We start from the raw sequence: 57,671 nt of genomic DNA, 5'->3' as shown, positions 1-57,671 counted from the left end.
GTAAAACAGGTTTGTAATTATTGCCAGCAGCGCTCATTTGCATGTATTCCTGGGCGTCTTTGCGGTCGCTAAAAGCGGCCATAGGGTGAGACCAACTTTGGTCAAATGTACTGGACACTTCAGCCAACACCTCACTGGTTTCTACCTGAATCAGTCGTATAACATATTTCACCTCAAATCTAAAAATGTGTGTACTTTGATCAAACACATCTTTAAAACTGATAAATTGGATGTCTATGATATAGCCAGCACCCACTGCTTTGAATTGTTCAATGTTAGCCTTATCAATGTAAGCGTCTCCTTTTTGTATTTCTCTTTCCTTCTGGATGAGGGCATTTTTTCCTCGATCCACAATAGGATTGTACCCTCCTCTTACGGCCAAACTACTTACCCGTAATTTATAATACAAGTCAGACCATTGCCGGGGCGTCAAGTCTGCGGCTGCCATTTGTAAGGCAATGCCAGGCCTTGCATCCGGGTATTTATTTTTTACAAATGGAGAGAAGGGAGCATACCAAAGCTGTTTCCCACTATTTAGTGCACTCAGAATTTCTTCTCCACCTTTGCTCACTTCAAACTCAGCAGCTTTGGTTTTTTTATTGATCTGGTGAATGGCGGTGCCCAGGTATTTTGCCTGTTCATAGGTGATTCCATCTACCTTACGTTCAAGGATTTCGTAGATGACGACCCCTCTTTCTAAAGGGAAACCCAGCTCAATCAAACCTGAAATAGCCACTAAAACTGCCCGATCTTTTTTCGTCGTTAGGACTTCTTTAAACGGCATTCGAAAGGGGAATATCTGGAAAGGAAGATTAGCTGCGTAAACCCCTATATTAACCAGCATGGCATCGAAAGCCTTTGCCCGCACAGGGCCAAATTTTGAACCAAGCAAAATTTTGGCCTTGGAGGTAATCTGTTTTTTCAAACTATCCGTCATTGCAGTACCCTTATTCCATCCCAAGTCCTGGAACCGCAGGGTAAACTCTTGGTCTACGCTTGCCTCTCCATTTAAATTGTAGTTGGAATGAAGGGTACCATTACTGATGTTGGTAACCAAAAGTCCGACACTGGAGCGGCTAATCGCTGTATAATCAAACCAGATAGTTTGAGTGCTGTCCACCACTTTGCGGAAAGCAAAACCCTCCGCAGCAGAAGTGCTTGGCTTCATTTCCAGCAAGTAATTCGGGGGAAGATTACTAGGTATTTTGTTGCTGCTGATCTGGGCAATTTTCGATTGGTTGAATCGAGTTATAATGGAGTTCGCTACTTTTTCCAGTTCAACACTTAAAAGAGTTTCGTCAGTTTGAATCCATTTAAGCACTTGCATTTGCTTCGTTTCCTGAGCAAAAGCAGACATAGAAATAAGCGTCAAAACTAGAGTGTATAATTTTTTCATGGTTGGTAGATATACTGATAAAAGATTAATTCACCGCAGGCAGACAGTACAATTTCCGCCCGCCATCAATCAGCTTTTTGACCTCTTCCTCCCCATCTTTCAATGAAACAATGGAAAAATTAGGGCCTTCAATTTTTTGTACCTCCGCTTTGGCTACCGTGCGGTTGTAAATGGATTTTTCACCATCCACCACTTTTTCTTCGATGATGAAGATGTCAACGGCTTGTTTTAGTTTCAGGCCCTTGTTGATGCCTGCGGCGATGAGTAAGGATTGGGCTTTGTCCTTTTTGAGCTCGACAATTTCTACCACTTTGATGTGGTTGGGAAACATTTTTTGACTCAGGCGCTGGGCGATATTGACAATGTCTTCGCGTACTTTGCCCGTGTAAGTCAAACTTTCCTTGATGTTGCCCGTTTCGGAACCTACCACCGCATTATCGGCTACCGAGTAGAGAGTGAGGGTAAAGGTTACGGCATCCAGGTCAAAATTACCAGACAACAGGTATTGAGCCCCGATACTCTTGCCTTGGGCTACTACGTAACCCTCCAGGAAATCTTCGTTTTTTTGCAATTCGCGTTCCTTGGTCACTAAGGCGCTGGATTTGCGGTCGAGCAGGATGAAGCGGCTGTCGTTGCCAAAAACTTCCGTGGCGTATTCAGGCACCCCATTCAAACGGTTGCGAAAATATGCACCTTCTGCCCCCCAACGCCGATAAGGGTTATCCTTGTAATCTTCCTTTATTTTGGCATTAAATTTATCCACTGAGGGGAGGTAAAAATCCACTACCGCGATGGAAATTTTATCTTTTCCAGCTTGAGCGGCAATTTGGCTGAGGGCGCAGCACAAGAGCAATCCACTCAGCAAAGACTTCATCAAGACCATGTTTTGTTACTTCGAAGCGTGAAGAAAATAATCTTTCATTACGTTGATGTTCCAGTTGTTTTGGCTGGCCCGGGCTTTGTAATACTCTTTTAAAGCATCCAGATTGGCCTTGACATCTGCATCCACTGCCTCTTTTAAGGATTCGGCCAGTGCAAAAGCTTCTTTGGCACAAGGAGCATCTCCGTCAATTTTTTTCAGGTATTGTAGGGTTTGATCGTACTGCTTGGCGGCTGCACTACTTTTTGCCTGCAACAAATAATAGGTACAAATGGCGTCCCGTTGCTTTTGGTACACCGCTTTTAAAGCTGCACTGGCGGTGCTGCTACAAGCCGACTCAATGGGGATATTGGACAAAAGGCCGTAGGCTTTGGCGTATTGACCCGTTTCTACCAAACGATTGCTTTCGGCAATGAGGTTTTGGCATTGGGTGCCATAGTATTGCATGATTTCCGACTTCATCTCGCTAACGAAGGTGCTGAACTTGGCGTCTTGCATTGGCAAGGCAGTAATCAGGTTGCTCATGGCCAACGCGCTGCTGGTACCTGAGCCTGAAAAGCGCCGGGCGTGTGCGCCAAAAACGGGGTTGCCCTCGCGTTGTTTGACCGTTAGGATCAGGTTGGCATCAATGATGTAGAGCGTTTTGGTGCCCGTTTCAACGGCACGAGGCTCCAGCAATTGTAGTTCTGGCTGCACAATTACAGGCACTTGTAGTGCTTCTGCCGAAAACCCGGTTGAAGCCAGCAAGGTCCGCATTTTACCTTGTACTGCCGTTTTTTGGGCGGAAGTTACGCTACCCCCCGAAACTTGTACCTCGCTCAGGCCAAGCAACAATTGTTGTTCCTGTGCGACTGCATTGCCCAAAGCCATGCCCAAGGCACAGATCAGGATCAAAAAGGTATTTTTCATGGTATTTAGTTTTAGGATAGGGTGATGATAATAGTATTGCCTTTTACGTCTTTTTTCACCTGTACTTTGCCCGCATTTCCCGGCTTTTGTAGGGAGATGCAGAAGCGCAACACTTCAAGCGAGAATTTACTGGTGGAGATGTTGTTCCCATTTTTATCCCGGAAGGCAACCCTTACCTGGTCAAAAATCATTTTTACATCACTGATGCCTTGCACGTGGTAATTGCCCTTGAGTGCTTTTTCTTCCATCCATATTTCGAGGACATCCGACAAAGCCATGGACTGACCAGGAATTTCAGTGCTCATCCGCAAATCCGTATCCGCTGCAATATTAAACTCGATGGCAACCAGTCGGCCATTTTCAACAATGTCCGTAAATTTTGCCTGGAGCACATTCAGGAAATCTTCCATGGTTGCATCTACTGCCCGATTGATGAGCCGCCCAAAGTCCGTGGTGTTAAATTTTTCACTCATGGCCACTTTATTCACCAGGGAGGTACCCGTGGAAGCGTCGTAACCCGCGAGAATCACGTTGACACTGTTGCCCGTACCGCTGTATTGTTTTTGCACGTCTACCTCAATGTAGATTTCTGCGCCACTGAATTCAATGATCTGGGTTTTGATGTCCGTCAGGTTTTCACTCGTAAAAGCCTGGCGCGTCTCGGTTTCTTTCAGCTTGGCCACGAAGTCAATGGTTGAAAAACCCCGGGTGTCAAAAGCTTCCTTGATTTTTGCAATGGCCAAACGGCGATCGCCATCCATGTCCAGTACCTTACGTACATCTTCTTTGTCGCGGGTAAATGGGATGACCATGATGGTGGGTTGCACAATGGCATTTTTTGGGGCAGTGGTAGTGCCATCCGCCGCATTTTGGCCATGCAACTGCACCAGGCAGCACAGGCTCAAAAGCCAGATTAGTTGTTTCATTGTTAGGATTAAATTAAGTAACGCAGAAAAATTAAGTTCCCGATTTGGGTTTTGAATAGGAAGTCGAACGCTTCATTTCAAGTGAGCTTCCTATTCAAAAGCCTCTAAAAAAATCGGGAAGTAATTTTTTGCGTCAAACTAAACAGGAAGAGAATTAACGGTAACCAAATTTCCGGAGGATGCCCCGGGTTTCCAGTTCGCGTCGGAACAGGTCGTAATTGATGGTCACGTTAAATAGTTGGAGTTTGGTGCCTTCGCTGGTGCGGGTTGGCCGTTGTTCTACCCAAAGCACCTCCGTGTAATACCGCTTGGTATTTTCAGGCTTTAAAACGTCTTTGAGTGCGGCTAGTTGTACCTCCGTAAGTTTGGAGCGATCCGGGATCATGGGTAGGCGAACAGCCGTGATTTGGGGATGTGCAATCCCATCGTAAAGCAGGCGTTCCAAAACCCTTTGGCGGACATCTTCTTCGGCCATTTCACGGTTTTTGCCCTGCCCATCGGCTTGGATGCGCAGTACTCCGGTGCCAGCTTGTTCAATGATTTCGATGGAGGGTGTGGCTGCTTGTTGAGCCCAAGTGGAGGTAAGTACCAGGAATAGGCTTAGTGAGAGAATTGAGGTTCGTAGCATAATGTTGTTTTGTGGCTCAAAGATAAATTTATTTTTCAGGAGGCTTAAAAACAAAACAACATCTTTCCAAAAATAATTCCAGTACCTATATAAAAAAAGCCTTTTGGCAAGATGTTTACCAAAAGGCTTTTAAACAATTATTTATCAAATCATTTAACCGCAGCAAATCCCTGTTCCAGATCCGCCTTGATGTCATCAATATGTTCAATGCCCAAGGAAATGCGCAACAAATTAGGCAATACTCCCGCTGCTGCTTGCTCCGTCTCATCCAATTGAGAGTGGGTGGTTGCAGAAGGTTGAATGATCAAGGTTTTAGAGTCACCCACGTTGGCCAGGTGACTGGTCAGGGTGAGGCTGTCCACAAATTTAGTGGCCTTTTCTTTCCCACCTTTTAGCGTGAAACTCAATACCCCGCCGAAACCGTTCTTCAGGTATTTTTTAGCCCGATCGTGGCTTTCGTGGCTCTTCAAGCCTGGGTACCATACTTTTTCCACCTGTGGATGGGCTTCCAACCATTCGGCCAGGGCCTGTGCATTTTCACAGGTGCGATCAACCCGCAAGGAAAGAGTCTCCAAACCTTGGAGGAACAAGAAGGAATTGAACGGGCTCAGTGCAGGACCCCAGTCGCGCAATCCTTCTACCCGGCAACGAATGGCAAAAGCAATGTTGCCAAAGGGGCCTTTATCCCCAAAAACATCCCAAAACACCAATCCATGGTACCCTTCAGAAGGTTCAGTGAATTGTGGGAACTTGCCATTGCCCCAGTTGTAATTGCCGGCATCCACAATCACGCCACCAATGCTGGTACCGTGACCGCCAATCCACTTGGTCGCTGATTCCACCACAACTGCTGCACCCCATTCGATTGGGCGGCAGAGATAGCCACAGGCACCAAAAGTATTGTCCACGATCAAGGGCAGGTCGTGCTTTTTAGCTAGTGCACTCAAACCTTCAAAATCGGGAATGTTGTAGCTGGGGTTCCCAATTGTTTCGCAGTACAAGGCCTTGGTGTTGCCGTCGATGAGTTTTTCGTAATCAGCCACACTCTCACCTGCCGCAAAGCGCGCTTCTACGCCCAGGCGTTTGAAAGATACTTTGAACTGGTTGTGTGAGCCGCCATACAAGTTGGAGGAGGTTACAAAATTGTCACCAGCTTGCAAAATGTTGTTCAACGCAATGAATTGGGCGGCATGACCTGAAGCCACCGCCAGGCCCATCGCCCCCCCTTCGAGTGCTGCTACCCGCTTTTCGAACACATCCGAAGTAGGGTTCATGATCCGGGTATAAATATTGCCAAACTCACGCAAACCGAATAAGTTGGCACCGTGCTCAGAATCTTTAAATGTGTAGGAAGTGGTCTGATAGATGGGTACTGCACGTGAGCGCGTAGTTGGGTCTACTTCTTGGCCAGCGTGCAATTGCAAAGTTTCAAATTTCATGAATCGGTAGGTTTTATGTTTGAATAAGGATCCAATACAAGCTAGGCTATCCACAGTGGCAGGCACTGCAGAGCAATCGTTATTAGCGCTTAGACAAGTTTAAAAATCGTGAGAACGTTTGGATTTAGAGAGCGAGTATATTCAAGGCAATGGTTTGTGGCTGTGAAGGAGGCCCTGCAACAAATCGCCGGCCTCGTAGACCATCAAAGTTACTAAAATTCCCCAGATTGTAGCAAAGATAGACATCCAGAAAAAGATTTTTTCCCGCTTTTCACCAAAGGCATTGGCTACCAGGGTGCCTCCAATCGGGGTCAGCAAAAGCGGCGTAAACAGTGCTACGCCAATGATCCCGTATCTGCGCCAAAGGGTCACTTTGCGCCGATTGGCCGCCGTAAATACTTTTTTGGTTTTGAAAAAACGCTGCTTGAGGTACTGTCCGAAATAGGTGAACACCACTACACTCAACATCATTCCTGCCGCAGTGAGCGCAGCAGTCAACAACCAGGGTAACCCATAGGCCTTACCCTGTAGGGGGCCAAAAAGGAACTTGAAAGAACTCGATAGGAGCACGGATAGGTACTCCACAATATTTTCGGACATGTCAAGGGATATTTCAATCGTTTAAACAGTAATCGCCGGGTTTAAGTTGCATTTTTTTCAGGACACAAATATGCAAAAAAAACAGGGATAATGTCAATAACGTGAATAGGGCATAGAGGGGTATTTTTTGGGGTTTGGAAAGGGAAGGAAATAATATGGTATTGTTGTGACAAATGGAGGCGGGCACCTTTTGACTTTCCTTTGAAATAATAATGGGACCTCGAACCATAGCTTGATTTTAATTGAGTTAAGGAGCTCCATCTGCTGGAGTGCTAACCTAATTCAATTGCCTGGCAATCAAATCACCTCAAGTCTAATCTCGATTACAATTCAGAAGCAATTTATTTTTTCCACACAAATACCCTAGTTTTAGGTTCCATACCAAAAAACCAGATCCATGCGCCATCCTCACTACTTCGTCCTCCTTTTCAGTTTAGTGTCACGGCTACTCTCGGCTCAAGAAACCAGCAGTTTCAACCCCGCCACCACCCTCTACTACACCGCCCCAGCCCAAAAATGGGAAGAAGCCCTGCCCATTGGCAACGGCCGCATTGGCGCGATGGTATTTGGCAAAAACGGCGAAGAGCGCATCCAACTCAACGAAGAAACCTACTGGACGGGTGGCCCCTATTCCACCGTAGTCAAAGGTGGAGCGGCCGTTTTACCCGAAATCCAGCAACTCGTTTTTGCGGGCAAGATGCTCAAGGCGCACAACCTCTTTGGCCGTCGCCTGATGGGTTACCCGGTGGAGCAACAGAAATACCAGAGTCTGGCCAATTTGCACCTCTTGTTTCCCGAAAACGGAACCATGAGTGAATACAAACGCTGGCTGGACTTACAAACGGGCATCAGTGGCGTCTCCTACCGCATTGGGGAAGTCACCTACCGCCGCGAAGCCTTTGTATCGGCACCCGATCAAGTGATGGTGTTGCGCATCACGGCCAGCGACCAAAAAATCAGCTTCAAAGCCAACTTGCGCGGCGTGCGCAATCCCGCCCATTCCAACTACGGCACCGACTATTTCACCATGGACCCCAATGGCCAGGATGGGCTTGTGCTCAAAGGTCGATCCTCCGATTACCTCGGCATTGACGGGCAAATTCGCTTTGAAGCCCAACTCAAAGTAGTCGCCGAAGGTGGAACCGTACGCACCGATGACGCCGACCTTTGGGTGGAAAACGCCAAGTCTGTAACCCTCTACTTTAGCGCCGCCACCAATTTTGTGAACTATCACGATGTGAGCGCCGACCCACACGCCAGGGTTGAAGCGGTGTGGAAAAACCTGCAGGGTAAAACCTACCCCCAAATTCAGGCAGCCGCCCTCAAAGACCACCAACAATACTTCCAAAGAAGCAACCTGCAGCTGGAAAATACCCAGCAATCCTTTTTACCCACCAACGAACGGATGCTCAGCATTCAAACCGCGCCCGACCCCAGTCTGGCCGCCTTGTGCTACCATTTTGGCCGCTACCTCCTGATCGCCTCCTCCCGCCCGGGCACCCAACCCGCCAACCTGCAGGGCATCTGGAACAACGACATGAACCCCGCCTGGGATTCCAAATACACCACCAACATCAACACTGAGATGAACTACTGGCCTGTCGAAACGGGCAACCTGAGCGAATGCCTGGAACCACTCACCAAAATGGTCAAAGAACTGGTGGACCAAGGCACTCAGGTAGCCCGCGAGCATTACGGCTGCCGGGGTTGGGTTTTTCACCAAAATACCGACCTCTGGCGTGTAGCTGCCCCCATGGATGGGCCCACTTGGGGCACCTTCACCACGGGCGGTGCCTGGCTTTGTACCCATTTGTGGGAGCATTACCTCTTCACCCAGGATCGGGAGTATTTGCGGGAGGTATACCCACTGATTCAGGGTTCAGTACAGTTTTTTATGGATTTTTTGGTGGAAACGCCGGATAAAAAGTGGCTGGTGACCAATCCTTCCACTTCACCCGAAAATTTCCCAGCCAGCCCCGGCAATCAACCTTATTACGATGAGGTGACCGGGATGATCCTGACGGGCACCACCATTTGTTACGGCTCTTCGATCGACATGCAAATTTTGTCCGACCTGTTTGGCTACTACACGGAAGCAGCGGCTGCCTTGCAAGTGGATGCCGAATTTGCCGACAAAGTAGCCGCTGCCCGCAAACGCCTCCCGCCGCCCCAAATCGGTAAAGACGGTGCCTTACAGGAATGGACCGAAGACTGGGGCCAACTGGAAAAAGCCCACCGCCATTATTCCCACCTCTACGGACTTTACCCTGGTAAAGTGATTTCGAGCTGGCGAACTCCAAACTTGGTAGAACCGGTCAAAAAAGTACTGGAGCAACGCGGCGATGAAGCCTCAGGCTGGTCACGCGCCTGGAAAATGTGCCTTTGGGCCAGGTTGTACGATGGCAATCGTTTGGAAAAAATCTTCAAGGGCTACCTGAAAGACCAGGCTTATCCACAGCTTTTTGCCAAATGTTACACCCCCATGCAGGTGGACGGTTCTTTTGGCGTTGCAGCCGGAGTTGTGGAGGCCCTGGTGCAATCCCATGAAGGTCGGATTCACCTACTGCCCGCCTTGCCTACGGCCTGGGCCAGTGGCCGGATGGAGGGCGTCTGTGCCCGCGGTGGTTTCCAACTGGATTTTAGCTGGCAAAATGGCAAAATTCAGGAATTGCAGGTTTTGTCAAAAGCAGGTCTGGAATGTCGGGTGCTGCCAGGCAAAGGGGCTTTTCAGGTGACTCAAAATGGAAAAAAGGTCAAGACCCAATCGCTGGAGGATGGGTCTTTGATTTTTGCTACGGAGAAGGGGAAGGCTTATGTGTTGAAGCCAATGTGAGAAACCAAAGACTAATCGACATTTCGCTTTTAGCTGGTACAAGTCTCCAGACTTGTACCAACATTTTCGCGTCTCTGACGCACGAGCAACGCGAAAATATTGAATAAACACACGTCAGAGACGTGTTAATATTGGTACAAGTCAGGAGACTTGTACCAGCTTCAGCGCCTAAGTTCACTGCTTATCCACCAGCTAAAGCTGGAGGCAATTCATGTCCTCCGAGTAAAATGTCAGTAGTTTAGTCTGAGGTAGCCCACAAAACAAATGTTAAAAAAATTTGAAGGGGGGTGTTGACGTCTTGCGAAAGTATTTTGTTTTTGGTATTTTTGAATTAAGCACCAAAACAATATACATCAAACAAACACTTAACCTTCAATGCCATGAAGCTAAACCGGACAATTGTAGGCTGCTGCATACTACTTTACATCTTACAGACTGGACGTGCACAGGTTTCGCCCAAAACCTGGGTTCTTGAATACAATTCTCGGAGCCAGGTTGCTTCGGTGGCTGAAAAAGAGGCCGTCAAGAAAAAAACTTTGGCAACAATCGGTACATGGAATGATGGTGAGGATTTAATCCGTGGCATTTATGCCGACTCTACACGATTCATCACCTATCTACGTGCTGACACCATGCTTTCTATGGGTTGGCAGGATGGCATTTTTGCAAATGATATTGCTATCTCACTTGGTGAAAAAAGTGGCCGTATCAACCTAAAAAATGGTAAAACCAGCTTTATTGACCCCATTATCGCGCAAAAAGCAGTCGACAGAACCTTGGGTAAAGGTTTAATCACCATTGAAGATTGGCGCAAAAAAAATGAAAACCTCACAAAAGTAAAGAACAAGGAAAAAGTAGGTGAATATGTATGTGAAGTTTGGGACGAATTTTTACCGCAATACAATTCCTCTGCCAGGTATTGGATGTTACCCGCTGAGAAGGTCAAATTCCCCATGCCACCTGGTCAAGGGCGTTTTTTTTTCTGGGGGAATTTGATTGTAAAAACGGAAAGCCACTTCACTCAGCTGTTTGAGCACACTGAAATCATGGAATTAACGCGCATCGATTCGCTAGATCATTTTTCCATCCAACAAAAAATCAATGAACTTTTTGCTACCCGAAATGGCTTGAATCGCTCCTATGCCAATTTACCCGAAAACCAATACCTGAGCAAGGATAGTTTGAGGGAAGGGCAATTGTTGCCTGGTTTTGCAATTCGCTCCATTGATGCTGGTCGGAGCATTCCCATTGATTCGTTATGTTCAAAAGCGGCCTATACCTTGATTGACATTTGGGCTTCCTGGTGTGGCCCTTGTGTCAAAGCCTTCCCCGAGCTTCAAAAACTCAAGGATGATTTTCCCGGTCTACAAATCATCTCCCTCAATTATGCTGATACTGATTTTAATAAGGTACAAAAAGTACTGGATAAACATGAACCTGGCTGGCCTCAAGGCTTTGCCTCCCACCAATTGCACGACCTGATCAACACCGAACAAGCCTATCCGGCGATGGTACTCCTGGATCGGGACCGCAAGATTGTACAGCTGGGCAAACCCGATTTGAGCTTGGAGCAGATCCGTACTTTTTTGGAAGAAAAACTAAAATAAGCAATATGAGAACTTTAGCCATAGTATGCATCATGGTTGGGCTGAGCCATTGCTTGAGCGCCCAGGCATTTGAAGGAATTTTGGAGTACACCGTCATTTTTAAACACGACCCTGAATACCACAAAAAGACCCTCGAAGGATTTAAAAACCTTGGCTGGTCTGAAGAAGCCATTAAGCCCTTCCGTGCGGATTCACTCCGCCTGCGTTATTACATCAAAGGCGACAGTGTTTGGACTGAAAATTATTACAACAACGAAACTACAATATCGAATATCGATTTTCAAGCCGGATTTCAGGCAGAAGTAATTAACCTAGCGGAAGGAAGCCGATTAGTTCTTGGCAAAACCAAGGAGATTGAAGATCTTTTTGAAAAATATACCGACGATCCCAACTGGCGAGATAAAATCAAAGTCAGTTCCTGGTTCAAAAAGGACTACTCCAAACTCCAACGTTTGCCCAAATTGAAGGAAAAAATCCTGGGCTACAAGTGTATGGCCTATGAGCTTCCTAGCTCATATCCTGAGCTGGGCGGAACCGACCTTTATTGGCTCACGGAAGAGATACCTTATGCAAAGGAGCAAGTTTTACCTTATCACCTCAACACGCTTTTTGCGCCACAAGGTATGATTGTCAGAACCCTCTATACCTCACCCAACATGGGCTCCGAGCGGATTCTGCGCAAGATTGTCCCAGGCCCCATTGACCCCATTTTGCCGCGTTTGCGCAGTCTTGATTTTGGCACCCTGGATAGTGTACAATATGCCGATGAACGACTGAATCAACACCTACAAGGGAAAGTTTTGGAACAAAATCCGATCGCGCCTGATTTTTCTTTTTATCCCGTCCAATCCAAGACCCCGATTAATTTGTACAGCAAAAAAGACCAGGGCAAGTTCCTACTCCTGGATTTGTGGGGCACCTGGTGTGGCCCGTGCCTGAGGGAGGTGCCCAAAGTACGGGCTTTTCAGGAAGAACATGCTGCGGTGCTGGAAGTCATCAGCCTGAATCGTGGCGACAATCGAGCCGAACATGTGGAAGGTTTTATCAAAAAGTACGGCATGAACTGGAGTCAGGCCTATGCAGGAAATTTACTCAATGCTTTTTTAAACCCTAAAAAAAGTGTGCCTTATGCGGTGTTGCTTGATTCGGAAATGAAGGTGCGCTGGACGGGGAATCCGGCGGGGAATTGGGAGAAAATCGAGGAGATTATTCGGGGGAATTGAAACTGTTGACATGATTTCAATTTTTTTTAACCCCACTTTACAACCAAATATTTTTGATTCATAATCTGAGGTGAGTCCTAGGTGTCTTAAGTTTCTTAGGTGGTGACAAAAACTTGCTCCGCAAGGAGCTCTTTCACCACCTAAGAAACCCAAGGCACTCAAGGAATCACCACAGCGGAAATACGCTAAAATTACTTATAGTTCTTTGAGTCCTTACACTCCGAATTTCTGCTTCAAATACCCCAGCGCCATCCCATACGCCTCTTTCGAAAGCGCCTCATCGTACTTAGGGTTACTTGGGTTGGCGAAACCATGCACACCAGCAAAAATTTTGTAGGTCAAATTTTTACCCGCCGTTTTCATATTGGCAGCAAAATCTTCGATGACTTTTTTGGAGATGTACTCTTCCGTGGCAAAAAGCCCCAACACATCGGTATTCAAGGTTTTGAGTTTTTCCACATCCTGTACGGGCATGCCGTAGTACATCACGGAACCAACGGTTTGTTTGCCGCCCAGGATGGCTGACTTCAAAGACCAGCCACCGCCGAAGCACCAGCCAACATTTGCAATTTTGGCTTTTTTACCCGCCATCGCAACGGCACCTTTCACGATGCTTTCCAGACGTGCTTCCTGCACGCCGCGCATGAATGCCCCGGCCTCTTTGGGGTCAGCAGTTACTTTGCCATCGTACATGTCCAATGCGATAACGTTGACAGAGCCACCCAAGTCGTTGTAAAAAATATCCGATTGGCGCTTGATGTAATCGTTCAGACCCCACCATTCCTGGTACACAAACAGCCACTTGTTCGATTTTTTCTTGGCTTTGATGATGTAGCCATTGGCCGTTTTCCCATCCGGCGTTTTGAAGCTGACACTGCTGCCCAATTCAGCATAATCCAGCGGCAGCGGGGCCGGGTGCAATGCCACAAACTTGGGGTCATCAACAAATGCGGCCATCCCATCGCCAGTGCTGTGGCACATTGGCATGGGCATTTCCATCGGGTTGGTCAGGGCTACCCGGCGCTGCATCGGTTGAAATACCGTCAGCAGACTCATGATAACCGAGAGGGAGGAGAGGATGTAATAGTTCATTGTAGTTTTTTGAGTGAAAAGAGTAAAAAGAAAAGTGATTAGTGAAAAGTGAAAAGCAATTAACATCACTATTCCACTGCACACAATCTGGTGGAAACATCAAATTTAGGCTATGGGTTCAGGTTATTTTTCACTTTCCACTATTCACTTTTCACTAACAAAAATGTTCCGCTGCTTCGAATCAAGGAACGTTGATCCAGCAGGTGGTAAAAATAGGTACCATTGCCCAGCGTTGGCTTGAGCTGGATATGTTGTTTGACTGGTCCACTGGGCGCACTGACGCGCTCCAAAGCAACCATCTGACCCTGTGCATTGTAAATCAGGACATCCCAATCGGCGGCTTCGGTTTTGTCAAATTCCAGGTAAAACTCACCAGGGCTGGGATTGGGGTACAATTTGCTTTGTACCGATAACTCTTTTACATCCGGCAAATCCGTAACCAGGCCACGCACCGGATTGATGCTACGGGTTACCCGGGCCAGGGTGTCGTTGCGCAGCGCAGCGCTCAGAATGGAAGTGGCAAAACGAGCTCCGTAAAAATTGTATGTGGTATTCCGGCGAACCGCGTTTTGTTGCAAGCCCAATGCGCCCAGCAGCAGGCCGGGAGCTGGCCCTCCTGAGAGGTAGAAGCTATCCCTGGAAAACTCAGCAGTTTCTACCAAAAGCACTGCAAAATCCAGCGCACTGCCCCCTTTTGGGTTGCGCATGCGCAAGGTTCCCCAACCGATGGTAGAGTCACGTTTAAATTCGTTGGTGACTACTTGGCCAGGCGCACGGTTCAAACCCACCAGCGCAACCGTCAATTGAAAATTGATCACATTGCGGTAATTCCAGTTCTGTTTGCTCGTCGCAGTGAGGGGGAATTTGTAGTAATAAAGCGGGTTGTTGGTATAATTGTCCACTTTGGGGAACAACACAACCGAGTCTGTTGCAAAACCAGTAAAGCTCCGCAATGGAAAACGCCCCCCGGCAAAAATGGTGCCTTGAATGGAGTATCCATCGTCTCCATAGCGCTCAAACTGATAGTTATTCGAAACGCGAAAGGGGCCAAAGGTGTAAGTGGCCGTGTAGGCACCAGTTGAATTGGGAAAATCAAAGGGAATGGCCCAGGGTTCCAGCACTGAAGTGACAAAACGATTGGGTGCCACGGCGGAGTCCTGTAAACTGGAATAATCCCAAAACTGGTTGTTCCCTCCTTTGGGCAATTGGAACCCCTTGCGCTGCATCCCCTGTGTGAGGATGGTATCTGATCGATTACTCGAAACCGTAAAATCGTTGCGCGTCAGGGAGATTTGGGCTTGGGCGCCCCACAAGAGAAAAAAGAAACAAAGGCTTAAGTAGAGTTTTTGGGTCATGTTGGATGGTATTAGACTTGATGAGCACATGGTGTGCTCATCAAGTCGCTTCGGTTTGATGGATTATTTTACATGAAAAACATAAAAATAGGGTTCATCCACATTTTCATATACCCCTTTCAATTTCACTTCTTTACCCGCCTTTCGCAACACGGTTACCAAATCGGTTTCAGACGAAACGCCGAGACCATTAACTTCAGTAATAATAAAATTGGGCTTGAGATTGGTCCGGTCGATGGTGCTGCCCCGCAATACACTGGTTACTTTCACCCCGTTTTTCAATTTCAGGATTTGGCGCTCACGTGCATTCAAAGGACGGACTTCCAGGCCGAGTTTTTGCAAATACTTCATGTCCTCCCCCTTCACTATAGTGGTCCGGTTGCTACGGTTTTTGAGGGTTACTCTAGCTACTGCTCTTTTGCCATTGCGGACGTATTCCACTTTGAGCACATTACCTGGAGAATAGCGACCTACCTGTTCCTGTAATTCAGGCATGGTGGGGGTTTTTACCCCGTTTACCCGCAAAATGACATCGTCTGTGCGCAAGCCAGCATCGGCGGCACCACTACCTGGAGTTACCCCGGTGATGTGTACTCCTTCTACATTGTTGAGTCCCAGATCTCTGGCCAGTTCGCTGTTGACATCTTCAATGCGGATGCCAATCAGCCCTCGTTGCACGATGCCGTAGTTTTTTAAATCACCAATGACCTTGCGGACCAGATTAGCGGGCACTGCGAAAGAATATCCTTCGTACTGTCCGGATTGGGTTAAAATGGCGGTATTGATGCCAATGAGTTCACCTTCAGTGTTAACCAGTGCGCCCCCGCTATTGCCGGGATTGACTGCGGCGTCGGTTTGGATAAAGGATTCAATTTTATCCTGAGCATCCAGCACATCAATGCTGCGGCCCTTGGCGCTGACGATGCCTGCAGTTACTGTAGATTCCAAGTCAAAAGGATTACCAACGGCCAATACCCACTCTCCTACCTGCACCGAATCGGAATTGCCAAAGGTCAAAAAGGGCAGGTTGTCGGCCTCTACTTTAATCAGTGCCAAATCCGTGGAGGGATCGCTGCCGATCAGGACGGCTTTCAGTTCCCGGTTGTTGCTGAACGAAACACTGATCTTATCTCCATCGGCCACCACGTGGTGATTGGTCACAATGTAACCATCTTTGGAAATGATCACCCCCGAACCGGAGGCACCCCGCTGGTGGTAGCGTTCCCCACCGAACAAATCATCAAAGGAAAGGCCGTCTCCGCCCGTGCTTACACTTTGAATATTCACCACTCCGGGCGTGGCAATACCCGCAGCTTTGGTGAATTCAGTAGGTGCTGCTGAGAGGATTCTCGTGGCATTGTCTGTCGTAATGCCATCTCTGGCTACACTTCGCGACTGGTACCACGCGTCATTGGGTTCGCGGATGATAACCTCCCGAGGTTTTTCCAGCAAGCGATAAATGGCGACTGCCAACAGGGCGCTACACAAGGAAGCCAGTACAGTCGGAAGATATTTTTTAAACATGCTTAATTTTATTAGAGCCTATGCTTCACAAAATCTAACATTTTAGCAACTTTTGCAACTAATAAAAAATAAATGTGCAACATGCAAGGCATTCCTTTCTACAAATACCAGGGGGCTGGAAATGATTTTATTATGATCGACCAGCGCAATCAGCAGTGGATCGTGCGGGAGGATCAGGCTTTGGTAGAACAACTCTGCCATCGCCGTTTTGGCATTGGCGCCGATGGTTTGATTCTGTTACAAAACCATCCGGACTACGATTTTGAGATGGTCTATTTCAATGCCGATGGCCGGGAAGGCAGCATGTGTGGCAATGGTGGGCGTTGTACGGTGGCTTTTGCACATCAACTGGGTGCCATTGGGAATACCTGCCACTTCCTTGCGGTAGATGGACCCCACGATGCCGTGATCAATAATCCGGAATGGGTGGAACTAAAAATGATCGATGTGACACATGTAGAAGAGGGCAGTGATTTTTACTTCCTCAATACTGGTTCACCCCACTATATTGCTTTTGTGGAAGAAGTGGGCGATATTGATGTGGTGCAAGCGGGTCGGGCGATTCGGTACAACGATCGTTTTCGGGCTGAAGGCACCAATGTCAATTTCACCCAAATCACTGAGCATGGCCTGAGCATCGCGACCTATGAGCGTGGTGTGGAGGACGAAACCCTGGCTTGTGGCACGGGTGTAACTGCTGCGGCACTGGCTTACCACTTAAAAAAAGGTGGCGAGCTGGGTCCAAATGAAGTGCCCATCAAAGTAAAAGGTGGCGAAATGGCGATCCGTTTTACGGCGACTGAACAGGGCTTTACGGATGTGTGGTTGTGCGGCCCGGCAAAGCTGGTTTTTGCTGGCAAAGTATAGACTAACGCTTAGGTGTTTCTTAGGTGCCTATCGTTTCTTAGGTGGTGGAAGAGCTCCTTGCGGAGCAAGTTTTTTCTTTTCACCACCTAAGAAACGATAGGCACCTAAGAAACACCTAAGCAATAATTAATTGTTGAAAAACAAGACTATCCCCAAACCTTTTCCTCGTTGTACCCGTCTTATTTTGTCAAACAAAAGACTTTCGCGGCATTGGTATGCATGGCAAAATATTCTATATTTGTGCCGCATCCCTCCGCAGCCATACTAATCACCAAATTCTATAAGATGCGGAACAAACTATTTACCCTCTTCACCTTTGCGTGCTTCCTGTTTAGCCTGACTTGGCTGAACGCCCAGACCATTCGTGATATTGAAATTGATCCTGCACAACCCGTTGCAGGCCAGGCTTTCACCGTTACGCTGAAAGGAGATTTCCCCAACGCCTGTTACAGCCTGAGTTACCAAGGTGCCACAGTTTCGGCGGGCAACAACCTCAATCTTTATTTCAACGTAATACAAAGTGCGGGGCCTTGTATACAGGCCATTACTCCTTTTACCTTCACCCGTACTTTCCAGGGATTGAACCATCCCGGAAATTATTGCCTTAAGTTCTATGGAGGCCTGAATGTCAACACCACCGATAGCCAATGCTTCCAGGTACAGGCTGCACCACCACAAGGCACCATTTGTGACATCAACATCCCCAAGATTTTCTGTGGTAGCAACATCAGCGCTAACAACAATCTGGAGCCCAATCGCCTTACCTGGTATGATTGTTCTGGCTATAAATCAGACTTGTACAGTGGTGAAAAAGTCTACCGTCTGGAAGTCACTGAATACACAGAGGTGCGTCTGGACATGAAAATCCTGGACAACTGGATTGATCTGGATCTATTCTTGATCAGAGATGTATGTGATCCTCAACACCCTTATTACAAGGTGGATAAAAAGGATTGTATCGCCCAGGCCTGGATTCCTCAAGACAACCACAAAGAAAGAAAAATCGTTGCCAAACTGGAGGCCGGAACCTATCTGGTAGTCATCGATGGCGAGACCAACTCCGACCGGGGTCGCTTTACCCTTAACGTAGATTGTGGTTTTTACGACTTGTGCACCAAAGCTGTTTCGGTCAAATGTGGTGAAAGGTTACAAAACCAAAGCACCATTGGTGGGCGCAACGACGTGTGGAATTACACCTGTGGCACGGGCGTGTTTGATGCAGAAGGCAATGACCGGGTGTACAAAATCAAGTTGGACAAAGCCAGTAAGTTGTTCGTAGAAATGAACATCCTCACACCTGGTCAGGACATGTATCTGACCCTCGTGAAAGGTGAAATATGTGCCGATGTAAATCGGACCATCAATAAGGTTGAGGCTCCATTCTGTTTGGGCCGTAGCCCGGAATCTGGAACGGGAAGCAATCGGCGGACTCTCCTGGAAGATTTACCGGCTGGCACTTATTACGTAATTGTGGATGCCCGCATGGCCATGACTCAGGGCAATTACCACATCAGCTTCAACTGTGACCCCGTGCCCTGCAACCTGAGTGTGACACCTAACGTACTGGATTTCACCAGCAATGGTGCACCCCAAACCCTGACCATCAAGGCCTCCAAAGCCTGGAGTAGCGATCCAACGATCAGTTGGGTGGAACTGTCGCCCCGCACCGGGACTGGCAATGGCAGCACCAAAGTAAGTGTAATCCGCAAAGAAGATCCCGGCAGCCGCCAGGAAATCCTGACTTTCACTTGTGGTAGCGAAACCCAAACGGTCCTGCTTACTCAGGGAGGAGCTTGCTCCAAACCCAATGCAAACTTTACTGTGGCCAAAAGTGGCAGTCGGGTAATTGTAACTGCGCAAGCTCAAGATAGCGCCACTTACACCTGGGACTTTGGTAGTGGCCTGGTGACCAGCGCAGCAGTAGATACCGTAAATTTACCCAATGGCCCACAGCGGATTTGCCTGACTGTAACCAGCCCCTGCGGTACTGCCAGCACTTGCCAATTGGTCAAAGTGCTTGGTTTTACTGGCGCTGAAATCTCGGTAATTGAACAACCCACCCTTTTACAGCCACGTTTGTACCCCAATCCTAGCCGGGGAGAAACTTTCCTGGAATATGAGTCGAACCAGTCTGGTCAAGCCCTGATTCAGGTTTTTGACCTGAGTGGCCGGGAGGTTAGCAAAAGTTTGCCGGTACAAATGGTGCCGGGAATCAATCAACACCAACTCCAGGTTGATCAACTCCAAAAAGGAGTGTACCTGGTGAGGGTAAAACTACCAGCCTTGAGTTGGACGGAGAAGTTGATCGTGGAATAAGCTCAGTGTGAGTTATTAGCACAAAGGACACCAAGGAATGCACAAAGGGCACAAAGTTAGACGTTGACGTCGCTTTGTGCCCTTTGTGCATTCCTTGGTGTCCTTTGTGCTAATAAGCCGCTTTGGAATAGCCGTACTTACTCCTCAATTCTTTTGTAAGAATCCGCCAGCGTAGTATTCACATTGCAGAACAAAGACAAGACAATCCAATATTGATCGCGAGTGCCCTTCGAGCGAAGCGCAATATTGTCTTTATCGGTCAGTTGCAGCAGCATCAGGGTGCGGTCAGCATCAGCCATATCTTCCTTTTTTTCAATCGGAATTTCGATCCGTCCGTTGCGGAAGATGCCAATGTCGCTCATCGCACAAGAGGGACGACCATCCTCCAGAGGATTGCCAGTAATGTCAACTTTTACCCGATCTGGGCCAGCGTATTTGATGCTTACTTTTTTCCAAATGCCCTTATCTGGATAGTTAGAGGTAACGTAAGTACCATATAGCTCCTGCATTTGTGCGGCTTTTTGGTAGGCTTCTTCTTTTGGTGCTGCCGCTGGGGCAGCTTTTTCAGTAGCCAGTTCTTCCTGAGCGGCTTCTTTTACGCTCTTATCATTTTTACAGGCGCTCACAGCGGCCAATAGGAGTAGACTGAAGGCAAACTTTTTGATCATAGGACTATCAGTTGGTTAGCGGGCAAAGGTAAGGAACGGAAACGAAATCTGGAAATAGTTTGGGTAGGCCCTAAAAAAAGTAAAGCCACAATCCGAAGATTGCAGCTTCCTTAACCTACATCAGATCGCAAGTTCTTTACATAGATTCCAGGGAAAAAATTTCAAATCTGATGCCCCGAAATTAGAACCTATGTTTTACGCAATATGATTATTTGCGAATGGTTTTGACATAAGACTTGTCACCAACGTTAAGTACCACTGTGTACTCACCAACAGGCAACTTGCTCAGGTTGTAACGCTTTTCAACTTTAACTACGTTGCGCGCTTCATCTTCGTAAACCAGAATTCCTTCTGCATCTTCGATTCTGAGCTTCAGGGTAGTCAGGTTGCTGTTCAGCAGGCTCACGTCCAGCAGGCTACCGTTCATTCTTACGACAGGAGCAAAAAACTCTCTGCGGTCGCCAATGTTCAGGCTCAAGCCAGTTCTGGTGATGGAGATCGGTTGCTCGGTTTCGCGAACACCAGTGCTTACAACCAGTTTGTAATTACCTGTAGACAATTCGTTCAGGTTCAGCACTCTTGCGTATTCTTCGTTGGTAATTTCTTCTTCCAACAGAACCCCTTCCAGTGCACTTTCCAGACGGATAGTGGTTGGTGTTCTAAGGTTCTTCAGTACCAGACTTACTTTTTTCTCGCTACCAATAGTATTGATAGAGATAAAAGGATTGTCATCTTTGGCTTGCATAGCTAGGGGCAATACGAACAAAACCGAAAGCAATACAAGACGGGCGGTAGTTTTTAAAATGTCCTTCATAACAACAGTTTTTGTGTTTACTAAAAAGTTTGGGTTAAAATCGAAAAGTTGTGCTTGGGTGTTTACAATGACAAAATTACGCCACCTCGGGTCGCCACGCTACGCCAAAATTGATCTGTTTTGATGCTATTTTAACCCAACTATTGATACACCTATCTTTTATGGTTAATATTGGCGGTATTTTAGAATATAATTTTCCGTTTTGCCCAATTCAGCTATAAAAATTCAGGTAAAAGGGCCAGAAGCGACAAAAATTTTTTTTAGCTTAGTTTAAAAATGAAAAGAAGTTAAAAAAATGCCTGTTTTTGCAATAAAATACCTCCTAAAGGGCGTTGAAAGGCTGCATAACTAAAAATTTCAAGGATAAAAAAGGTGAAAGCAGGTCAAACCATACTTTCACCTTTTTCCTTTTAAGGTTTCATTTACCATTTAACCAGCTTCCGAGTGGTGTTCTTTTCACCTGCACTAATCCGCAACTGGTAATTTCCGGCTGGCAAACCAGTCAAGTCTAAACGTTGCTGCGTTTTTCCTGCGCCTACTTGCCACTCATATTGCCGAATCGTGCGACCAAAGAGGTCATACACTTCCATCCTCAAGGTTTGATTGTCGGCCAGCTCCAATTCGACCAAAGTTTGGTCTCCAAAAGGGTTCGGATAAACTTTTATTTTGGCTTCAGGCCAGGCTTTATCCCTATTGCTGCTCAAAACCCGTTGGCCGTTGGCAAACCAGACACCTAATATATATCCTGCTTTAAAAATACTGGGATCGCCGTTGGGCGAGAGTTTATCCGTTTTGAGCGGCGCAATGGCGATCACCTCACTACCTGCATTGTTTTGGGCATCAAAAATGATAAAGTCATCTTTGGTAGCATAATTGGGCGTTCCAAGGGTGCTGTTTTCAAAAATGGTACCAATGTCTCCCGTTTCCAAATTGGTGGTCAGTACTTCATAGTCATCGGTATCATCCAACTCGCCATTGCCGTTGTTGTCCACGATGTAATCGAATGACAATATATAAGGTGTGTTTTTGGAAAAACTGGGGTTGCCGATGTTTTCCCCCTCTTCCAGGCCAGTGAAGATTTTTTCAATTTTCCCGTCGCCAAAAGTATTGGACTTTTTATTCCAGGCATTCAGCAGGCCCATGTCCCAATAATTGTAGGTGCCAAAACCACTCAGGGGCACTTCATTATTGGCATCGTAAACTACAGTTTCACTGCTAAGGTCCCACTCCAGGGCATCCCCTCCTACTACATCGCCAGTGCTTACCCCTTCGGTGTAGGAAGGATTGTACAATTTAAAATAGCGGGTATTGTTGGTAGTCCTGGTCAGATCAATGACGCCAATTTCGCCTTCCCGGCCAGTCACCAGGGCAGCGAGGCGCAAACCATCTTTGGACAAGGCGACATTTTCCCAAATCCGGTTGTTGTTGAGTGTGCCGGTATCATACATCGCTTTGGCCCAGTCGAACTCCAGGTACTTGAGCTGTTTGCGACCGTTGATGTAAATGACCAGGCTGCCGTCGTCAGATACAGTAGGTTTGCGCAGCACTCCATTGGCTATGGGTAGCTCTAAAACGGTAGTTTTATTGACATTAAAAACGCCAATGCCGCTGTAGTCCGCTTTTACGCCCAAAATAAACTGGGTACCCGGGTTAAAACTCAAATCCTTAGGCGGCGCAGTTGGTGCACCCACCCGGATACCTACCGTTTCAAAAGCCGATTCGGCTGCCTTGGCCACGGTTTCACCCCCTTTTTCGCGGGCAGCCCTTACAACAGCGAGTCGGGCATCCACAAAGCGGGAGGAGCGGGTAAGGTAATTGCTCAAGGCTAGGAAATACACTTGTTCGGCCATTTCTTTGCCCACCTGGGTGGCAAAGAGGAAAAAGGCGCGATTCACAATGCCACTATTGACGTGTACCCCGCCGTTGTCTTGGGTGCCAGTGTAGCGCTCAGAATACTTGTCTGGTTGCCAACCTTCGTCATTCAGACTTGTTCCGCCGTTGTGTGGATTTGATAAATCGCGCAATGCACCAGATGGAAAAGCCGCAGGCAGTACCACATCTTCACCCATTTTCCAATCATCGCGGTCGATCATGGCGCCAAAAATGTCGGCAAAGGATTCGTTGAGTGCCCCCGGCTCATTTTCGTATTCCAAATTGGCGGTATGTTGGATGATGCCGTGGGTGATTTCGTGCCCGGCTACATCCAAGGCGCGGGCCAAACTGCGGATTGAGGAGCCACCATTGCCATAAAACATGGCGTCACCATTCCAGAAGGCATTTTCCAGTGATGAACCATCATCATCCGGCATATTGACAAATGAACGAATGGTGCCTTTAGCTCCGTTGATGGATTGGCGGCCAAAGGTATTTCGGTAGTAGTCGTACACCACACTGGCATTGTAATGGGCACTTACTGCGTTGGCCGCGGTCCAGGTATTGGTATTATTGGTGAAAAAGTAGGAATCAAAACTGCCATCTGCCTTAAGGGTATTGCGTACATCCAGGGTTACAATGGCACCTTTAGGCTCTTGGGGTAAATTGGAAGTAGTGGGATTGAACATGTCTTTGCTGGCATCCAATAGAAAGTAAGTATTGCCAATCAGGTAGGTGTTGATGGTCCGCTCTACCCCACCGAGGTCTTTGGCTTTGGCCGTAGCTTTGCCATCCAGCAAATCAAGTTTGCTACTAGTCTGTACTTCCTCGATGCTTTCATGGGTATGGAAATGGGCCGGAGTATTCGATTTATTGGCACTTTGGTGCTTCAACTTGCACAATAGGGAGTAACTTTTCAGCACTGCCCCGTTTTCAGCATCAATAAAATAAGCCCAACGGGCGTGCAAATTAGGGGCAATTTCCAGGTACCAGCATAGTTTGGGCTCCTCTTGCTCCGGGCCAGTGTGTAAAATAACCAATTGTTTTTTGGCGATTTGTTCACCCACCATAGCTACCTCGGCAGCAGAAAGTGAACGTAGCGTTTCTTTTTTTTGTATGTCCGAGAAGGCAGACTGAATGGCTTGAGGCGCGTCCAGTGCAGGTTTTACTGAGCGCAGCGCTGGCGTTGGGAAGTAGCGGCCGTTAAAAAGCAGAATTTTTCCGTCCTTCTCGTGCAGCATCACCTCGGCACCGTATACCTCGATCCCCTGAAACTGCTGCCGGAAACGCAGGTGGTTTTGTTGTTGTTCGTCTGTAGATTGGCTGACCAGTACAAATTCTTTCCCCGGACTGGCAATGCGCAAGTCCTTGCTAAAGTGCTCAAGATATTGGATAGCCTTCTGGCTGTTGGGTGCATCGCGCAATTCCGGCAAACCTTCTACTTCCCCTTCGATAAAAATGGGTAAGCCACTTTTTTCATCCCGCACCATGAATGGCCCGGGAATGGGCTTGCGGAGGCTCAGCTTAAGCTTGGGCAAATTGCTATAACTGATGCTGCCTTGATCAGACGTACTGTTGCTTTGAGCAAAACGCGGCAAAGTTTTGATCGGTAAATGGGTATTTTGCTCCTTCGGACCAGTCGTAGTGCTACGTTGGGGAATCGGCTTGAACTGTGCACGTACTTGAAAAAACAGTACAGCGCATAAAAGAGTCAGGATTATTCTCATTATGGTAGGTTTTGGAAAGGGAAAGTTAGGGGAAATAAATAAACTTGAGGAGGGGTGATTACCCGGCAATTGACGAATTGCCGGGTAATCAGTAAGGAGCGATAAAAAAATAAGTGATCATTTTGCCAGAGGATTAGATAAGTAAACGTTTCATTTCATGTGCCTTATCTAATCCTTTGGCTTAAGAAAAATGATCACTTATTTTTGCCCCACTACTAAGAGGAAGGTCTAAAATTTTGTTCTACTTCGTACTCTGCCGAATCGCGAACGCCGCCGCACCAATCGCTCCTGCATGTTCACCATGCTGCGCCAGCAATACGGGAACCCCCTCCCCTCGTGGCCGCCACTCGTGCAATTCCATAAATGCCGATAATGGTTTGATTAACGAATCACCAGCCTGGGCAATGCCACCCCCAAGTACAAACACTTCCGGCGAAAGGGCATTGATCAGGGAGCACATCGCAATTGACAGTTTGCGCACTGCACTCAACCACACGTATGTGGCAATCGGATCACCCTTGCGGTAGGCTGCTTCCAGTTCGTGGGTGGCCTGATAACGGTTGTACGTCCGTTTTTCAATCGTAGCGTTGCCGATATGATCTTCGATACTACCGGGTATGTTGAAAATATCCAGTTCGGGGTTATCGGCATCTACGGAGATGTGGCCCAGGTGACCAGCCATCATATTGCGGCCTTGCAGCAATTTTCCATCGATGATGATGCCACCACCTACGCCTGTTCCCAGAGTGAGCAAAATCACGTGTTTATACCCTTTGGCGGCGCCAAACTGGGCCTCGGCCATCAAAGCACTGTGGGCGTCGTTCAGAATCCAGGTTTCGTGATCGAGGTAATCCGACCAGATGAATTTTTCCAGTCCATAAAAGCGGCCTGGCATAGAATAAATTGCCGTATTTTCTTCATTGCAAATGCCTGGTGCCGACATTCCCATCGCAGTGACCCGATCGCCAAATTCTTCCAAGAGATCGCTTGCAACAGATTTTACGACCCCTTTCCATTGCCACTCATCGATGGAGGTTGCGTGTTGTCCGAGGGGGCGGGACATCGTTTTCAGAACATTTCCATAGTGGTCGATGACGACTGCTTTTACCGCAGTACCGCCAAGGTCCATTCCGATTGCCAACATGGTCGTGAATTTTCAATAACCAATCGCAGCCCACCAGATTCCAGATAGGAGCCTTGTGGGTGAGCATTGATTATTCTGCTTTATCAATTACTTTTTGTGTGATTTCACCCGTGGTTTTGTCCTTCAGGATGATCTTTTTGCGTTCATCCGGCAGAATTTCGGTTTTGATGAGGTAGTATTGCTCATCGTAGTGCTCGTATTGCGCACCTTCTGTAATGTCATTAGAGCCCCGCCAAACATCGAGTTGTACGGGTTCCCACTGTTTTGTTTGGGCTGATTTGTAACAGGCATCAATAATCGCATTGACGATGTAGCCGTCATAAAACGACTCCATTGGCGCGGCCCCACTATCCATACAATCAAACATGTCGGCAAACATATGCGGGTAGCCCAACTCGTGCACTTCATCGCCGACCGGGAACATCCAGCCGGTTTCACTTTCCGCTTTTTCGGCGACATAGCCGCCCAGACCTACACCTGTATACAACTCAAAACCAGTGCGTAAAAAGTGATCGAGGCGAATGTTACCTTCAGTTCCGGCTACTTCATCCCGCAAATCCATACCACCGCGATAGTTCCAGTTTACTTCAAACTGGCCTATGGCACCATTGGCGTATTTGACCAGGCCAATTGCGCTGTCTTCGGCGTCGATGGGTTTGACCTGGGTTGCAGCCCAGCACATTACTTCGAGGGGTTTAACTTCCTTGCCAATGAAATTGCGGGCAATCTCGATGCAATGGCAACCAAGGTCCACGATGGCACCACCGCCAGCCATATCTTTGTTCCAAAACCAGTCACTGTGAGGGCCAGGGTGGGCTTCGCGGGAGCGAGCCCAAAGGATACGACCCAGGGCACCATTTTTGACGGCGGTCAGCGACTTTAAGGTTTTGGGGGTATAGGCCAAATCTTCGAGATAACCGTGAAAAATTCCTGCTTTTTCGACGATGTCCAACATCTCCTTTGCTTCCGCGGCATTGCGGCCAAGTGGTTTGGTGCAAAGGACAGCTTTGCCAGCTTCGGCACATAGTTTGACCGCTTCCAGGTGCTGATCGTTGGGTAGGCCAATGACGACCACATTGATGTCTGGATCTGCAATAGCAGCAGCAAGATTGGTATAAGTTTTGGGAATTCCCCATTCTTTCGCGAACTTGTCGGCGCGTTCCTGACTGCGGGAATAGATGGCATGGACGCGATCACGACCGCGCAGATTATGCAAAGTCATGGTATAAAAGGTACCGATTAAACCGGTGCCCAGCATGCAGATCTTATGGGTGTTCATACATTAAGGTTTGCAAACTTTCGGTAGACTAAGTGCTTGGCTTTTACGAGCGGGAAAATAGAAAGAAGCCCAGAGTATTCCAAAGAAAATTAAGTTTCTAACTACGATTGCCAAATAAATTTTTAGTTATGCTGCAAAAACGCATTGCCAGTTTCAGGTACGCCTTTAAGGGGATTGCCCTGTTGATCAAGACCCAGGCCAATGCCCGTTTTCATTTACTGGCTACAGCTCTGGTAATTGTGGCGGCATGGTACCTTGAAGTATCGGCTTTGGAATGGGCTATGCTGGCGTTGACAATCGGCTCTGTGCTGGCCGCAGAGGGATTTAACACGGCACTGGAGTTTCTGACTGATTTGGTTTCACCCGATTACCACGAGTTGGCCGGCAAAACCAAAGATGTGGCGGCGGGTGCAGTGTTGATTACGGCTTTTGCTGCCGTCGCAGTAGCGGTATTTATTTTTGGACCAAAAATTGTAGCTTTGATTCTATGAACCTGAGTTTTACCTGTAAACATTTTGATGACCTGAGTTTGAAAGAGCTCTACGACAGCATGGTGCTGCGGCAGGAGATTTTTGTCGTTGAGCAGAATTGCGCCTTTCTGGATGCAGATGGCAAAGACCAAATTGCCTACCATTGTTTTGGGTATGATTCCAATGGACAATTGCATGCCTATACCCGTTTGTTGGACAAGGGCATTGCCTACCCGGAATACGCTTCAATTGGCCGGGTAGTGACTTCCGCGGCCTCACGAGGCGGCGGTTGGGGGCGGAAATTGATGGAATACAGCATCGAACAGTTGTACGCTACATTTGGGCAACAGGCCATCAAAATTGGTGCACAGGCTTACCTTGAGAAGTTTTATGGATCCTTGGGCTTCGTCCAATGCGGCGAGGGATATCTGGAAGATGGTATTCCGCATATCCCCATGTTGAAAAACTAAAAATGCAAGATACTTATCGACATAAAGGGATGCGCCGCCAACTTGTGGAAGGCTTGCGCAAAAAAGGCATTAAAAATGAAAAAGTGCTGGAGGCAATCGGAACGCTACCTCGGCATTATTTTTTGGATAAAGCTTTTGAAGAACACGCTTATCAGGATAAAGCTTTCCCTATCGGCAACGAACAAACCATCTCTCAGCCCTACACTGTTGCTTACATGACCGAATTATTGGAGGTAGAAAAGCGCCAAAAAGTATTGGAAGTAGGTACAGGATCGGGGTATCAGGCCTGTATCCTGGCCCTTTTGGGTGGAAGGGTGTACAGCATTGAACGCCAAAAAGACTTGTACGAAAAAGCGAAGACTTTTTTGCCCGCCATTGGTTTTCCCCAAATCCGCTTGTTCTTTCGTGATGGGTATAAGGGAATGCCGGAGTATGCTCCCTTCGATCGGATCATCGTTACGGCAGGAGCTCCGTTTATTCCGGATGCCTTGCGGGATCAGTTGAGTCTTGGCGGAGTGATGGTGATCCCGGTAGGAGAAGAGGAGCAGACGATGGTTCGGGTGCGACGCATTGCTGAGAATTTGTACGAGGATGAGCCGCTGGGACCGTTTCGATTTGTGCCTTTTGTGGAGGGGCTGAATGAGTGAATAGTGTTCTAATGTTGAATTGAAGCTTCTTTTTTTGCAAGTTTTTGGTATAAAGAATAAAAGCAGAGAATGCTGATCCACAACATGGCAAAACCATGTCCTCGCTGGATCAGGCGGACGGTTTCCTTCGGCTGTTGTTCCACCCACTTGTAGAAGAAAAGGTCAACAAAGAGGATGTAGCAAAGCACCACGACGCTAAAGCCTATGATTAGGGGTTTCAAAACTTTGTTTTGGATCATTTTAGGCAGTATTTTCCAACAAGAATAAGTAAATCGCCCTAGACGTGCAACTACAATGTTTGAATTTTCGATCAAATCTTTCAAAGTTAAGACGAAAGATCACCAGCCATATTTTTGCCAGTCTTCCTCCACATCAATGTCCGGCAATGCAGGCAACAAATAACAGGAGGCCCCGCTTTCAGCGATCCGCTCCAGGGTGATTTTTGCTACATCCTCTGTGCTCCATTCCATGTTTTCAAAAAGTTCAGGAGCAGGTTTTCGCATACCCAGCAAATAGTATCCACCATCCAGAGCTGGGCCCAACACAAAAGGATATTGTCCAAGCTGATCGAGCCCCAACTGCACAATTTCTGGGGTCAACAAGGGGCAATCGCTACCGATGATAACTGCTTTGGAGGAAGTTTGTAGGGTGTCCACAAAAGCCAGGTGCATCCGTTCGCCTAAGTCTTGCCCTGCCTGTTGTTTTTTGATAAAAAGGGTATTGTCCCAGGCATCATTGGCGTCGATAAAATCGCTGTAGAACAAATAGCGGGGAACATCCAGAGCCAGAGCCACTTCGCGGGCACGTTGGGAGAGTTTGTGGTAAACTGCCAGAGCGGCTTCGTCACCGATGCTTGCAGCCAGGCGGGTTTTTACTTTGCCTAAAGCCGGATTTTTGATAAAAATAATTACGCTCATAGATTACCAAAATAAAGGTGAATTAGCCTTGGGTTTTAATGCCACCTCAAAACAAAAAATAAGCACAAAGGGCACAAAGAAGGCGTTGTCTACGTCTAACTTTGTGCCCTTTGTGCTGCCATTGCGTCCTTTGTGCTAGATAGATGTCGCTTTGGCCTTATGTTTGAAAAACTTGAGGTGATACTTGATTTCCTTATTCGTCTTTCTTCTTCTTCCCATCCGAGAAGAGCTCATCTTCTTTCACCTTGCGCACCACATCCCCTTTTTTGAGTTTGCGGGCAACGACGGAATAAGGTCCGGAAACGACCTCATCTCCTTTTTTAATCCCGGAAGTCACTTCAATGTAGTTGTCGTCCTGGATACCGGTTTTGATTTCGGCGATGCTCACCGAGTCACCTTTGCCAATGACAAAAACCACTTCCTTGAGGTCGTCTTCAGTGATGTCCTGGATCACTTCATCTTCGCCGCTGCTGTTGCGTACCACTTTAGCTTTGCTTTTGTTTTCATCCTTTTCACGGGTAGTCACCGCTTGAATTGGAATGGTCAACACATTGGTTTTGGTCATGGTATTGATCTCTACCGAAGCGGACATACCTGGGCGGAATGGGTAACGCTTGCGCGGTTCAACCAAATCTTTGTAAGAACTTGGATCGATGCCAATGCGCACTTCAAAGTTGGTGATTTGATCACTCGTCAATGCAGCAGCGGCGGAGTTGGAGGAAGAGTTGGCAATTTCAGTTACCCGACCTACAAACTTACGGCCAATGTAAGCATCAACTTCTACATCCACCAGGTCGCCCAGTTTTACGCGGGGAATGTCGTTTTCGGTTACATCCACGCGTACCTCCATGTTATTCAGGTTGGCGATGCGCATCATTTCGGTACCCGCCATTTGAATGGTACCTACCACCCGTTCGCCTTTTTCCACATTCAACATCGAGATGATGCCATTGGTAGGGGAATAAATGGTGGTCCGCTTGAGGCTGGTGCGCAATTGTTTGAGGGTTGCTTCCGAACTTTGGATCGAGAATCGAGCCCCATTGGCACTTTCCTGGGCTGACTTAATGCCCGCTTCAGATGCCTTCATATTGGCTTCCAGTGCACGCATATTGGACAGGGAGGCTTGGAAATCCGCTTCGGAGATTACGCCGTTTTTGTACAATTTTTCATTGCGTTTGTGGATTTCCCGCGCGTTTTCCAGATTAGCCAGGATTTGCTCTCTTTGGCCACGCTGGCTTTCAATCTGGGCACGGGCATTGGCTTCCTGGGCTTTGGCCTGGTTCAGTGAAGCCATCCCTTGTTCCACCTGAGATTGGTATACATCGGCGTCGATGCGGGCCAAAACCTGGCCAATGCGCACTGAATCGCCTTCTTTGACAAACAGTTCTACAATTTCCCCGGAAACGTCAGAACTGATTTTGACTTCCGTTTGTGGAAAAACTTTGCCGCTGGCGGCTACTACTTCCTTGATGGTGCGCAGTTCAGCTTTTTCAGCGGTTACTTTTTCACCTTTAGGCTTATTGCGGGCTTGGATGGCTGCAACAACTACCAGAACGACCAGGAGGGCGAGTAATCCGTAGATGAGCCAATTATTGCGTTTTTTCTTTGCCATGATTTTTCGTTGTTGAGGATGTTGTGCTTGTCCCAGGGCTAAAGCCGTGGGTTGTGTTTTTTGTCCCACAAATAAATTCGTGGGTTGGGGCATAGGTGGCTCCCATAGTTAAAGCTATGGGTTGCGTTGTGGTTCCCACGAATAAATTCGTGGGGTGGAGCTGTGTGGCTCCCACGGTTAAAACCGTGGGTTGCCTTAGTTCAGGGTGATTTGACGGCCTTGGTAGAATTCAACCTGCTTGAGGTTGAAGATGTATTGGAATTTGGCACGGGTCAGGTCCATTTGAGCCCGGGACAAATTGTTGCGCGCTGTGTTGAAATCCAGTTGGTTAGCAGCACCGATGTCGAAGCGCTGTTGAGCATTCTCAAAAGCCAGTCGGGAAGCTTCCTCGGCGGCTTGAGCCGCGATATAAGAACGACGAGCAGCTCGGGCATTGGCAATGGCCGTTTGGATGTCTGTTTTCAACTGTTGTTTGGCTTGCTCGTTGTTTAAGTCAACGCCAGCAACATTGATTTTGGCCCGCTCCATGCTGATGCGGTTGCGGTTGTTGTTGAAAATAGGGATAGACAATTGCATACCGATGCTTTGACCAAAGTTTTGATTGATCTGGTCGGCCCAGGCTTGTCTGCCCAGTTGTTCCGGGATTTGAGATTCTATCTCGAAGGTAACGGGTTGGCCATTAAAAAAAGCAGTTTGGCTGATTCTTTGACTTCGGAAGCCATAATTATAGGCTCGACTGGAAGCGTATGCATTCAGGTTGCCAAAGAGAGAAAGAGACGGCAACATCCCCGATTTGGCTAAATCAATCCCGATCATAGCGCTTTCCCGGCGTTTGAGCCCTGCTAAAATTTGAGGTTGAGTGCCCAGGGCACCATTGTATATTTCATCTAGCACAAAAGCATCAGGATTTGCACTCGTTGGAATAATTATTTCCGGACGTTCGATCAATAACTCCTGAGCAGGATCGAGCAGCATCAGTTGTTTGAGGGAAAGGTAACGCAAGATCACCTGGTTTTCAGCGTCAACAACGGTTTGTTCGTTCAACGCAACTTGAGATAAAGCATCCAGGCGTTCATTGCGCGGGCGAGAGCCTGCCTCGATCAATTTTTCGGTTTGTGCCAACTGCAAACGCGATTGATCCAGTTGAGTCTTGGCAATGGCCAGTTGTTCCTCCGCCAACAATACATTCAAATAATTAGCCGCCACAGTTAGGGCAAGGGTATTGGCCGCAGTTGCAGCATCGTAACGGATGGCTTCCATGTCGATGCGACTTTGGACGATGCTGTTTTTGATCCTGCCTCCATTGTACAGCGGAATGCCTCCCGAAAGCGACAAACTATTACTTGTGATACTTTGGGAGTTAAAGGAGTTGGTGGTAGGGTCGATGGTACGACCAAACTGTATGTTCCCACCAACCGAAGCGTTAATTTGTGGAAGCCGGTTGGCCTGATTTTGCTTGAGCGCAAGGGCAGCGTTATTGATTTGGTTTTGGGCTTGTTTGATGGAAATGCTGTTTTTGGTGGCATATTCCACACATTGTTGTAAGCTCCAGCGCTGTTGGGCGTTTAGGCCTGTACAAAGTAGCAATCCCAGGATTCCACCCAAGCTCAGTTTGGCGAAGTTTGACATGATGCTTTTCTTAAAAATTTTAACACACTGCAATACTAGAAAAGCACCCGCGAAAGGCAGAAATTTTTATATAAAAAGGCGGTTATTCTAGATAAGTAGCAGATCAACGAATGCCGGACTGTACTTGCCCCATGCCAATGACCCGATCATAACGTTCACCAAAAGGTCGGTAATAGATGATTATGGTGTACACATTTTCGGTTTCCCACCAATCGCCGTCAATCGGGCTAAGCCTCGCAGGAGCAGTGCTGACATTGCGTGGCTTGGTGGCGTAAGCATAATTGTAGTAGCCCTGTTTCAGGGGGGTACGAACAGTATAAGCCTGCTGCACATCGTCAAAAGTCATTTTGTACTGAGGCATCATTTGCCAATCGTTAAAACGACCAACGAGGTACACATCTTGATTTTCGATAGGCTCATTCATACTCAGTGAAAACTGTACTTCTGCATAATCGCTACCCACTGCGTTGTTGAAGTGGTTGGCATCATTCTGGGCCAAATCCCGCCAGTCCGCCGGGCTTGGTTTGACACCATCTACCTGGTTGCTGCGGCGCTGCAGGTTTTCATCGAGGCGCATGCCGCGTTGGTCAGCGTTGCCGATGACATAGTCACCATTGAGGTCAAAAATCTGGAAGTACTGTGAACTCTCAAAAACCTGATCCTCTTTCATGATGATTTCATACCGATTGTTGACCCGGTTGATGGTGGCAATTTGAGAACCATAGATGAACAAACTGCGCATGTCCAACCAACGAAACTCCTTCCCGGCCGGAAAGACAACCTTGTCCTGGTAATCCCAGACCAGGTTATTGCCCCGGTTGAAATTGGGGATGACTCCGATTACCGCATTGTCCCAACGGTTGTTTTGCAGAATCGTCGCCTTGATTTCCTGCTGCATATTGCCAATGGGCAATTTGTTAACACTCACTTCAAAATCAATTTCCTGGTGGGTTTTAAATTTGCCTACCGCAGCAGGAGGAACCAGTTTGGCATTGATAAAAACCATATTTTCCAGCACGATGAAACGCCGAGTCAATACGGTTACTTCTTTGTTGAGGTTTTCGTAAACCTGCAAAATGTAATTGCCCGAGCGGGTAATGCGGGTATTCTCATTGGGCAAAATGAGGCGGTAATGCGAGAAAGAAGTTGTGGCTTTAAATGAATTGTGGTACTCCCGCAGCAAATCATTGGCGTAGCCATCAATGTAATCCAGCTCAGAGAGGGGCGTAGGTTTCCAGTTGATGTCGCATTGAATGACGCGATAGTAGTAGGATTTGTTATCCGCTTCCATGTCGTCAAATTCCAGCTCCAGCAGATCTGTACCCTCCAATACCAAGATGGGTTGACTGAGGTAGAGTCCTTTTTGTGTAAATTTGACCGATTTGATGTGGGGCTTGTACACATAATCTTCGTAACGCAGGGTCTGGTCCTGAGCATGAGCGCTTTGTAGCAATACAACAGCAGCACAGAGTAAAAGCATCGAAAACCGTAACATATTGAGCAAGCTTCTATTCATAAAGTCTAATATTCACCCCAAATAACGCAAAAAAGCGCTGAACTAAGGTGAAGACCACATATTTAATTCATCTGCATGGAAAAGGCTGAGAATACAACAGGCATCATCCTTCTCGCCGCCGGGGCTTCAACCCGCATGGGGCAAGCCAAACAACTGCTGCGTGTAGCCGGAGAAAGTTTGATTCAAAGGGCGGTAAAAACTACTCTGGGCACAACTTTTCGGCCAGTAGTGGTGGTTTTGGGCGCCAATCGGGGACAAATTGAGCCCGAATTGTCCGGATCAGAAGTACTGAAGGTGTTTAATCCAGATTGGCCTACTGGAATGGGGAGCTCTATTGCTACCGGGCTAGGCTTTTTATTGCAACAAGAGCCTTCGATCCAACAGGTTTTGATCCTGGTGGGAGACCAGCCATTGTTGCACGCAGATACTTTAGTCGCCTTGGTGGAATTACATAGCCAAACCCAGGCGCCTTTGGTGGTTTCCCGCTACACGGATACTTTGGGCGTTCCAGCATTGTTTACCAGTGCTCTTTTTGTTGAATTGACTGCATTACATGGGGCGCAGGGAGCCAAGGCCTTGATCCAAAAATACCGGGATCAGGCGGCAGTACTCGATTTTCCGGAAGGGGCGCTGGATCTGGATACGCCGGAGGAATGGGCTGCTTTTTTGACAAAAATCAACCCCTTGGAGTAGTAAAATGGCCTCCCGGAGGGCTTTGAATTTGTATTTTTGCCCTACTGATTAGACATCCTTTGTCCAAAAAAATTGTTCATAGTTTTTTTGGGAGCGTCTTTAACAACAATTGTTCTGTCATGATAAAAAATGTAGCTGATTTGCGGCAAGAATACACTGCCGCTACACTCGACATCGCTGATACCGCCGCTAACCCTATTGATCAATTTGAGCACTGGTTTGCCGATGCCATCCGGGCCGAAGTAAAAGAGCCCAATGCATTTACTCTGGCGACCATCAACGCGGAAGGGCGGCCCCGGGCCAGGGTGGTTTTGCTCAAAGGTTTTGATCAGAACGGGTTTGTTTTTTACACCAATTACAGCAGCGCCAAAGCTGCGGAACTATTGGCTCATCCTTACGCGGCGATGAACTTCTTCTGGTATGACCTGGAACGCCAGGTACGCATCGAAGGAAAAATTGAAAAGGTAAGCACCGAAACCTCGCGTGAGTATTTCCAGAGTCGTCCCAAAAGCAGCCAGATTGGTGCCTGGGCTTCGCCTCAAAGTAAAGTCATTACCGACCGGGCCGTGTTGGATGCTGAAATGGAACGCCTAAGTCAACAATATGCTAGTGAAGATGTTCTACCTCTCCCACCTCATTGGGGCGGGTATCTGATTCGGCCAGATTTGATTGAATTTTGGCAGGGTCGGCGTAGCCGTCTACACGACCGGGTACGATACCGCCTGGAGAAAGGCCTGTGGGTGAAAGAATTATTGGCCCCCTGATCTTTTGGCGGTAATTTTTATAAAAACTAGCTATCTTTGCCCCGCGAAATCAAAAATTTAATAAAAGTAAGTACACATGTCGGTAGCAACTCAATTGAAGTACAAAGTAAAAGACATTGCTCTTGCCGAATGGGGGCGCAAGGAAATTACCCTTGCTGAGGCGGAAATGCCAGGTTTGATGGCCCTTCGCGAGAAATATGGCCAGTCCAAACCTTTGAAAGGTGCACGCATTGCAGGTTGTTTGCACATGACCATTCAAACGGCTGTACTGATTGAAACCCTCAAGGAACTGGGCGCAGATGTAACCTGGTCTTCTTGTAACATCTTTTCGACCCAAGACCACGCTGCTGCCGCAATTGCCGCAGCCGGAATTCCCGTTTTTGCCTGGAAAGGAATGACTGAAGAAGAATACGAATGGTGTGTAGAGCAAACTTTGTACGCTTTTGAAGGCGGCCAAGGACTCAACATGATCCTGGATGATGGTGGCGACCTTACCAATATTGTTTTGGACAAATTCCCCGAATTGGTTGACGGCCTCGGCGGCATTTCTGAAGAAACTACTACTGGTGTACACCGCTTGTATGAGCGTGTAGCCAAAGGCACTTTGCCAGTACCTGCCATCAATGTGAACGACTCCGTTACCAAGTCTAAGTTTGACAACAAATACGGCTGTAAAGAATCTCTGGTGGACGCTATCCGCCGTGCTACCGACATCATGATGGCCGGTAAAGTGGCAGTGGTTGCTGGTTACGGTGACGTAGGTAAGGGCTCCGCTGCTTCTCTGCGTGGTGCTGGTTGCCGGGTGATCGTTTCTGAAATCGACCCAATTTGTGCGCTGCAAGCAGCCATGGATGGTTTTGAAGTGAAGAAGATGATCAACGCAATTCCTCGCGCTGACATCGTAGTAACTGCTACTGGCAACTGCCGCATCGTAGGTCCTGAGCACTTCAAAGTGATGAAAGACAAAACGATCGTATGTAACATCGGCCACTTCGACAACGAAATCGACGTTGCCTGGTTGAAAGAAAACTACGGTCACACCAAAGATACCATCAAGCCTCAGGTAGATTTGTACAACATCGATGGCAACGACATCCTGTTGTTGGCTGAAGGCCGTCTGGTTAACCTGGGTTGTGCCACTGGTCACCCATCCTTTGTAATGTCTAACTCTTTCACCAACCAAGTGTTGGCCCAATTGGAGCTGTACACCAAAGGTGACAAGTACGAGAACAAAGTATACATGCTGCCCAAAGAATTGGATGAGGAAGTAGCTCGCCTGCACCTGGCCAAAATTGGGGTAGAACTGGAAGAATTGACTACCGAACAGGCTGAATACATCGGCGTTGAAAAACAAGGTCCGTTTAAACCCGAGTACTATCGGTATTAATCGAACCCGAGTTTTCGGTTCGGAAGGAAGAGGTCCATGTCACAGTTGTGTGGCATGGACTTCTCTATTTCTGGGGAAAAAATTTCCATTTTTTCTCGTAATTTGGTAAATTGGACAAAAATAAATCTGTGCCATCGAGATTCTGTCCGCCAAGCAAGATTTATCTGAATTGATGACTAAACGTGCCGAGTATTTTACTGGCGGGGTATTGTCATATTGGTTGGTGTTGCCGGCATTGTACACCATTTATGTATTTCATTCAGCAACCGAGTACCAGATCTTCTCCGGGAAAGACAAGCTTCAGGACGCCAAATTGGGGATTGAATTGGATTTGGAAGAGGTTTTTAAATAGAGTCTATCCATATACTGCCTTAAAGAACGTCTCCAACTTCAGCGGATCCAAACTCCCATTCGTCCGCACACTGCTGCACAAATCTATCCCCCAGGGCTGTACTGCATCCATCGCCGCACGCACATTTTCCGCTTTGAGGCCGCCGGCCAAAAAAACGGGTTTGGCGGCTTGCTCCACGATCTGGCGGCTCAGTGCCCAATTGTGTACCCGCCCAGTTCCGCCCAATTCCTTTACAGCTAGGTTAGGGTTTCCAGAATCCAACAAAAGGGCATCCACCTGGGGCGCAATTTCCAGTGCCTCTTCCACACTGCGCTCATCGATGACGTGAATTACCTGCACAATCGAAATGCCGGGAAGCGCCGTACGCAAGTCGGCATAAGTACCTTCACTCAAAGCATCCACAATCTGCACCGTATTGGTCCCTACGGCCTGCTGATGCGCGGCAATTTCTGCTGCATTGGTGCGGCTGGTGAGCAAAAAACTGGCAATGGGCGGTGGTATGCTGGCCGCAATTTCCTGAATGAGTTCATCACTGATGGGCCCCGGGCCACTGGGCATTTTGGCAACCAGTCCCAAGGCCGAAGCTCCATGCTCGATGGCCATTTTGGCTTCTGCAAGGCTGGAAATGCAGCAAATTTTAACTTTTGGAAACATTTCTTTAACGCTTTAGGCACTTCAAATCACCCATTAGGGTGAGGACACGCGCAACAAACAAGTCTAATTTTGAGGTATTCAAATACCAAAAAACACCTCAAGATTATGAAAAAGAATTGGAAAATCGCCTTACAAGTATTGTCGCTTTTTTGCGCCCTCTTCATCTTCAACGCTTGTGGCGATGAAGAATTGGTTGATCCCGGAGGCAATGAATTGACTGCTCAAAAACGCATCGATCATACCCTGAACGTGGATGGCAAAAACCGCGAATTCATCGTATTTCAACCCGCCGGGATTCAGGTGAGTTCCCCTGTTCCGGTAGTATTTATGCTGCATGGTACCTCCGGGGATGGCGAGAAGTTTTACAACATTTCCGGCTGGAAAGAAAAAGCGGCAAAGGAGAAATTTTACGCTGTATTTCCTTCTTCTTTGGCCTATTGTATCATTGAAGATGGCGTGAAATCTACAACTACGAAGTGGAATCACTTTGACCTGGACTCGATTGCTTGTCCGGGCCAAAAACTGTACGACGATGTGAAATTCTTTCGGGAAATGTTGAAGTTTTTACAAACGAAATACCCCATTGATCCCAAGCGGGTTTATGTGAGTGGCTTTTCCAATGGTGGGCAGTTTACCTTCCGCCTGGCGGTTGAAGCATCCGATGTGATTGCGGCAGTAGCCCCTTTTGGTGCCATTTTTACGGAACAAAATAAGAAACCACTGTCACTCATCCCGATCTACCATGGTTTCGGGAATATGGACGATCGCTTTTTTCCATTGAATAACGGCCAACCTTTACCAATGGGTGCCCCACTAATGAACCTTGGAGGGATGAAATTGTCTACTGGCACGATATGTAACACTTTTGGCCTGACCTATGCCAATACCCTTAAGGAAACTGCTAACTCGGCATTTTGGACCTTTAACACGCCGACCAAAGGCAATACAAACGTCTACTACGTCCATGAGTTCAAAGACATGACCCATGAGTATCCGAATGGAGACAACTATCCGATTGCTGCCACGGAGTTGTTGTGGCCGTTTTTTAGCAAATACAGTAAGTAAGTGAAAAGTGAAAAGTGAAAAGTGAAAAGTGAAAAGTGAAAAGTGAAAAGTGAAAAGTGAAAAGTGAAAAGTTAGGAAGGCATTTCAATCCTTCCTAACATAGGTACAAAAAAACAAGGAATACTGTTGAAAAACAATTGGTGAATTATTTTTCACTTTTCACTTTTCACTTAAATCATCCCCTAAAACTAATCATCACAAACACCACAATCCCTACAACCACTACCGACATCACCACATCCCAGACGCTATAGCTAGCACGGTTGTCCGCTTTTTGTTGATCTGTCATAGTGCCATAAGTCAAGCCTGTAATGCTCTCAGGTGCGGGTGGAGGTGTGGCCAAACTCACGACTACACACACCAATACCGAGAACAAGAAAAACCAGGCGGCGAAAGTGAGGAAGTTCATTGCGCCAAAACTGTGCAGCATGCTGCCGGGTGTAAGAGAATCCTTGCTCAATTCCAAAACCAAGCGCAGCAAGGCAACCACCAAACCCGAAATCAAAGTAGCCATGGCTCCTTTGCTGTTGATGCGTTTGGAGAAAATACCCAACAAGAACACCGCTGTGATTGGTGGCGCGATATAAGATTGTACTGATTGCAGGTACTCGTACAATACCCCAGAGATGTTTTGCATAATGGGAATCCACAAAATTCCCAGGATGACCACCACGGCAGTGGCATAACGGCCTACACCCAGGAGTTGTTTTTCTGGCGCATTTGGACGTAATTTCTTGTAAATGTCTACCGTAAACAGCGTAGAACAAGAGTTAAACACCGAAGCCAGCGAACTCATCAGTGCCGCCAACAAACCAGCAGCAACCAAACCCCGCAAACCAACCGGTGTTTTTTCCATCAGCAAGGTAGCAAAAGCCTGATCCGCTGAATCCCATTGCAGTTCACCCCGGTTTTTGAGGGCCAATGCAACCACCCCGGGAATGAGGAACAGGAATACTGGAGTCAACTTCAGAAAGCCGCCAAAAATGGCTCCCCGACGGCCAATGGTGATGTTCTTAGCCGCAAGTCCCCGCTGAATGATGTATTGGTCGGTACACCAGTACCAGGTACCTACAATGGTGCTCGTAATCACCAGACTGGGCCAGGGGAAATCGGGATCACTAGCCGGACGCCACATGTTGAGGTAACCAGGCTCCAGGGAAGCCTTCATGCCACTCCAACCACCCACGGCGTTCAAACCTACAATGGTCAGGGTAGCAGCTCCCAAAACCAGCACAACGGTTTGCATGGCTTCGGTGTAAACCACTGCCCGCATCCCGCCAATTACGGTGTAAGCTCCGGTGAGTATCACCGTTAGCAAGGCTCCAAACCAAAAATCGATGTGCAACAAAGAGGAAATGACAATCCCCCCAGCGTACACAGTAACCGAAACCTTGGTCAGTACATAAGCAAGCAGAGAGAAAATGCTCAAAAACCAGCGCGTTTGAGCATTGAAGCGTTTTTCCAAAAATTCTGGCGTAGTAAAAATACCACTGCGGATATAAAAGGGTAAAAATACCCAACCCATTGTAACTACCAGCCAGGCATGTAGTTCGTAAATCAACATCGGGATTTTGCCACCGGCACCTGCCCCGGCCAAACCCACTACGTGTTCTGATCCGATGTTTGAGGCAAAAATGGATGCCCCGATGACGAACCAGCCCACATTCCTGCCCGCCAGAAAATAATCTTCGGTGGTATCGGTTTTGCGGGTCATTACCCAAACTGCTATTCCCAGTAGCAGTACAAAGTAGGCACCAATGACCACCCAATCCAGTGTAGCAAATTGACTCATAAGTTATTTTGTTTGTTTAATAGTTTACTAATCAAGGGCGATGAACAGCTTTGGCCAGATCGAGTGCCTCCAGGATTGCTGTGGTATAAAACTCCGAATCATTGGCCAGCCAAATGATGCTCAAATCGCGTTCAGGAAACCATATCAAATGGGCCATGAAGCCTCCCTGGCTTCCAGTATGGCCGATACTTTTATTGGCCAGCCCTTGCGGGTTTTCTTCTACAAACCAAGATAAACCCAAAAATGGCGGATCGGCACTCTTCCAAGTAGGCGATTTCCATACGGTTTGGGATTTTTGGACCGTGGCACAATCTGCAAACGTACAAGCTTTTACAGCCTCAAGGTACTTATGCAATTCCTTGACTGAGGACCACACTCCTCCATTTCCTGCTGCACAAAAAGTCGGATATTCACCATAATCGTATTCATCAAAACGGTTTTGGTAAAAACGATAGCCGTGTGAAACACCCTTTTCCGGGAATGCACCATCGGTAATGACACTCCGCTGCATACCCGCTGGTTTAAAAATTCTTTCGCCGATGAACTGCTGCCACTTTTGGCCGCTGACTTGTTCAATGATCAATGCCAATCCATTAAAAGCCGGGTTGGAGTATTCAAAGCGGCTTCCAGGCTCGAAATGTAAGGAATTCGTTCTTTTTAACGGTGCAAAATTTTCCAAATCTTTTGCAGTAAGATAGAAAATACTGTCTTTGTCTACATTTCGGCTATCCGGCAAACCCGAAGAGTGGGTTAGCAAATGCCGAATGGTGATTTTTTTGACCACTTCGGGGTATTCAAAATCGGGAAAGTATTTCAGGATCGGATCGTCAATGGACAGTTTTCCTTCTTTTTCCAGAAGTAAAATGCCGTAGGCGACGAAGGTTTTGGAGATTGAACCGACGTTGGCTAGGGTATTTGCACTGAATTTTTCACCTGTTTTGAGATCGGCTAAACCAAATGACTTGGCGTACAATACCTTTTTGCCTTGATGGATCAAAAAACTGCCGCCGGGTTCATTGGGTTTGATGCGAGATTCGAACAGTGCATCAAGCCTGCGGCTCAATTCCTTTTTGTCAATACTTTGCCCTTGGCCAAAAGGTAAAAAAAAGAGCAGCAAGAAGTGCAGAAATAGATTGCGCATAGGTGTTAGGTTTGAATCCTTTACAAAAAAAGCATTTTCTGGAGACTATCCATCAAGTAAAAGGCCTATTTATCAGAAAATTGTGTAACTTCCATAGGGGCAAAACTCGTCTCAGTTCATCTACTACCAAAAGAGTATTGCCATGCTGCACAATTACCTGACGATTGCCCTGCGCAACCTGCGCAAACACAAAACTTTCAGTTTCATCAACATCATGGGTCTGGCCATCGGGATTGCGGTTTGTTTACTGATCCTGTTGTGGGTGGTGGATGAACTGAGTTATGACCGCTGGAATGATAAATACGACCGCATTTACCGCGTTGCAGGTGAAGTGAAATTTGGTGGTCTGCACAATTCCTTTGCTGTAGCACCTGCACCCATGGCAGCGGCTTTGGTGGCCGACTTTCCGGAAATTGAAACAGCAGTCCGTTTTCGGCAGCAGGGCTCTTTTTTGGTCAAAAGTAAAGTGCAAAACTTCAAGGAAGACAATGTGATTTTTGCTGATTCTACCTTATTCAAAGTTTTTAGCCTGAAAATGCTGCAAGGCAATCCTGAACTGGCCCTGACTGCACCCCAAACGATCGTCATCAGCAAATCGATGGCAGAAAAATATTTCCCATCCGAAAATCCCCTGGGTAAATTTCTGACCCTTGACAACGACAAACGGTACAATGTAACTGGTGTATTTGCAGATATGCCCACCAATAGCCATTTCAGGATGGATTTTTTCTGTTCCCTGAGCACCTTGGAAGAATCGCGGGACCAGGTGTGGCTGAGTTTTAATTTCCACACCTATTATATACTCCGAAAAGACGCCGACCCAGCTGCGTTCGAAGCAAAATTGTTTCCTCAATTGCTCAAAAAATACATCGATCCGCAATTGGTCCAGATGATGGGGAAAACTTACGCCGAATTGGAAAAAGGAGGCACCTTGGTCAAATTTCACCTACAACCCTTGGGTGATATCCACCTCAAGTCGGATATTGATGTAGAACTGGCCGCCAATGGCAACATCCAATACGTGTGGATTTTTGGCCTGGCGGCCTTGTTTGTGCTCCTGATTGCGGTGGTCAATTTTATGAACCTCTCTACGGCACGTTCCACTTTACGCGCCCGGGAAGTGGGGGTACGTAAGGTCGTTGGTTCGCAACGTTCGGCTTTGATCGGGCAGTTTTTGAGCGAGTCAATGGTATTGACCTTTTTTGCGCTGTTTCTGGCACTTTTGTTGAGTTGGGTGGCATTGCCCTTCTTTGGACAAATCGCGGGCAAAAAATTACTTTTCCCTTGGGTCAGTCCCTTGTTTTGGCTTTCCGTATTGGGCGGGGGTATTTTTGTCGGTTTACTGGCAGGGTCATATCCAGCACTTTTCCTTTCCGGTTTTCAACCGATTAGTGTGTTGAAAGGTCGTTTTTTTGACTCAGGGAAAGGTCGCAATTTGCGTTCCGGATTAATCGTATTCCAGTTTTTAATCGCCATTTTTTTGATCTCTGCATCCATCGTTATCCGAGGTCAATTGGGTTTTATCCAAAACAAAAAACTGGGCTTCAGCCGGGATCAGGTATTGGTGGTCAATGATGCTTATGCCCTGGATAAAAATCTGGACGCCTTTAAAAAGAACCTCAAAAACTTACCCTTCGTACAAAACGCTACGGTGAGTGGCTTTTTGCCCATCGAGTCCAATCGTTCGAATGGTTCGGTTTGTTCTACCCCCAGTTTGCAGGAAGAGACCTGCCAAATCATTCAACAATGGGAGGTAGATGAAGATTATGTACCTACTCTGGGCATGGAAATCGTCAAGGGCCGTAACTTCTCGGCACAAATGCCCGGCGATTCCAGCAATGTAATCCTCAATGAAAAGGCGGCCAAAGGTTTTTTTGGGCAGGAAGACCCACTCGGAAAAACCCTTTATTTCCATGGTGACGTGGACGCTGAAGGTAAACTCACGCAAAAAGTGTACACGGTAATTGGGGTTATAAAAGACTTCCACTTTGAATCCTTGCGGCAAAACATCGAGACCCTTTGTTTAAAACTGGAGCGTAATGCTGGTAACATCTCGATTAAAATGTCGGATACCAACTTGCCAGCAGCCTTGAGCCGCATTGAGGGAGAATGGAAAAAAGTGGCAGCGGGTGCCCCATTTTCCTGGCAGTTTATGGACGAACGTTTCGACGAGATGTACCGCGCTGAACTCCGCATTGGCCGCATCTTCAACATTTTCACCATCCTGAGCTTATTAGTGGCATGCCTGGGCTTGTTGGGGCTTGCCGCCTTTACCGCTGAGCGCCGAACCAAAGAAATTGGCGTTCGCAAGGTTTTGGGTGCTACGACCCAAAGCATCATTGCTTTGTTGTCCAAAGAAATTGTACGCCTGATTCTGATTGCTGCTGCAATCGCCATTCCGATTGCCTGGTGGGGCGCCGCACAGTGGTTACACAATTTTGCCTACCGCATTCCTGTGCCCTGGTGGGGATTTTTGTTGGCGGGAGCGCTAGCCGTTTTGGTGGCCCTGGTCACGGTGACTTTACAGAGCATGCGCAGTGCACGGATGGAACCGGTAAAGTCCTTGCGCTCGGAATAAAGCTAGGAATGGTTTTGAAGAAGGGAATGGCACTTTTAACGTTTATTAGCCAAGAGGTATCCTGATTGTCATGCAATTGACAATCAAGATACCTCGCTTCAAATCCAGTCATTATTTCACATACTTCTCTTTTCCTCCCACCACAGTTTTTAACACCTTCGTGCCCAAAATCTCCTCGTCTCCACACTTGATCAAGTCTTTATCCAGCACCACAAAATCGGCCAGTTTCCCTTTTTCCAATGAACCCTTGTCCTTTTCTTCAAAGGCAGCATATGCATTCGCCATCGTGTAGGAATACACCGCCTCTTCACGAGTAATTTTTTGTTCAGGGAAAAAAACCAAACCACTATCGGCACGTTTGCGGGTTACCGCTGCATAAAATGATTGAAGCGGGTCCACATCTTCCACCGGAGCGTCGGTTCCGTTGGTTACAACCGCCCCTGCATCCAGCAGCGAGCGCCAGGCGTAGGCTCCTTTGCGTGCGCGATCTTCCCCTAGGCGTTTGACTACAAAAGGAGCGTCCGAAGTACAATGTACTGCCTGCATGGCCGCGATCACGCCCAGTTTTTTAAAGCGGGGAATATCCTCAGGGTCCAGGTGCTGGGCGTGTTCGATCCGCCAGCGCAGCTCTTTGCCTTTGGGGTCTTTTTTCAATTCGCCCTCCATAATATCGAGGCAAACGCGGTTGGCCCGGTCGCCGATGGCGTGTACACAAAGCTGGAGTTTGTGCTCGCGAGCCATTTCGGCAATTTTTTTCACTTCCTCTACCGAGGTGGTGTTTTGGCCTTCAAAATCGGGTTTGTCCTGATAAGAGCGCAGCAACCAAGCCCCAAAAGAGCCCAATGCCCCATCCACTTCCGACTTGATGCCATTGACCGTAAAATAATGATTGCCCAGGTTGATCCAGGGGAAACTGTTGAGTTTACCTTCCATGTCTTTTGAAGAGTGGCGGATCATGGCCCAAAGGCGAACATCAAATTTACCAGCCTCCGCCAATTCTTTGTACCAGTCCAGGTCCGTAAAACTGGAGCCCGCATCCTGAAACGAGGTAATTCCTTTGGCCAGGCACTCTTTTTGTGCTAGTTCAATACCTTTCAACCATTGTTTTTTGCGGTCTTCCTCCGATAAGGTTTCCAGGTATTCTTGATACACTTTGTAGATCACCCGCATGGCGCGCTCTTCGAATACACCGATGGCATTGCCTCGGTTATCACGTACAATTTCGCCACCAAGAGGGCTGGGTGTTTCGGCGCTTACCCCCGCCAGGTTCATGGCCTTTTCATTGGCAAATAAACTGTGGCCGCTGGCATGACTGAGTAAGACCGGGTTGTTCGGCGCAGCTTTGCTCAGTTCATCGTGGTAGGGATAGCCCAGCACATTGCGATCGGGTGTACTCGACCATTTTTCCTGATGCCAGCCCCGGCCAATGATCCACTCGCCCGGTTTGGCGGTTTTGGCGCGTTCAGCTACGGCCTGGACTATTTCTTCCCAACTTTTGGATTTGAGAAAATTCAAATTGATCAAACTTTGACCCAAGCCCGAATAGTGCCCGTGCCCTTCAATAAAGCCCGGAATGACGAACTGGCCTCCAAGATCGACCGTTTTCGTATTTGAGCCTTTCAGTTTTTCAATTTCGGCATTGCTGCCTACCGCCAAAATCCGTTCACCCAAAACCGCGATGGCTTCAGCCGTAGGATTTTTTTCATCCACAGTGTAAATGTTGCCGTTGGTGAAAATGGTGTCGGCTACTTCTTTTTTTTGGCATGCTGAAAACAAGCCGCCTAGTAACAACAATAAAAAAAGTGTAAAAGGTGTGATTTTTTTACTCCGCTTGAACATGTTTACAGTTTTGATTTGGAAAGGGAAAAATTGCGATTATGTTTGTCGCAAGTCTAATCAATTTCAAGCAAAAAAACATGGAAATCATCATCCGCCGAGCCACCCACGCCGATTTGAATGCCATCCACGATTTGGTCCACGATTTGGCCGTGTACGAAAAAGCTGAAGAAGAATTCATTGCCACCATTGAGGAGTACGAACGCGATTTTAGCAATGGCGTTTTCCAGGCCATTGTATCTGAAATGGACAATCAAGTGGTGGGTATGGCTTTGTATTATGTTGCTTACTCTACCTGGAAGGGCAAAATGCTCTTTTTGGAGGATTTTGTAGTGAAAGAAACCCATCGGCGGTATGGCTTGGGCCAAAAATTATTCGACGCCTTTTTGGAGGAAGCCCGCAATCAGGGTTGCCGCATGGTGAAATGGCAAGTTTTGGACTGGAATGAGCCCGCGCTGCGCTTTTACCGCAAGAATGACGCCATTATTGAGGAGGGTTGGTGGAACGGAAAAATCTTTTTTGCAGAAAATTTTTAAAAAAACATTAAAAAAAATCCAAATCGGGAAAGTTTGGCACGCTATTGGAATATTAAATAAATATCTCAACCGATTAAAGATCTAGTGTTTCATAGTGTGTGGGGGGGAGTTGCCGATTTGGAAGCCCCTCCATTTTTTTGAATTTGCTTTCCTCAAAATATATAAGGGCTAACTGTAATGTACCAAGGACGGGAGCAGGCAACTGCTCCCTCTTTTTTTTGGAATAACCTCAATCCAAGGCCGCCTGCTGAAAATGCCGCTCCATTATTTTTTCCAAATAAAACTGGTCTAATGCATCAAAGGAGTTGATTTGCGTACTATCTACATCGTACACCGCAATCAATTCAGCTTTGCTGTCAAATACGGGCACCACAATCTCCGAAGCAGAATTGGGATCACAGGCGATGTGCTCACTACCTTGTGCAAGTGCATGAACATCTCCTACAAGTTGCGTTTTTTGCTCCCGCGCTGCTTTGCCACATACTCCCCGTCCGAATTCGATGTGCAAACACCCCAAAGTACCTTGATAAGGCCCAACCGAAAGCCGACCATTTTTGACCACATAAAAACCGGCCCAGTAGTAATAAGGCAAATAAGTTTTCAGTACGGAATTGATCGTCGCCATTTTGAGGATACGGTCGGTTTCGCCCTCCAAATTGGCATCAATGGCGACTACGGCTTGTTCGTAAGCGGCTTTTTTGGCCTTCGCATCCAAATTGAGCGAAGGTTTGATGAAATAGGGCATTTCTGCAGATGCGGACATGGTGCTTCTTTTTGCAAGAATACAAAAAAGAGGCAAAAAAGTTCGTTACGTTAAGCTGGGTTTAGCCCTTCTGATGATCCACTCAGCCACCAACAAATTAGGCACCCAACTGATCCAGGCGATGATTGGATAAGCGAAGTCGAAACTCATGCCCAAAGCGCCCAGGAACAGGGGCAACCACAAGCGCAGGGTGACCGCCCCGAAACAAAGGGCATAACTGCGGGTCATCCAGTTTTGATGCTGAGTAATGTCTCGTTTTTTAATGGCCAGAAAAGCTTTAGCCGTCGTGTACAACCACAAAAAGCCCAAAGCGGCAAAACCCATTTGTGCCCACACCCCTCCGCTAGCCGCAAAGGCGATGCCGAGACCAGCTGTTCCACTCAACATAACCGCAGCCACATACACCTTACCCAGATTGCGGTGCAAGGACAAGTGTTTTTGCCGCAAACTGGACAAAAATTGCGTGCAACCACTCAAGAGCGCCAAGCCTCCAAAAGTGATGTGGGTGTAAAAGCCGACCAGCCACAAACGGTTGCCCAATAACTGCGTTGATTTGGAGCTCATTAAGCCATTGCTCATGTCAAATAGGAAGTAAAAGAACGGGTATAAACCAATGGAGATGGCAAAAAAGAGGAAAATAGGAGTAAGTACTTTTGACTTCATAAGTATAACTTTTACCTACAGATGTAAGAATCGGGCTTGTTCCCCTAAAGATAAGCCAAAACCTTTTACATTCTGGTTTAGGCTCATCCTTTTCAGCAAGTCAGAATCTGCTTATCTTCGCTAAAAATCAACAGCAATGTCCACGGTTCATATTCCCACTCTGCGCCTGTCAAATCAAAAAATAAGCACCAATCATTTTGAAACACCTCAAGCCCTCATCACCTACCTGGGGGCAGTTCAGGCACAGGATTACCCCATGTCCAAATGGGCCTTCGGCGTACGTTTGCCCGATGCCACCGATGCAAGTATTGAAGCGGCTTTGGATGCCGGCGAACTCGTGCGCACCCACGTATTGCGCCCAACCTGGCACATCGTTTCCGGACAGGATGTGCGCTGGATGTTGGCATTGACGAGCAAATACATCAAAGCTTCAGCTGCGATACGCGACCGCGATCTGGGCATTGACTCGGCTCTATACACCCGCACCAATGACCTGATCGCCAAAGCCCTGGAAGGCGGCAAACACCTGACCCGCGAGGAAATTATGCAGGAACTGGAAAAAGGCGGGGTAGAGACCAACCCCAGCCGAGCCGTACATTTTATGATGAATGCAGAGCAGGATGGCATCGTTTGTAACGGGGTTATGAAAGGCAAAAAACAAACTTATGCACTACTGGACGAAAAAGTAAAACCGGGTTTGGTATTGAGTCGGGATGAGGCAATGGCCAATCTGGCCGAGCGTTATTTCACCAGCCATGCTCCGGCTACTTTACACGATTTTCAATGGTGGTCGGGCTTGCCCATGGCAGAGGCACGAGCTGGTTTGGAAAGTATCAAAAGTAGCCTGGAAAGTTTTGAATCGGGTGGTAAAACTTATTTTATGGGTAATGGCCGTCAGCTTACATCAGCCCCTGAATCCAGTGTATTTTTCCTGCCCGCCTTTGATGAATACACCGTGAGCTACAAAGACCGCAGTACCGTTTTTGATCCCCAGTGGCACAGAAATGCCATCACCAGCAATGGGATTTTTAAACCGATCATTGTGCGGGATGGATTGGTGATTGGCATTTGGAAACGGACGGTTCAGAAGAATAAAGTGGTGGTGGAGGTGGAGTTTTTTGACCCCAAGGATGCACTGGAGCAGGGGGTGATGGAAAAAGCAGTGGCAGGATTTGGGCAATTTTTGGGCTTGGAGCTGGTGGTGAAGGCTTAGCACGCTTCTACTCAAAGGCCAATTTTCTCACCTTGACTTACGCCCAAATCACGATTTGAAGCGCCCACTCAAACCATTCATCGTAGGTTTGAGCATCAATTTAATTCAACGTCTTCATGCAAAAAAAATTAAAAACCCTGAGCCTGCTGCTGCTCTGCTCAGTGGTATTACTTGGGCAAACTACCCCAGTAAAAAACCGCATCAAAAGTGTCGAAAATGGCCTCATCCCCTACGTACCCGTGCAGGGTTTTCCTGCCTGGAACATTTACGAGCGGATGAAGCACTACAAAGTGCCCGGCGTCAGCATCGCAGTAGTCAACAATTTCAAAGTGGAATGGGCCAAGGGTTACGGTTTGGCGGATACCTTGAAAAAAACGCCGGTTACGCCCCAAACGATGTTCTCTGCAGGTTCCATCAGCAAGCTCGTGATGGCGGCAGCGGCCTTCCAATTGGTTCAGGAACAAAAAATGAGTCTGGATGAGCCCATCAACCAGTACCTCAAATCCTGGAAAATCCCGGAAAACGACTACACCCGCCAAACACCCATTACCCTGCGTATGCTTTTGAGCCATACGGCGGGTACTTCCCAAACCTCGTATTTTGGATTCACCCCGGACAAAAAAAATCTGCCCAGCATCCTCGATATTTTATCCGGCCAGCCCAATGCCGAAAGCCGGGGCGTAGTGGTCAACAGTGAGCCCAAAAAGGAGTTTCGCTACTCCGGCGGTGGCAGTATGATCGCCCAACTGGCGCTGATGGATGTGAGTGGAGAACGCTTTGAAGCCTTGTGCGACCGCGTTTTGTTCCAACCCTTGGGCATGTTCCAAAGTACCTTTGCGCAGCCACTTCCAGGCAAGTTTCAATCGCAGGTGGCCTGGGGTTACTCCTACGCGCCCTGGTACGAAGGCATGCCCTACGTATATCCGCAACAAGCCGCCGCAGGTTTGTACGCTACCCCCAGTGATCTCGCCAGCTTCCTCCTTGAAATCCAGCAAGCGCTCCGTGGGCAGGGAAAAGTGCTGAGCCAGGTCAGTGCTCAAACCATGGTTATGCCAATGGCAAAAGTATCTGAAGGCGGTTTTCGCGAAGAAATTGGTGTAGGGCCTTTTCTGCTCCAGCGCATCGACAATCAGGATGCACAGGGGCGTTATTTTGAGTTCACCGGAGTCAATGCCGGTTTTGTGGCCTACCTGATCGGCAACATTACCGAGGGTTATGGTGCGGTCATTATGCTCAATAGTGGGGACGATTTTAATGGTTTGGGCAAAGAAATTCGTCGGGCTATTGCTCAAACTTATGGTTGGCACAATTTTTTACCCTCAGCCATTCAGCCGAAAAAATGGACGAAAGCAGAATTGGAGCGGGTGGTAGGTCGCTATCGACTGGGGCCAGATGAGGTGATGTCGTTCCAAAGAGAAGGGGACCATTTGATCCAGGTCATCAATTCCGGTTCGCCCATTCCTTGTTTCCCTATTGCCAAAGACAGCATCGTTTTGACCGATTTTAATGTCAAAGCAGCGTTCCATTTCGACTCGCAGGGCAAGGCCATCTCCTTTCAGTCAGCGTACCAGCCGAGCGCCATCCCCCGCATGGCCGAGGACGAGTTCACCCCCACGGAAATGATCAATGCCCAAAGGCTGCCAGAGGCCAAAGCCCTATTCCGTAAGCAGCAGCTCAACGTTTATCAAATCACCTATAAAATTTACGAATTGCTGAATCGCAAGCCAGTGGGCAATTTTGTGGCAGCAAAAATGTTGCTGGAACTGGCCGAGGAGCAACACCCGCAATCGGCAATTGTGTTTGCACGCTGGGGGGATTATCACCTCAAAATGCAGGATCGAGCAGCGGCCATTCGGGCGTATGAACGGGCGAATCAGTTGGATCCGAGTGATGAGGGGGTGGTTAAGGTTTTGGGGGGATTGAAATAGAGAGCTTGTTAGAGGTGGAATATTCAATTTCTGCCAATTGTCCTTTTAATTCTCGCACCAGTTGTGCGAGAATTAAAAGGACAAAATTATTCTTAACTGAATCTTCCTTGATAGGAGTCTAACTGTAGCTTTGCTTCTTCCTTACTTAGCCCTTCGTCTAGTAAAGTCTCCTGAATGATGGCCATCACATCTTCCACGGGCAAATCCACTAGGATAGCTACCTTTTCAAACGAGAACTCTTGAAGGTTCCAGAGTTTCCTAGCAAACTCGCGTTTTTCCAGGGCAATACCTTCAACAATGCCTAGTTCTCGACCTTGTTCCAGTCCTTGTTCCAGTCCTTGTTGCTTCACATCTTCCAGAATAGCTTCAATAAGTCCCATAGGTTTATCTGCTTGAGTTAATGCCATCAAATCTTGTTCAAAAATAGCCTCAATTTCTGAATTTGTAAAGGGCAAATAGAATTTTATAAAGTTGATGATCAGGCTGATTTTATCTCTGGGGATATCGCGCATTTTGAGCCTTTCAATTAAGTTTAGCTTGAGAGCGCGGAGCTCCTGGTCATCTGCTGGTTGATCTAAATATTGCCAGGCAGCTTCCATAATGGCTGCAAAAGGGTTCGGATTTTGACTCAATTCGGCTGGGGAGTGCTCGCACAAAACATAAGTATTGAATTTATAAACCAGTTCTGTGCCCAAAAAAGAGGATCGATATTCCTTAAAATGATGCTTGTGTTCCCAATCTGTGTAAATAGCTAACGCTGTGACTGGTCGTTGAAATTTATCGCCGATGCGATAAACACATTCATACATGCGACGATCAAAAAAAGGATCGGAATAACCCTGCACCTCTACATGGATCAAAAACCAGACTTCTTCGCCATCTTTTAACCACACTTTAATGAGCTTATCTGCATGCCTACGACGACTAGGGTTTTCAGGCAACAACTTTTGCAACTCGGTATCAAGAAACTCAAAACCGCGTTCAAAATCAATTAAATCTGCATACTCGGCAAAAAAAAACCGAATGAATTCATCGATTAGACTTTCGATAATGCCTTTCCACAGAGCGTCTTTTGAAATGTGCATTTGGGGGAATTTAGAAGCACAAAATAATTTAAAGTTTTATTTAAAAAAATAAAACACAAAAAATTATTTCTTTTGTACTTCCTAAATGCCCCTGATATTAAAACTTTGCCGATTGTAAAATTTTGAATTTATAATCGAGTTCCTCTAGCTAGTAATGAAAAGCGTACTGCCCTCAATCCAACCAATAATACCTCCAATTCGGCACCTCCGCTTCAAAACTGGCAAAATGCCCTTTTCGATCGTATCGATTGTTTTTGTTGTACACCACCCATTCTTCGGTAGCGCCCAGATGCTGTGGGAAGGACAAATTGTACGCATCTCCGGTTCGCTCGTACAGAAATCGTTCACTGCCCATGATGGCCGGGCGAGGTACTTTGTTGAGGTAAACCGGTTGTAAATCCGTTATTGATGCCGGATAATGTCCCTCTTTTGCCTTAAAAGTTTCGATGGCATTGATCAATGGCTCTGTTTTTTTGATGGCATAACTCCGGCTGAAATTGCTGACTGGCACAACCAAAAAAGCATGCACCAACAGAGCCACTAGCGGCACACTGAAAAGGTACAAGGGAGTAGGATTAAACACCATCCGCTCCTTTTGCTGCAATTTTTTTATCCCAGGGATGATCATCCATAAGGCCAAGCCTATCACAATCGCCGAAGGCAACAAAACATAGGCTGTTTCGGTAATGATGAGCGCCAGGGTAAACAAAAAATAGAGCGCACAAATGACCGCCGCCACAATGGCAAAATAGTAGCCCGTTTTCCAATGGTTGCTGGCTTGGCCCTTTCGCCCCAGTTTTTGAAATTCTACAATTGTCCACAAAAGGCTTACCGGCCCCAGAATCAAACCTAAAACACCGCCAACCAATCCAAAAGTGGCAAAGGCAATCACCACCTGGTTGGGAGGCCCCGGTACAAAACGCAGCAAGATGATGGCAATAAAAAGTACATTCAAACCAATCAGTTTAACCCAGTGTGAAGTATACATTTGTTGAAAAGGATAAAAGGTGAGTTGATAGAAATTCCCCATGATCTCCGGTCTAAACAGCAGTAACACATCCAGTACAAAGTGCCATTTGGCCTGATTCAAGCCGTATTCTTCTACATTCAAGTGGAACTGTTCGAGTAAATCGCCTTCAATCTCTTCCTGGAAGTCCGGGTGGCAAAACCAGCGAAATAGCTGTAGCATGATTCGTGGTGGATTGGGATTTTCAGTACCTTTCATCTCAGTTGAAATTGAGTTTAGGGATGGCATTCCAGAGGGAAAGCCGTTGTTCTTTGCTCTCCTTGATCACCTGCAAACCATACGTTGAAATGCTGTAGTAGCGTTTGCGCTTGCCACCACGTACTTTGGTAGCTTCCCCAAACTCAGAACTGAGCATCCCCTTTTCTTCCAGGCGTTTGAGCACTGTTTGGATGGCACCCAGGCTCACACTGCGACCGAGGCGACTTTTGATCTCTTCAATGATGCTGAGCCCGTAGGCTTGCCCGTCCAAAATGGCGACCGTGAGCAACACGATTTCTTCAAATTCTCCAAGGTGGTATTGATCCATTGAGCTATATTTACTACAAATGTAGTTATTATTTTGATAAAAACTAGATTGTGGTTAAAATTCTTTGAAATTATTTTGAGCTGATCAGGCATTTGAATGGTCGGCAATTAGAAAAAATATTCTAATTTTGTAGGAAAGACCAGGCAAAAAGCGTAAATTAAGTTTCGATTCACCAGAAACAAAGAAGGGCTATGCGCAAATTCTCTTTGAGTAAAGAAATGTACGCTCAGATGCTGGATGGTTTGAATAACCTCTATTTCTCTGACAAACTGGGCTTCAGCGATGACCTTAAATTCATCGCAAATGATTACTGGTTGGGGGATACTGCGGTTATCGAACAACTACAGCTCCGCAAAGGTCTTTGGGAAGTGCACCTTATTTTTGCCTACCCCTCCGCACCAACCCGCTTTCTCAAACGCCGCATTACCGCCCATGCCAGCCCCCAACGGGCCGCCCAAATGGCTTTTTACATGCGTCGATTGGCAGCTAAAGACCAACGTGGAACCATAAGTGTTAATATTGATGATTTTCATTTATCCTTAAATTGAACTTAAAATGCCAAATACCGGCACCAAACAACGAATTTTAGACTCATCCGTGCTGTTGTTTAATCGAGAGGGACTGGCCAATGTGCGTTTGCAGCAAATTGCCGATGAAACGGGTATCAGTGTTGGCAATCTGGCTTATCATTTCAAAAACAAAGAAGCGATTGTTACTGCTGTTTATGAATCGTTGTTTGAGGAACTCAAGCAAATTTTGTCCACTTATCTGTCCCACCCCAGCCTCAATGATTTTGACGACCAACTCCGTCGTTACTACTCTTTTTTCCGCAAGTACCGTTTTTACCTGATCGACCTTTTTGAAATCGAGCGCTCCTTTCCGGATATCATCGCCCAATGGCACGAGTTCGTGGCCAAAATGATTTTACAAATTCGCCGCCGGATTGATTACAGCGTCAATCGGGGCATCTTCATCCCGGAACCGACCAAAGGGCTGTACGATACGCTTAGTGATAATATCTGGATGACCATCACTTTTTGGATTCCTCAACAAGTTTTGAAAGGCCTGCCTTTGGATGAAAACTCCTTTAAGAGTGCGCTCTGGACCCAATTCCAACCTTATTTCACCGATAAAGGCTGGGCAGAGTACCTCGATACCATTGCACCTATCGAAATTGACCGTGGAAAATAGGATTAGAAATTATTTTCTAAAAAAATTAGAAATTATTTTCTAATCCAAGAACAATGGTTATATTTGCTATCATGGCGAAACTTCCGTCATTTATTTTGACATTATTCCTGATCGCAAAAAATCATTACCATGGCGAACATACTCTGGCTCCAGGGCGGGGCTTGTAGTGGCAATACCATGTCGTTTCTCAATGCCGAGGAACCCACAGTGGTGGAGCTCATCACTGATTTTGGCATCAATATCCTCTGGCACCCCTCCATCGGGCTCGAAATCGGAGATCAAGTTCATGATCTGCTGAATGACATCCTTGCCGGAAAGGTTCAACTGGACATCTTCGTGTTCGAGGGTACCATCATCCAGGGACCTAATGGAACCGGAACAATGAACTACTTTTCGGAACGCCCTATGCAAGATTGGGTAAAAGAATTGTCCAAAGTAGCAGGATACGTTGTAGCGATTGGGGATTGTGCCACTTATGGCGGAATTCCGGCAGTTGCACCTAACCCAAGTGAATCCACCGGGATGCAATTTTTAAAAACCCACAAAGGGGGGTTCCTGGGGCCAGATTACGTCTCCAAAGGTGGCCTTCCCGTCATCAACATCCCTGGTTGCCCTGCTCACCCTGACTGGGTAACTCAAATTCTGGTAGCCATCTCAACTGGTCGCATCGGCGATATTTTGATCGATGAATACCATCGTCCCAAGACTTTCTTTACCGATTTTGTACAAACGGGTTGTCCCAATGCCATCAGTTTTTCTCAAAAAGTAGATGGTGGATTTGGCAAACGCGGCGGTTGCCTGTTCTACGAGGTAGGTTGCCGTGGCCCAATGACCCGCGCAAGTTGCAACCGGATCCTGTGGAACCGCACCTCCAGCAAAACCCGCGCCAATCACCCTTGTCTGGGATGTACTGAACCAGGTTTCCCGCACCACGACCTGAAAAAAGGGAGTGTATTCAAGACATTGAAGTACCTCGGCTTTTTGCCTCAGGATGTTCCTGCGGGCACCTCCAAACTGGCGTATTACACCCGCGCAGGTTTCGAAAAAGTAATGGGTAGCGTAGAAAAAGTAACCGGCACCAACAAAGTCCATTTTGACACCTCTAAATAATCCATCGTCATGTCAGTAATGAAAGAATTAAACATATCGCCTGTAGGCCGTGTGGAAGGCGATCTTGATGTTAAAGTGTACATGCAGGATGGAGTGGTGACTCGTGCCCATACCCAGGCTGCGATGTTTCGGGGTTTTGAACAAATCATGGCGGGAAAAGACCCCCAGTCGGGTTTGATTGTCACCCCACGTATTTGTGGCATTTGTGGGGGCTCCCATTTGTATTGTGCTTCATCGGCACTGGATACGGCATGGAAGACTCATTTGCCGCCTAATGCGCTCTTGCTGCGTGCTATTGGGCAAGCTACCGAAACCATTCAGAGTATTCCGCGCTGGTTTTATGCCATTTTTGCGACGGATATGGCCAATAAGAAGTTTGCCAACAAACCTCTGTATGAAGAAGTAGTACGGCGTTTTGCTGCTTACGTAGGTACTTCATTCCAAAAAGGGGTTACTGCCAGTGGGCGGCCAGTAGAAGTATACGCCATTTTTGGAGGCCAGTGGCCACACTCCTCTTACATGGTTCCTGGGGGCGTAATGTGTGCCCCTACCCTCAAAGACATCACTAGGGCCCACGCCATAATGAATCATTTTCGGGTCGATTGGTTGGAAACGGTTTGGCTGGGTTGTTCCATCGAGCGCTACATGCAAATCAAATCCTGGGATGACCTGATGAATTGGTTGCACGAAAACGAATCCCACCACAACAGTGATTTGGGCCTATTTTTACGCGCTGGCATTGAATTTGGATTGGACAAATTCGGTCAGGGTGTAGGCAAGTTCATGGCTTATGGCACCTATCTGCACAAGGATATGTACAACAATCCTACTGTAGAAGGCCGCCAAGATGCCGTAATCAGCCCCGGTGGTTTTTATGATGGTGCCAATTTTTTCAACCTGGATCACCGCGAAATCACCGAGCACGTCAAACACTCTTGGTACAAAGACGTAGCAGCAGCTCACCCCTGGAATGAGCCACTACCAACGCCTTTACCTTCTCAGAATTT

General features: G+C 47.3%; 50 protein-coding genes (2 of these 50 only partly in view). 21 read left to right on the top strand and 29 right to left on the bottom strand.

Annotated elements, in window-relative coordinates; genetic code table 11:
- The 7 genes from ACO08K_RS19990 to ACO08K_RS19960 all read right to left on the bottom strand — a co-directional run.
- Positions 1 to 1,396, bottom strand: the 5' portion of a protein-coding gene (locus ACO08K_RS19990; protein ID WP_421798188.1) for a hypothetical protein. The gene continues 404 nt to the left of window position 1, outside the view; the window shows 1,396 of its 1,800 coding nt (coding positions 1–1,396); its start codon is at positions 1,394 to 1,396; its stop codon lies beyond the left edge, outside the window.
- A 25-nt stretch (positions 1,397 to 1,421) separates the two neighbouring features.
- Positions 1,422 to 2,270 carry a hypothetical protein gene (locus ACO08K_RS19985; protein WP_421798187.1) on the bottom strand — a complete coding sequence of 283 codons (849 nt, stop codon included), beginning with the start codon at positions 2,268 to 2,270 and terminating at the stop codon, positions 1,422 to 1,424.
- A gap of 15 nt (positions 2,271 to 2,285) precedes the next feature.
- On the bottom strand, positions 2,286 to 3,185 hold the full coding sequence (locus ACO08K_RS19980; RefSeq protein WP_421798186.1) for a hypothetical protein: 900 nt from the start codon (positions 3,183 to 3,185) through the stop codon (positions 2,286 to 2,288).
- Positions 3,186 to 3,196: 11 nt separating this feature from the next.
- Positions 3,197 to 4,111, bottom strand: coding sequence for a DUF6175 family protein (locus ACO08K_RS19975; protein WP_421798185.1), 915 nt, complete (start codon positions 4,109 to 4,111; stop codon positions 3,197 to 3,199).
- Between the two features lie 154 nt (positions 4,112 to 4,265).
- On the bottom strand, positions 4,266 to 4,739 hold the full coding sequence (locus ACO08K_RS19970) for a hypothetical protein (protein ID WP_421798184.1): 474 nt from the start codon (positions 4,737 to 4,739) through the stop codon (positions 4,266 to 4,268).
- Positions 4,740 to 4,888: 149 nt separating this feature from the next.
- Complete coding sequence (locus ACO08K_RS19965) at positions 4,889 to 6,178, bottom strand: O-acetylhomoserine aminocarboxypropyltransferase/cysteine synthase family protein (protein ID WP_421798183.1); 1,290 nt, start codon at positions 6,176 to 6,178, stop codon at positions 4,889 to 4,891.
- A gap of 141 nt (positions 6,179 to 6,319) precedes the next feature.
- Positions 6,320 to 6,778, bottom strand: a complete 459-nt coding sequence (locus ACO08K_RS19960) for a small multi-drug export protein (RefSeq protein WP_421798182.1) — start codon at positions 6,776 to 6,778, stop codon at positions 6,320 to 6,322.
- Between the two features lie 397 nt (positions 6,779 to 7,175).
- On the opposite strand from ACO08K_RS19960, the gene ACO08K_RS19955 reads away from it, so the two are divergent.
- From ACO08K_RS19955 to ACO08K_RS19945, 3 genes are all read left to right on the top strand, one after another.
- A complete protein-coding gene (locus ACO08K_RS19955; RefSeq protein ID WP_421798181.1) occupies positions 7,176 to 9,611 on the top strand; it encodes a glycoside hydrolase family 95 protein in 2,436 nt (811 codons plus the stop codon).
- A 380-nt stretch (positions 9,612 to 9,991) separates the two neighbouring features.
- A complete protein-coding gene (locus ACO08K_RS19950) occupies positions 9,992 to 11,218 on the top strand; it encodes a TlpA family protein disulfide reductase (protein WP_421798180.1) in 1,227 nt (408 codons plus the stop codon).
- A 5-nt stretch (positions 11,219 to 11,223) separates the two neighbouring features.
- Positions 11,224 to 12,441 carry a TlpA family protein disulfide reductase gene (locus ACO08K_RS19945; protein ID WP_421798179.1) on the top strand — a complete coding sequence of 406 codons (1,218 nt, stop codon included), beginning with the start codon at positions 11,224 to 11,226 and terminating at the stop codon, positions 12,439 to 12,441.
- A gap of 213 nt (positions 12,442 to 12,654) precedes the next feature.
- On the opposite strand, the gene ACO08K_RS19940 is transcribed toward ACO08K_RS19945, so the two are convergent.
- The 3 genes from ACO08K_RS19940 to ACO08K_RS19930 all read right to left on the bottom strand — a co-directional run bounded on the left by ACO08K_RS19940 (position 12,655) and on the right by ACO08K_RS19930 (position 16,412).
- Positions 12,655 to 13,533, bottom strand: coding sequence for a dienelactone hydrolase family protein (locus ACO08K_RS19940; protein WP_421798178.1), 879 nt, complete (start codon positions 13,531 to 13,533; stop codon positions 12,655 to 12,657).
- 140 nt (positions 13,534 to 13,673) lie between these two features.
- Positions 13,674 to 14,888 carry a T9SS type A sorting domain-containing protein gene (locus tag ACO08K_RS19935; RefSeq protein ID WP_421798177.1) on the bottom strand — a complete coding sequence of 405 codons (1,215 nt, stop codon included), beginning with the start codon at positions 14,886 to 14,888 and terminating at the stop codon, positions 13,674 to 13,676.
- A gap of 63 nt (positions 14,889 to 14,951) precedes the next feature.
- Positions 14,952 to 16,412 carry a trypsin-like peptidase domain-containing protein gene (locus tag ACO08K_RS19930; protein ID WP_421798176.1) on the bottom strand — a complete coding sequence of 487 codons (1,461 nt, stop codon included), beginning with the start codon at positions 16,410 to 16,412 and terminating at the stop codon, positions 14,952 to 14,954.
- An 81-nt stretch (positions 16,413 to 16,493) separates the two neighbouring features.
- Between ACO08K_RS19930 and dapF the strand changes: the two genes are divergently transcribed.
- Positions 16,494 to 17,279 (top strand): diaminopimelate epimerase, encoded by a 786-nt coding sequence (gene dapF, locus ACO08K_RS19925; RefSeq protein ID WP_421798175.1) that lies wholly within the window; start codon positions 16,494 to 16,496, stop codon positions 17,277 to 17,279.
- A gap of 285 nt (positions 17,280 to 17,564) precedes the next feature.
- The gene (locus ACO08K_RS19920) at positions 17,565 to 19,595 is read left to right on the top strand and encodes a T9SS type A sorting domain-containing protein (RefSeq protein WP_421798174.1); all 2,031 of its coding nucleotides are present in this window, start codon (positions 17,565 to 17,567) and stop codon (positions 19,593 to 19,595) included.
- Positions 19,596 to 19,732: 137 nt separating this feature from the next.
- On the opposite strand, the gene ACO08K_RS19915 is transcribed toward ACO08K_RS19920, so the two are convergent.
- The 5 genes from ACO08K_RS19915 to ACO08K_RS19895 all read right to left on the bottom strand — a co-directional run bounded on the left by ACO08K_RS19915 (position 19,733) and on the right by ACO08K_RS19895 (position 27,099).
- Positions 19,733 to 20,263 carry a hypothetical protein gene (locus tag ACO08K_RS19915; protein WP_421798173.1) on the bottom strand — a complete coding sequence of 177 codons (531 nt, stop codon included), beginning with the start codon at positions 20,261 to 20,263 and terminating at the stop codon, positions 19,733 to 19,735.
- Positions 20,264 to 20,471: 208 nt separating this feature from the next.
- Positions 20,472 to 21,077, bottom strand: coding sequence for a hypothetical protein (locus tag ACO08K_RS19910; protein ID WP_421798172.1), 606 nt, complete (start codon positions 21,075 to 21,077; stop codon positions 20,472 to 20,474).
- A gap of 422 nt (positions 21,078 to 21,499) precedes the next feature.
- Positions 21,500 to 24,676 carry a M4 family metallopeptidase gene (locus tag ACO08K_RS19905; protein ID WP_421798171.1) on the bottom strand — a complete coding sequence of 1,059 codons (3,177 nt, stop codon included), beginning with the start codon at positions 24,674 to 24,676 and terminating at the stop codon, positions 21,500 to 21,502.
- A 241-nt stretch (positions 24,677 to 24,917) separates the two neighbouring features.
- A complete protein-coding gene (locus tag ACO08K_RS19900; RefSeq protein WP_421798170.1) occupies positions 24,918 to 25,820 on the bottom strand; it encodes an ROK family protein in 903 nt (300 codons plus the stop codon).
- Between the two features lie 70 nt (positions 25,821 to 25,890).
- The gene (locus ACO08K_RS19895; protein ID WP_421798169.1) at positions 25,891 to 27,099 is read right to left on the bottom strand and encodes a Gfo/Idh/MocA family protein; all 1,209 of its coding nucleotides are present in this window, start codon (positions 27,097 to 27,099) and stop codon (positions 25,891 to 25,893) included.
- Between the two features lie 128 nt (positions 27,100 to 27,227).
- Here ACO08K_RS19895 and ACO08K_RS19890 point away from each other — a divergent pair, with 128 nt between their 5' ends.
- Genes ACO08K_RS19890 through ACO08K_RS19880 form a run of 3 tightly spaced genes read left to right on the top strand, consistent with a single transcriptional unit; the run spans position 27,228 to position 28,686 of the window.
- The gene (locus ACO08K_RS19890) at positions 27,228 to 27,590 is read left to right on the top strand and encodes a diacylglycerol kinase family protein (protein ID WP_421798168.1); all 363 of its coding nucleotides are present in this window, start codon (positions 27,228 to 27,230) and stop codon (positions 27,588 to 27,590) included.
- Positions 27,587 to 28,039 (top strand): GNAT family N-acetyltransferase, encoded by a 453-nt coding sequence (locus tag ACO08K_RS19885; RefSeq protein ID WP_421798167.1) that lies wholly within the window; start codon positions 27,587 to 27,589, stop codon positions 28,037 to 28,039. The genes ACO08K_RS19890 and ACO08K_RS19885 overlap by 4 nt, the downstream gene beginning before the upstream one ends.
- A 2-nt stretch (positions 28,040 to 28,041) precedes the next feature.
- A complete protein-coding gene (locus tag ACO08K_RS19880; protein WP_421798166.1) occupies positions 28,042 to 28,686 on the top strand; it encodes a protein-L-isoaspartate(D-aspartate) O-methyltransferase in 645 nt (214 codons plus the stop codon).
- An 8-nt stretch (positions 28,687 to 28,694) separates the two neighbouring features.
- Here the strand turns inward: ACO08K_RS19880 and ACO08K_RS19875 are convergent, their stop codons facing one another.
- The 5 genes from ACO08K_RS19875 to ACO08K_RS19855 form a co-directional block, all read right to left on the bottom strand.
- Entirely contained in the window at positions 28,695 to 28,925 is a 231-nt protein-coding gene (locus tag ACO08K_RS19875) for a hypothetical protein (protein ID WP_421798165.1), read from the bottom strand.
- 99 nt (positions 28,926 to 29,024) lie between these two features.
- Positions 29,025 to 29,603, bottom strand: coding sequence for a TIGR04282 family arsenosugar biosynthesis glycosyltransferase (locus ACO08K_RS19870; RefSeq protein WP_421798164.1), 579 nt, complete (start codon positions 29,601 to 29,603; stop codon positions 29,025 to 29,027).
- Positions 29,604 to 29,796: 193 nt separating this feature from the next.
- Positions 29,797 to 31,215 (bottom strand): efflux RND transporter periplasmic adaptor subunit, encoded by a 1,419-nt coding sequence (locus tag ACO08K_RS19865; protein ID WP_421798163.1) that lies wholly within the window; start codon positions 31,213 to 31,215, stop codon positions 29,797 to 29,799.
- A gap of 195 nt (positions 31,216 to 31,410) precedes the next feature.
- Positions 31,411 to 32,844: a TolC family protein gene (locus tag ACO08K_RS19860; RefSeq protein ID WP_421798162.1), complete on the bottom strand. Its 1,434-nt coding sequence runs from the start codon at positions 32,842 to 32,844 to the stop codon at positions 31,411 to 31,413.
- A gap of 103 nt (positions 32,845 to 32,947) precedes the next feature.
- Positions 32,948 to 34,360 carry a type IX secretion system plug protein domain-containing protein gene (locus ACO08K_RS19855; RefSeq protein ID WP_421798161.1) on the bottom strand — a complete coding sequence of 471 codons (1,413 nt, stop codon included), beginning with the start codon at positions 34,358 to 34,360 and terminating at the stop codon, positions 32,948 to 32,950.
- A 75-nt stretch (positions 34,361 to 34,435) separates the two neighbouring features.
- Here ACO08K_RS19855 and ACO08K_RS19850 point away from each other — a divergent pair, with 75 nt between their 5' ends.
- The 4 genes from ACO08K_RS19850 (at position 34,436) to ACO08K_RS19835 (ending at position 37,556) form a co-directional block, all read left to right on the top strand.
- Positions 34,436 to 35,053, top strand: coding sequence for a nucleotidyltransferase family protein (locus ACO08K_RS19850; RefSeq protein WP_421798160.1), 618 nt, complete (start codon positions 34,436 to 34,438; stop codon positions 35,051 to 35,053).
- Positions 35,054 to 35,172: 119 nt separating this feature from the next.
- Positions 35,173 to 35,817, top strand: coding sequence for a pyridoxamine 5'-phosphate oxidase (pdxH, locus tag ACO08K_RS19845; protein ID WP_421798159.1), 645 nt, complete (start codon positions 35,173 to 35,175; stop codon positions 35,815 to 35,817).
- 76 nt (positions 35,818 to 35,893) lie between these two features.
- The gene (gene ahcY, locus ACO08K_RS19840; protein ID WP_421798158.1) at positions 35,894 to 37,204 is read left to right on the top strand and encodes an adenosylhomocysteinase; all 1,311 of its coding nucleotides are present in this window, start codon (positions 35,894 to 35,896) and stop codon (positions 37,202 to 37,204) included.
- A 124-nt stretch (positions 37,205 to 37,328) separates the two neighbouring features.
- Positions 37,329 to 37,556 (top strand): Uma2 family endonuclease, encoded by a 228-nt coding sequence (locus tag ACO08K_RS19835; protein ID WP_421798325.1) that lies wholly within the window; start codon positions 37,329 to 37,331, stop codon positions 37,554 to 37,556.
- 3 nt (positions 37,557 to 37,559) lie between these two features.
- On the opposite strand, the gene ACO08K_RS19830 is transcribed toward ACO08K_RS19835, so the two are convergent.
- Positions 37,560 to 38,210, bottom strand: coding sequence for a phosphoribosylanthranilate isomerase (locus ACO08K_RS19830; protein WP_421798157.1), 651 nt, complete (start codon positions 38,208 to 38,210; stop codon positions 37,560 to 37,562).
- A gap of 105 nt (positions 38,211 to 38,315) precedes the next feature.
- On the opposite strand from ACO08K_RS19830, the gene ACO08K_RS19825 reads away from it, so the two are divergent.
- Positions 38,316 to 39,275: an alpha/beta hydrolase family esterase gene (locus ACO08K_RS19825; RefSeq protein WP_421798156.1), complete on the top strand. Its 960-nt coding sequence runs from the start codon at positions 38,316 to 38,318 to the stop codon at positions 39,273 to 39,275.
- Between the two features lie 175 nt (positions 39,276 to 39,450).
- Here the strand turns inward: ACO08K_RS19825 and ACO08K_RS19820 are convergent, their stop codons facing one another.
- Both ACO08K_RS19820 and ACO08K_RS19815 read right to left on the bottom strand, forming a co-directional pair.
- Positions 39,451 to 41,067: a sodium:solute symporter gene (locus tag ACO08K_RS19820; RefSeq protein WP_421798155.1), complete on the bottom strand. Its 1,617-nt coding sequence runs from the start codon at positions 41,065 to 41,067 to the stop codon at positions 39,451 to 39,453.
- A 31-nt stretch (positions 41,068 to 41,098) separates the two neighbouring features.
- Positions 41,099 to 42,208: a serine hydrolase domain-containing protein gene (locus ACO08K_RS19815; RefSeq protein ID WP_421798154.1), complete on the bottom strand. Its 1,110-nt coding sequence runs from the start codon at positions 42,206 to 42,208 to the stop codon at positions 41,099 to 41,101.
- A gap of 142 nt (positions 42,209 to 42,350) precedes the next feature.
- Between ACO08K_RS19815 and ACO08K_RS19810 the strand changes: the two genes are divergently transcribed.
- A complete protein-coding gene (locus tag ACO08K_RS19810) occupies positions 42,351 to 44,786 on the top strand; it encodes an ABC transporter permease (RefSeq protein ID WP_421798153.1) in 2,436 nt (811 codons plus the stop codon).
- 111 nt (positions 44,787 to 44,897) lie between these two features.
- Here ACO08K_RS19810 and ACO08K_RS19805 read toward each other — a convergent pair whose 3' ends face one another.
- Positions 44,898 to 46,625, bottom strand: coding sequence for an amidohydrolase (locus ACO08K_RS19805; protein ID WP_421798152.1), 1,728 nt, complete (start codon positions 46,623 to 46,625; stop codon positions 44,898 to 44,900).
- Between the two features lie 77 nt (positions 46,626 to 46,702).
- Here ACO08K_RS19805 and ACO08K_RS19800 point away from each other — a divergent pair, with 77 nt between their 5' ends.
- Complete coding sequence (locus ACO08K_RS19800; protein WP_421798151.1) at positions 46,703 to 47,158, top strand: GNAT family N-acetyltransferase; 456 nt, start codon at positions 46,703 to 46,705, stop codon at positions 47,156 to 47,158.
- A gap of 229 nt (positions 47,159 to 47,387) precedes the next feature.
- On the opposite strand, the gene ACO08K_RS19795 is transcribed toward ACO08K_RS19800, so the two are convergent.
- Entirely contained in the window at positions 47,388 to 47,921 is a 534-nt protein-coding gene (locus ACO08K_RS19795; protein WP_421798150.1) for a GAF domain-containing protein, read from the bottom strand.
- Between the two features lie 45 nt (positions 47,922 to 47,966).
- Entirely contained in the window at positions 47,967 to 48,584 is a 618-nt protein-coding gene (locus ACO08K_RS19790; protein ID WP_421798149.1) for a DUF2306 domain-containing protein, read from the bottom strand.
- A 136-nt stretch (positions 48,585 to 48,720) separates the two neighbouring features.
- Between ACO08K_RS19790 and ACO08K_RS19785 the strand changes: the two genes are divergently transcribed.
- On the top strand, positions 48,721 to 49,797 hold the full coding sequence (locus ACO08K_RS19785; RefSeq protein WP_421798148.1) for a winged helix DNA-binding domain-containing protein: 1,077 nt from the start codon (positions 48,721 to 48,723) through the stop codon (positions 49,795 to 49,797).
- 116 nt (positions 49,798 to 49,913) lie between these two features.
- Positions 49,914 to 51,725 carry a serine hydrolase gene (locus tag ACO08K_RS19780; RefSeq protein ID WP_421798147.1) on the top strand — a complete coding sequence of 604 codons (1,812 nt, stop codon included), beginning with the start codon at positions 49,914 to 49,916 and terminating at the stop codon, positions 51,723 to 51,725.
- A gap of 92 nt (positions 51,726 to 51,817) precedes the next feature.
- On the opposite strand, the gene ACO08K_RS19775 is transcribed toward ACO08K_RS19780, so the two are convergent.
- From ACO08K_RS19775 to ACO08K_RS19765, 3 genes are all read right to left on the bottom strand, one after another.
- Complete coding sequence (locus ACO08K_RS19775) at positions 51,818 to 52,810, bottom strand: Rpn family recombination-promoting nuclease/putative transposase (RefSeq protein WP_421798146.1); 993 nt, start codon at positions 52,808 to 52,810, stop codon at positions 51,818 to 51,820.
- A gap of 172 nt (positions 52,811 to 52,982) precedes the next feature.
- On the bottom strand, positions 52,983 to 53,999 hold the full coding sequence (locus tag ACO08K_RS19770) for a permease prefix domain 2-containing transporter (RefSeq protein WP_421798145.1): 1,017 nt from the start codon (positions 53,997 to 53,999) through the stop codon (positions 52,983 to 52,985).
- A 37-nt stretch (positions 54,000 to 54,036) separates the two neighbouring features.
- Positions 54,037 to 54,363 carry a PadR family transcriptional regulator gene (locus ACO08K_RS19765; protein WP_421798144.1) on the bottom strand — a complete coding sequence of 109 codons (327 nt, stop codon included), beginning with the start codon at positions 54,361 to 54,363 and terminating at the stop codon, positions 54,037 to 54,039.
- Between the two features lie 191 nt (positions 54,364 to 54,554).
- Between ACO08K_RS19765 and ACO08K_RS19760 the strand changes: the two genes are divergently transcribed.
- The 4 genes from ACO08K_RS19760 to ACO08K_RS19745 form a co-directional block, all read left to right on the top strand.
- The gene (locus ACO08K_RS19760) at positions 54,555 to 54,911 is read left to right on the top strand and encodes a hypothetical protein (RefSeq protein ID WP_421798143.1); all 357 of its coding nucleotides are present in this window, start codon (positions 54,555 to 54,557) and stop codon (positions 54,909 to 54,911) included.
- Positions 54,912 to 54,918: 7 nt separating this feature from the next.
- The gene (locus ACO08K_RS19755) at positions 54,919 to 55,554 is read left to right on the top strand and encodes a TetR/AcrR family transcriptional regulator (RefSeq protein ID WP_421798142.1); all 636 of its coding nucleotides are present in this window, start codon (positions 54,919 to 54,921) and stop codon (positions 55,552 to 55,554) included.
- Between the two features lie 129 nt (positions 55,555 to 55,683).
- On the top strand, positions 55,684 to 56,664 hold the full coding sequence (locus tag ACO08K_RS19750) for a hydrogenase (protein WP_320031602.1): 981 nt from the start codon (positions 55,684 to 55,686) through the stop codon (positions 56,662 to 56,664).
- Between the two features lie 9 nt (positions 56,665 to 56,673).
- Positions 56,674 to 57,671, top strand: the 5' portion of a protein-coding gene (locus ACO08K_RS19745; protein ID WP_421798141.1) for a nickel-dependent hydrogenase large subunit. 595 nt of this gene lie beyond the right edge of the window; only the first 998 of its 1,593 coding nucleotides appear in the window; its start codon is at positions 56,674 to 56,676; its stop codon lies off the right edge, out of view.

Origin of the sequence: Haliscomenobacter sp., assembly GCF_965225875.1 — a bacterium.
Classification (GTDB): Bacteria; Bacteroidota; Bacteroidia; order Chitinophagales; family Saprospiraceae; genus Haliscomenobacter.
This window is presented reverse-complemented; position numbering and strand designations above follow the sequence as displayed.

Excerpts from the sequence above, each read along its gene's own strand:
- ACO08K_RS19985 (WP_421798187.1), bottom strand. The coding sequence starts at position 2,270 with ATGAAGTCTTTGCTGAGTGGATTGCTCTTGTGCTGCGCCCTCAGCCAA.
- ACO08K_RS19980 (WP_421798186.1), bottom strand. The coding sequence starts at position 3,185 with ATGAAAAATACCTTTTTGATCCTGATCTGTGCCTTGGGCATGGCTTTG.
- ACO08K_RS19975 (WP_421798185.1), bottom strand. The coding sequence starts at position 4,111 with ATGAAACAACTAATCTGGCTTTTGAGCCTGTGCTGCCTGGTGCAGTTG.
- ACO08K_RS19970 (WP_421798184.1), bottom strand. The coding sequence starts at position 4,739 with ATGCTACGAACCTCAATTCTCTCACTAAGCCTATTCCTGGTACTTACC.
- ACO08K_RS19965 (WP_421798183.1), bottom strand. The coding sequence starts at position 6,178 with ATGAAATTTGAAACTTTGCAATTGCACGCTGGCCAAGAAGTAGACCCA.
- ACO08K_RS19960 (WP_421798182.1), bottom strand. The coding sequence starts at position 6,778 with ATGTCCGAAAATATTGTGGAGTACCTATCCGTGCTCCTATCGAGTTCT.
- ACO08K_RS19955 (WP_421798181.1), top strand. The coding sequence starts at position 7,176 with ATGCGCCATCCTCACTACTTCGTCCTCCTTTTCAGTTTAGTGTCACGG.
- ACO08K_RS19950 (WP_421798180.1), top strand. The coding sequence starts at position 9,992 with ATGAAGCTAAACCGGACAATTGTAGGCTGCTGCATACTACTTTACATC.
- ACO08K_RS19945 (WP_421798179.1), top strand. The coding sequence starts at position 11,224 with ATGAGAACTTTAGCCATAGTATGCATCATGGTTGGGCTGAGCCATTGC.
- ACO08K_RS19940 (WP_421798178.1), bottom strand. The coding sequence starts at position 13,533 with ATGAACTATTACATCCTCTCCTCCCTCTCGGTTATCATGAGTCTGCTG.
- ACO08K_RS19935 (WP_421798177.1), bottom strand. The coding sequence starts at position 14,888 with ATGACCCAAAAACTCTACTTAAGCCTTTGTTTCTTTTTTCTCTTGTGG.
- ACO08K_RS19930 (WP_421798176.1), bottom strand. The coding sequence starts at position 16,412 with ATGTTTAAAAAATATCTTCCGACTGTACTGGCTTCCTTGTGTAGCGCC.
- dapF (WP_421798175.1), top strand. The coding sequence starts at position 16,494 with ATGCAAGGCATTCCTTTCTACAAATACCAGGGGGCTGGAAATGATTTT.
- ACO08K_RS19920 (WP_421798174.1), top strand. The coding sequence starts at position 17,565 with ATGCGGAACAAACTATTTACCCTCTTCACCTTTGCGTGCTTCCTGTTT.
- ACO08K_RS19915 (WP_421798173.1), bottom strand. The coding sequence starts at position 20,263 with ATGATCAAAAAGTTTGCCTTCAGTCTACTCCTATTGGCCGCTGTGAGC.
- ACO08K_RS19910 (WP_421798172.1), bottom strand. The coding sequence starts at position 21,077 with ATGAAGGACATTTTAAAAACTACCGCCCGTCTTGTATTGCTTTCGGTT.
- ACO08K_RS19905 (WP_421798171.1), bottom strand. The coding sequence starts at position 24,676 with ATGAGAATAATCCTGACTCTTTTATGCGCTGTACTGTTTTTTCAAGTA.
- ACO08K_RS19900 (WP_421798170.1), bottom strand. The coding sequence starts at position 25,820 with ATGTTGGCAATCGGAATGGACCTTGGCGGTACTGCGGTAAAAGCAGTC.
- ACO08K_RS19895 (WP_421798169.1), bottom strand. The coding sequence starts at position 27,099 with ATGAACACCCATAAGATCTGCATGCTGGGCACCGGTTTAATCGGTACC.
- ACO08K_RS19890 (WP_421798168.1), top strand. The coding sequence starts at position 27,228 with ATGCTGCAAAAACGCATTGCCAGTTTCAGGTACGCCTTTAAGGGGATT.
- ACO08K_RS19885 (WP_421798167.1), top strand. The coding sequence starts at position 27,587 with ATGAACCTGAGTTTTACCTGTAAACATTTTGATGACCTGAGTTTGAAA.
- ACO08K_RS19880 (WP_421798166.1), top strand. The coding sequence starts at position 28,042 with ATGCAAGATACTTATCGACATAAAGGGATGCGCCGCCAACTTGTGGAA.
- ACO08K_RS19875 (WP_421798165.1), bottom strand. The coding sequence starts at position 28,925 with ATGATCCAAAACAAAGTTTTGAAACCCCTAATCATAGGCTTTAGCGTC.
- ACO08K_RS19870 (WP_421798164.1), bottom strand. The coding sequence starts at position 29,603 with ATGAGCGTAATTATTTTTATCAAAAATCCGGCTTTAGGCAAAGTAAAA.
- ACO08K_RS19865 (WP_421798163.1), bottom strand. The coding sequence starts at position 31,215 with ATGGCAAAGAAAAAACGCAATAATTGGCTCATCTACGGATTACTCGCC.
- ACO08K_RS19860 (WP_421798162.1), bottom strand. The coding sequence starts at position 32,844 with ATGTCAAACTTCGCCAAACTGAGCTTGGGTGGAATCCTGGGATTGCTA.
- ACO08K_RS19855 (WP_421798161.1), bottom strand. The coding sequence starts at position 34,360 with ATGAATAGAAGCTTGCTCAATATGTTACGGTTTTCGATGCTTTTACTC.
- ACO08K_RS19850 (WP_421798160.1), top strand. The coding sequence starts at position 34,436 with ATGGAAAAGGCTGAGAATACAACAGGCATCATCCTTCTCGCCGCCGGG.
- pdxH (WP_421798159.1), top strand. The coding sequence starts at position 35,173 with ATGATAAAAAATGTAGCTGATTTGCGGCAAGAATACACTGCCGCTACA.
- ahcY (WP_421798158.1), top strand. The coding sequence starts at position 35,894 with ATGTCGGTAGCAACTCAATTGAAGTACAAAGTAAAAGACATTGCTCTT.
- ACO08K_RS19830 (WP_421798157.1), bottom strand. The coding sequence starts at position 38,210 with ATGTTTCCAAAAGTTAAAATTTGCTGCATTTCCAGCCTTGCAGAAGCC.
- ACO08K_RS19825 (WP_421798156.1), top strand. The coding sequence starts at position 38,316 with ATGAAAAAGAATTGGAAAATCGCCTTACAAGTATTGTCGCTTTTTTGC.
- ACO08K_RS19820 (WP_421798155.1), bottom strand. The coding sequence starts at position 41,067 with ATGAGTCAATTTGCTACACTGGATTGGGTGGTCATTGGTGCCTACTTT.
- ACO08K_RS19815 (WP_421798154.1), bottom strand. The coding sequence starts at position 42,208 with ATGCGCAATCTATTTCTGCACTTCTTGCTGCTCTTTTTTTTACCTTTT.
- ACO08K_RS19810 (WP_421798153.1), top strand. The coding sequence starts at position 42,351 with ATGCTGCACAATTACCTGACGATTGCCCTGCGCAACCTGCGCAAACAC.
- ACO08K_RS19805 (WP_421798152.1), bottom strand. The coding sequence starts at position 46,625 with ATGTTCAAGCGGAGTAAAAAAATCACACCTTTTACACTTTTTTTATTG.
- ACO08K_RS19800 (WP_421798151.1), top strand. The coding sequence starts at position 46,703 with ATGGAAATCATCATCCGCCGAGCCACCCACGCCGATTTGAATGCCATC.
- ACO08K_RS19795 (WP_421798150.1), bottom strand. The coding sequence starts at position 47,921 with ATGTCCGCATCTGCAGAAATGCCCTATTTCATCAAACCTTCGCTCAAT.
- ACO08K_RS19790 (WP_421798149.1), bottom strand. The coding sequence starts at position 48,584 with ATGAAGTCAAAAGTACTTACTCCTATTTTCCTCTTTTTTGCCATCTCC.
- ACO08K_RS19785 (WP_421798148.1), top strand. The coding sequence starts at position 48,721 with ATGTCCACGGTTCATATTCCCACTCTGCGCCTGTCAAATCAAAAAATA.
- ACO08K_RS19780 (WP_421798147.1), top strand. The coding sequence starts at position 49,914 with ATGCAAAAAAAATTAAAAACCCTGAGCCTGCTGCTGCTCTGCTCAGTG.
- ACO08K_RS19775 (WP_421798146.1), bottom strand. The coding sequence starts at position 52,810 with ATGCACATTTCAAAAGACGCTCTGTGGAAAGGCATTATCGAAAGTCTA.
- ACO08K_RS19770 (WP_421798145.1), bottom strand. The coding sequence starts at position 53,999 with ATGCTACAGCTATTTCGCTGGTTTTGCCACCCGGACTTCCAGGAAGAG.
- ACO08K_RS19765 (WP_421798144.1), bottom strand. The coding sequence starts at position 54,363 with ATGGATCAATACCACCTTGGAGAATTTGAAGAAATCGTGTTGCTCACG.
- ACO08K_RS19760 (WP_421798143.1), top strand. The coding sequence starts at position 54,555 with ATGCGCAAATTCTCTTTGAGTAAAGAAATGTACGCTCAGATGCTGGAT.
- ACO08K_RS19755 (WP_421798142.1), top strand. The coding sequence starts at position 54,919 with ATGCCAAATACCGGCACCAAACAACGAATTTTAGACTCATCCGTGCTG.
- ACO08K_RS19750 (WP_320031602.1), top strand. The coding sequence starts at position 55,684 with ATGGCGAACATACTCTGGCTCCAGGGCGGGGCTTGTAGTGGCAATACC.